Annotated in this window: 48 protein-coding genes (2 of these 48 running past the window's edge); 26 read left to right on the top strand and 22 right to left on the bottom strand. The window is 64.2% G+C overall.

Annotated elements, in window-relative coordinates; genetic code table 11:
- A protein-coding gene (locus ACIQUF_RS12115; RefSeq protein WP_400798096.1) for a low specificity L-threonine aldolase crosses the window boundary here: on the bottom strand, positions 1-276 show its beginning. 765 nt of this gene lie to the left of the window's left edge; only the first 276 of its 1,041 coding nucleotides appear in the window; it begins with the start codon at positions 274-276; its stop codon lies beyond the left edge, outside the window.
- A gap of 292 nt (positions 277-568) precedes the next feature.
- Between ACIQUF_RS12115 and ACIQUF_RS12110 the strand changes: the two genes are divergently transcribed.
- The 7 genes from ACIQUF_RS12110 (at position 569) to fdhA (ending at position 9,469) form a co-directional block, all read left to right on the top strand.
- On the top strand, positions 569-1,822 hold the full coding sequence (locus ACIQUF_RS12110) for a serine hydroxymethyltransferase (RefSeq protein ID WP_403131643.1): 1,254 nt from the start codon (positions 569-571) through the stop codon (positions 1,820-1,822).
- A gap of 15 nt (positions 1,823-1,837) precedes the next feature.
- Positions 1,838-3,088, top strand: a complete 1,251-nt coding sequence (locus ACIQUF_RS12105; RefSeq protein ID WP_241805618.1) for a sarcosine oxidase subunit beta family protein — start codon at positions 1,838-1,840, stop codon at positions 3,086-3,088.
- Positions 3,089-3,102: 14 nt separating this feature from the next.
- Positions 3,103-3,438 carry a sarcosine oxidase subunit delta gene (locus ACIQUF_RS12100; RefSeq protein WP_400798100.1) on the top strand — a complete coding sequence of 112 codons (336 nt, stop codon included), beginning with the start codon at positions 3,103-3,105 and terminating at the stop codon, positions 3,436-3,438.
- On the top strand, positions 3,435-6,452 hold the full coding sequence (locus ACIQUF_RS12095; protein WP_403131642.1) for a sarcosine oxidase subunit alpha: 3,018 nt from the start codon (positions 3,435-3,437) through the stop codon (positions 6,450-6,452). Before ACIQUF_RS12100 ends, ACIQUF_RS12095 begins: the two co-directional genes overlap by 4 nt.
- Before the next feature lie 72 nt (positions 6,453-6,524).
- Positions 6,525-7,157 carry a sarcosine oxidase subunit gamma gene (locus tag ACIQUF_RS12090; RefSeq protein ID WP_403131641.1) on the top strand — a complete coding sequence of 211 codons (633 nt, stop codon included), beginning with the start codon at positions 6,525-6,527 and terminating at the stop codon, positions 7,155-7,157.
- Positions 7,158-7,169: 12 nt separating this feature from the next.
- Entirely contained in the window at positions 7,170-8,027 is an 858-nt protein-coding gene (gene purU, locus ACIQUF_RS12085; protein ID WP_403131640.1) for a formyltetrahydrofolate deformylase, read from the top strand.
- 242 nt (positions 8,028-8,269) lie between these two features.
- Entirely contained in the window at positions 8,270-9,469 is a 1,200-nt protein-coding gene (fdhA, locus tag ACIQUF_RS12080) for a formaldehyde dehydrogenase, glutathione-independent (protein WP_400798112.1), read from the top strand.
- 38 nt (positions 9,470-9,507) lie between these two features.
- Here the strand turns inward: fdhA and ACIQUF_RS12075 are convergent, their stop codons facing one another.
- Positions 9,508-9,993 (bottom strand): TIGR02594 family protein, encoded by a 486-nt coding sequence (locus ACIQUF_RS12075; RefSeq protein WP_403131639.1) that lies wholly within the window; start codon positions 9,991-9,993, stop codon positions 9,508-9,510.
- Between the two features lie 161 nt (positions 9,994-10,154).
- Here ACIQUF_RS12075 and ACIQUF_RS12070 point away from each other — a divergent pair, with 161 nt between their 5' ends.
- Positions 10,155-10,733, top strand: coding sequence for a DUF2780 domain-containing protein (locus ACIQUF_RS12070; protein WP_403131638.1), 579 nt, complete (start codon positions 10,155-10,157; stop codon positions 10,731-10,733).
- A gap of 3 nt (positions 10,734-10,736) precedes the next feature.
- On the opposite strand, the gene ACIQUF_RS12065 is transcribed toward ACIQUF_RS12070, so the two are convergent.
- Together ACIQUF_RS12065 and ACIQUF_RS12060 are read right to left on the bottom strand one after the other, a co-directional pair.
- Positions 10,737-12,086: an APC family permease gene (locus ACIQUF_RS12065; RefSeq protein ID WP_403131636.1), complete on the bottom strand. Its 1,350-nt coding sequence runs from the start codon at positions 12,084-12,086 to the stop codon at positions 10,737-10,739.
- 245 nt (positions 12,087-12,331) lie between these two features.
- Positions 12,332-13,219, bottom strand: coding sequence for an acyltransferase (locus tag ACIQUF_RS12060; RefSeq protein ID WP_403131634.1), 888 nt, complete (start codon positions 13,217-13,219; stop codon positions 12,332-12,334).
- A 182-nt stretch (positions 13,220-13,401) separates the two neighbouring features.
- Between ACIQUF_RS12060 and ACIQUF_RS12055 the strand changes: the two genes are divergently transcribed.
- A complete protein-coding gene (locus tag ACIQUF_RS12055) occupies positions 13,402-13,902 on the top strand; it encodes an ATP-dependent zinc protease (RefSeq protein ID WP_403131633.1) in 501 nt (166 codons plus the stop codon).
- A gap of 2 nt (positions 13,903-13,904) precedes the next feature.
- Here the strand turns inward: ACIQUF_RS12055 and ACIQUF_RS12050 are convergent, their stop codons facing one another.
- From ACIQUF_RS12050 to aceE, 5 genes are all read right to left on the bottom strand, one after another.
- A complete protein-coding gene (locus tag ACIQUF_RS12050) occupies positions 13,905-14,528 on the bottom strand; it encodes a glutathione S-transferase (protein ID WP_403131632.1) in 624 nt (207 codons plus the stop codon).
- 3 nt (positions 14,529-14,531) lie between these two features.
- On the bottom strand, positions 14,532-15,200 hold the full coding sequence (gene msrA, locus ACIQUF_RS12045) for a peptide-methionine (S)-S-oxide reductase MsrA (protein ID WP_403131631.1): 669 nt from the start codon (positions 15,198-15,200) through the stop codon (positions 14,532-14,534).
- 131 nt (positions 15,201-15,331) lie between these two features.
- Positions 15,332-18,019, bottom strand: coding sequence for a putative bifunctional diguanylate cyclase/phosphodiesterase (locus ACIQUF_RS12040; RefSeq protein WP_403131630.1), 2,688 nt, complete (start codon positions 18,017-18,019; stop codon positions 15,332-15,334).
- A 384-nt stretch (positions 18,020-18,403) separates the two neighbouring features.
- Positions 18,404-20,044, bottom strand: coding sequence for a dihydrolipoyllysine-residue acetyltransferase (gene aceF / locus ACIQUF_RS12035; protein ID WP_400798132.1), 1,641 nt, complete (start codon positions 20,042-20,044; stop codon positions 18,404-18,406).
- A gap of 13 nt (positions 20,045-20,057) precedes the next feature.
- Positions 20,058-22,703, bottom strand: coding sequence for a pyruvate dehydrogenase (acetyl-transferring), homodimeric type (aceE, locus tag ACIQUF_RS12030; RefSeq protein WP_403131628.1), 2,646 nt, complete (start codon positions 22,701-22,703; stop codon positions 20,058-20,060).
- Positions 22,704-23,086: 383 nt separating this feature from the next.
- Between aceE and glnE the strand changes: the two genes are divergently transcribed.
- From glnE to ACIQUF_RS11990, 8 genes are all read left to right on the top strand, one after another.
- A complete protein-coding gene (gene glnE, locus ACIQUF_RS12025) occupies positions 23,087-26,020 on the top strand; it encodes a bifunctional [glutamate--ammonia ligase]-adenylyl-L-tyrosine phosphorylase/[glutamate--ammonia-ligase] adenylyltransferase (RefSeq protein WP_403131626.1) in 2,934 nt (977 codons plus the stop codon).
- A gap of 119 nt (positions 26,021-26,139) precedes the next feature.
- Entirely contained in the window at positions 26,140-27,189 is a 1,050-nt protein-coding gene (gene waaF, locus ACIQUF_RS12020; protein ID WP_403131624.1) for a lipopolysaccharide heptosyltransferase II, read from the top strand.
- Complete coding sequence (gene waaC / locus ACIQUF_RS12015) at positions 27,190-28,248, top strand: lipopolysaccharide heptosyltransferase I (protein WP_400798138.1); 1,059 nt, start codon at positions 27,190-27,192, stop codon at positions 28,246-28,248. It begins immediately after the preceding gene.
- Positions 28,248-29,372, top strand: coding sequence for a glycosyltransferase family 4 protein (locus ACIQUF_RS12010; RefSeq protein ID WP_403131622.1), 1,125 nt, complete (start codon positions 28,248-28,250; stop codon positions 29,370-29,372). The genes waaC and ACIQUF_RS12010 overlap by 1 nt, the downstream gene beginning before the upstream one ends.
- Positions 29,369-30,175: a lipopolysaccharide core heptose(I) kinase RfaP gene (rfaP, locus tag ACIQUF_RS12005; protein WP_403131621.1), complete on the top strand. Its 807-nt coding sequence runs from the start codon at positions 29,369-29,371 to the stop codon at positions 30,173-30,175. Before ACIQUF_RS12010 ends, rfaP begins: the two co-directional genes overlap by 4 nt.
- Positions 30,175-30,909, top strand: a complete 735-nt coding sequence (locus tag ACIQUF_RS12000; RefSeq protein WP_403131620.1) for a lipopolysaccharide kinase InaA family protein — start codon at positions 30,175-30,177, stop codon at positions 30,907-30,909. The genes rfaP and ACIQUF_RS12000 overlap by 1 nt, the downstream gene beginning before the upstream one ends.
- Positions 30,906-31,658 carry a lipopolysaccharide kinase InaA family protein gene (locus ACIQUF_RS11995; protein WP_403131619.1) on the top strand — a complete coding sequence of 251 codons (753 nt, stop codon included), beginning with the start codon at positions 30,906-30,908 and terminating at the stop codon, positions 31,656-31,658. The genes ACIQUF_RS12000 and ACIQUF_RS11995 overlap by 4 nt, the downstream gene beginning before the upstream one ends.
- The gene (locus ACIQUF_RS11990; RefSeq protein ID WP_403131617.1) at positions 31,658-33,100 is read left to right on the top strand and encodes a lipopolysaccharide kinase InaA family protein; all 1,443 of its coding nucleotides are present in this window, start codon (positions 31,658-31,660) and stop codon (positions 33,098-33,100) included. The genes ACIQUF_RS11995 and ACIQUF_RS11990 overlap by 1 nt, the downstream gene beginning before the upstream one ends.
- Here ACIQUF_RS11990 and ACIQUF_RS11985 read toward each other — a convergent pair.
- From ACIQUF_RS11985 to ACIQUF_RS11950, 8 genes are all read right to left on the bottom strand, one after another.
- A complete protein-coding gene (locus ACIQUF_RS11985) occupies positions 33,061-35,862 on the bottom strand; it encodes a dermonecrotic toxin domain-containing protein (protein WP_403131616.1) in 2,802 nt (933 codons plus the stop codon). The two genes, ACIQUF_RS11990 and ACIQUF_RS11985, sit on opposite strands and share 40 nt — an antisense overlap.
- Positions 35,863-35,930: 68 nt before the next feature.
- Positions 35,931-36,107 (bottom strand): hypothetical protein, encoded by a 177-nt coding sequence (locus tag ACIQUF_RS11980; RefSeq protein ID WP_403131615.1) that lies wholly within the window; start codon positions 36,105-36,107, stop codon positions 35,931-35,933.
- Complete coding sequence (locus ACIQUF_RS11975; protein WP_403131614.1) at positions 36,104-37,216, bottom strand: PepSY-associated TM helix domain-containing protein; 1,113 nt, start codon at positions 37,214-37,216, stop codon at positions 36,104-36,106. The genes ACIQUF_RS11980 and ACIQUF_RS11975 overlap by 4 nt, the downstream gene beginning before the upstream one ends.
- Positions 37,217-37,299: 83 nt before the next feature.
- Complete coding sequence (locus ACIQUF_RS11970) at positions 37,300-39,732, bottom strand: TonB-dependent siderophore receptor (protein WP_403131612.1); 2,433 nt, start codon at positions 39,730-39,732, stop codon at positions 37,300-37,302.
- Between the two features lie 122 nt (positions 39,733-39,854).
- On the bottom strand, positions 39,855-40,811 hold the full coding sequence (locus ACIQUF_RS11965) for a FecR domain-containing protein (RefSeq protein ID WP_403131611.1): 957 nt from the start codon (positions 40,809-40,811) through the stop codon (positions 39,855-39,857).
- Entirely contained in the window at positions 40,808-41,353 is a 546-nt protein-coding gene (locus ACIQUF_RS11960; RefSeq protein WP_403131609.1) for an RNA polymerase sigma factor, read from the bottom strand. Before ACIQUF_RS11960 ends, ACIQUF_RS11965 begins: the two co-directional genes overlap by 4 nt.
- Positions 41,354-41,426: 73 nt before the next feature.
- A complete protein-coding gene (locus ACIQUF_RS11955) occupies positions 41,427-42,137 on the bottom strand; it encodes a PolC-type DNA polymerase III (protein WP_403131608.1) in 711 nt (236 codons plus the stop codon).
- A complete protein-coding gene (locus tag ACIQUF_RS11950) occupies positions 42,134-44,071 on the bottom strand; it encodes a DUF294 nucleotidyltransferase-like domain-containing protein (RefSeq protein WP_403131606.1) in 1,938 nt (645 codons plus the stop codon). The genes ACIQUF_RS11955 and ACIQUF_RS11950 overlap by 4 nt, the downstream gene beginning before the upstream one ends.
- Positions 44,072-44,250: 179 nt before the next feature.
- Between ACIQUF_RS11950 and ACIQUF_RS11945 the strand changes: the two genes are divergently transcribed.
- Entirely contained in the window at positions 44,251-44,697 is a 447-nt protein-coding gene (locus tag ACIQUF_RS11945) for a response regulator (RefSeq protein ID WP_403132504.1), read from the top strand.
- A gap of 33 nt (positions 44,698-44,730) precedes the next feature.
- Here ACIQUF_RS11945 and ACIQUF_RS11940 read toward each other — a convergent pair whose 3' ends face one another.
- A complete protein-coding gene (locus ACIQUF_RS11940) occupies positions 44,731-46,908 on the bottom strand; it encodes a malate synthase G (RefSeq protein WP_403131604.1) in 2,178 nt (725 codons plus the stop codon).
- A 454-nt stretch (positions 46,909-47,362) separates the two neighbouring features.
- Between ACIQUF_RS11940 and ACIQUF_RS11935 the strand changes: the two genes are divergently transcribed.
- Complete coding sequence (locus tag ACIQUF_RS11935) at positions 47,363-47,881, top strand: glycine cleavage system protein R (protein WP_403131602.1); 519 nt, start codon at positions 47,363-47,365, stop codon at positions 47,879-47,881.
- A gap of 110 nt (positions 47,882-47,991) precedes the next feature.
- Here ACIQUF_RS11935 and rarD read toward each other — a convergent pair whose 3' ends face one another.
- The 4 genes from rarD to ACIQUF_RS11915 all read right to left on the bottom strand — a co-directional run bounded on the left by rarD (position 47,992) and on the right by ACIQUF_RS11915 (position 51,498).
- On the bottom strand, positions 47,992-48,879 hold the full coding sequence (rarD, locus tag ACIQUF_RS11930) for an EamA family transporter RarD (RefSeq protein ID WP_403131601.1): 888 nt from the start codon (positions 48,877-48,879) through the stop codon (positions 47,992-47,994).
- Between the two features lie 64 nt (positions 48,880-48,943).
- Positions 48,944-49,918, bottom strand: a complete 975-nt coding sequence (locus ACIQUF_RS11925) for a serine/threonine protein kinase (protein ID WP_403131599.1) — start codon at positions 49,916-49,918, stop codon at positions 48,944-48,946.
- Positions 49,919-49,969: 51 nt separating this feature from the next.
- Positions 49,970-50,734: a TOBE domain-containing protein gene (locus ACIQUF_RS11920; protein WP_403131597.1), complete on the bottom strand. Its 765-nt coding sequence runs from the start codon at positions 50,732-50,734 to the stop codon at positions 49,970-49,972.
- A 26-nt stretch (positions 50,735-50,760) separates the two neighbouring features.
- Entirely contained in the window at positions 50,761-51,498 is a 738-nt protein-coding gene (locus tag ACIQUF_RS11915; protein ID WP_403131595.1) for a double zinc ribbon domain-containing protein, read from the bottom strand.
- Between the two features lie 89 nt (positions 51,499-51,587).
- Between ACIQUF_RS11915 and bioB the strand changes: the two genes are divergently transcribed.
- The 7 genes from bioB to ACIQUF_RS11880 all read left to right on the top strand — a co-directional run.
- Positions 51,588-52,646: a biotin synthase BioB gene (bioB, locus tag ACIQUF_RS11910; protein ID WP_039602863.1), complete on the top strand. Its 1,059-nt coding sequence runs from the start codon at positions 51,588-51,590 to the stop codon at positions 52,644-52,646.
- A 1-nt stretch (position 52,647) separates the two neighbouring features.
- Positions 52,648-53,820: an 8-amino-7-oxononanoate synthase gene (bioF, locus tag ACIQUF_RS11905; protein WP_403131592.1), complete on the top strand. Its 1,173-nt coding sequence runs from the start codon at positions 52,648-52,650 to the stop codon at positions 53,818-53,820.
- Positions 53,813-54,544 carry an alpha/beta fold hydrolase gene (locus ACIQUF_RS11900; protein WP_403131590.1) on the top strand — a complete coding sequence of 244 codons (732 nt, stop codon included), beginning with the start codon at positions 53,813-53,815 and terminating at the stop codon, positions 54,542-54,544. Before bioF ends, ACIQUF_RS11900 begins: the two co-directional genes overlap by 8 nt.
- A complete protein-coding gene (bioC, locus tag ACIQUF_RS11895; protein WP_403131588.1) occupies positions 54,537-55,355 on the top strand; it encodes a malonyl-ACP O-methyltransferase BioC in 819 nt (272 codons plus the stop codon). Before ACIQUF_RS11900 ends, bioC begins: the two co-directional genes overlap by 8 nt.
- Positions 55,356-55,365: 10 nt before the next feature.
- Positions 55,366-56,046, top strand: coding sequence for a dethiobiotin synthase (gene bioD / locus ACIQUF_RS11890; RefSeq protein WP_403131586.1), 681 nt, complete (start codon positions 55,366-55,368; stop codon positions 56,044-56,046).
- 118 nt (positions 56,047-56,164) lie between these two features.
- A complete protein-coding gene (locus ACIQUF_RS11885) occupies positions 56,165-56,461 on the top strand; it encodes a pyrroloquinoline quinone biosynthesis protein PqqE (protein WP_403131584.1) in 297 nt (98 codons plus the stop codon).
- Between the two features lie 249 nt (positions 56,462-56,710).
- Positions 56,711-57,240: the 5' portion of a phenylacyl-CoA dehydrogenase gene (locus ACIQUF_RS11880; protein ID WP_403131582.1), read on the top strand. 1,276 nt of this gene lie beyond the right edge of the window; only the first 530 of its 1,806 coding nucleotides appear in the window; it begins with the start codon at positions 56,711-56,713; its stop codon lies beyond the right edge, outside the window.

The following is a 57,240-nucleotide window of genomic DNA, read 5'->3' as shown; positions in this document are numbered from 1 at the left end:
GGTTTCGACGTGGGCGGTCTCGGAGCAGATCACGCTGTGATAGCTCTGGCACAACGAGGCCAGGGCCAGGGAGTTGGCGGCGGTGCCGTTGAAGGCGAAGAACACTTCGCAGTCGGTTTCGAACAGCTTGCGGAAGTATTCCGAGGCGCGCTCGGTCCACTGGTCGTCGCCGTAGGCACGGTCGTGGCCGTGGTTGGCCTTTTCCATCGCGGCCCAGGCTTCGGGGCAGATGCCGGAATAGTTGTCGCTGGCGAATTGTTGGCTCTTGTCTGTCATGGCACGGTCCTGTGAACGACGCAGAACAGCACTCTAAACCATTGCTGAAACGGTTGCCTATACAAGCGTTGGGAGTCTGTCTGGGCCGGCCTCATCGCGGATGAATCCGCTCCTACAGTAGGAGCGGATTCATCCGCGATGAGGCCGGCACGACCATCCCAAAATCCGAATGTCGTAAACGCGCCATTGCAAGGCGTGCGCAGGCATCTGACCCACCCCGGCCAGTCATACCATCGCCACAAAGGGCCATAGTGCTCTACAGATAAAAACGATCGCTGCCGGGAGATACACGATGTTCAGCAAGCAAGACCAGATCCAGGGTTACGACGACGCACTGCTGGCGGCGATGAATGCCGAAGAACAGCGCCAGGAAGATCACATCGAGCTGATCGCCTCGGAGAACTACACCAGCAAGCGCGTGATGCAGGCCCAAGGCAGCGGCCTGACCAACAAATACGCCGAAGGCTACCCGGGCAAGCGCTACTACGGCGGTTGCGAGCACGTCGACAAGGTCGAGGCGCTGGCCATCGAGCGCGCCAAGCAGCTGTTCGGCGCCGACTACGCCAACGTTCAGCCGCATTCCGGCTCGTCGGCCAACGGCGCGGTCTATCTGGCCCTGCTGCAGGCTGGTGACACCATCCTGGGCATGAGCCTGGCCCACGGCGGCCACCTGACCCACGGCGCCAAGGTGTCGTCCTCGGGCAAGCTGTACAACGCTGTTCAATACGGTATCGACACCAATACCGGCCTGATCGACTACGACGAGGTCGAGCGCCTGGCGGTCGAGCACAAGCCGAAGATGATCGTTGCCGGCTTCTCGGCCTACTCCAAGACTCTCGACTTCCCACGCTTCCGCGCCATCGCGGATAAAGTCGGTGCGCTGCTGTTCGTCGACATGGCCCACGTTGCCGGCCTGGTCGCTGCTGGCCTGTACCCGAACCCGCTGCCGTATGCCGATGTGGTTACCACCACTACCCACAAGACCCTGCGCGGTCCGCGTGGCGGCCTGATCCTGGCCAAGTCCAACGAAGAGATCGAGAAGAAGCTCAACGCTGCAGTCTTCCCAGGCGCCCAGGGCGGCCCGCTGATGCACGTCATCGCCGCCAAGGCCGTGTGCTTCAAGGAAGCGCTGGAGCCTGAGTTCAAGAGCTACCAGAAGCAGGTCATCGAAAACGCTCAGGCGATGGCCGAGGTGTTCATCGACCGTGGCTACGACGTGGTTTCCGGCGGTACCGACAACCACCTGTTCCTGGTCAGCCTGATTCGCCAGGGCCTGACCGGTAAAGATGCCGACGCCGCCCTGGGCCGCGCGCACATCACCGTCAACAAGAACGCCGTGCCGAACGACCCGCAGTCGCCGTTCGTCACCTCGGGCCTGCGCATCGGCACCCCGGCCGTCACCACCCGTGGCTTCAAGGTCGCGCAATGTGTGGCCCTGGCCGGCTGGATCTGCGACATCCTCGACAACCTCGGTGACGCCGACGTTGAAGCCGATGTGGCGAAAAACGTCGCCGCCCTGTGCGCAGACTTCCCTGTTTACCGCTGAGTGGAGTAAACGACCATGCAACGCTACTCGGGCTTCGGCCTCTTCAAACACTCCCTCAGCCACCACGAAAACTGGCAGCGCATGTGGCGCACGCCGACCCCTAAGAAGGTCTACGACGTGGTCATCGTCGGCGGTGGCGGCCACGGCCTGGCCACGGCCTATTACCTGGCCAAGGAACATGGCATCACCAACGTCGCGGTGGTCGAGAAGGGTTACCTGGGCGGCGGCAACACCGCCCGTAACACCACCATCGTGCGTTCCAACTACCTGTGGGACGAGTCGGCGCAGCTGTACGAACACGCCATGAAACTGTGGGAAGGCCTGTCCCAGGACATCAACTACAACGTGATGTTCTCCCAGCGCGGCGTCTACAACCTGTGCCACACCCTGCAGGACATTCGTGATTCCGAGCGCCGGGTCAGCGCCAACCGCCTCAACGGCGTGGATGGCGAGCTGCTCAACACCGCCCAGGTCGCGGCCGAAATCCCGTACCTGGACTGCTCGAAGAACACCCGTTACCCGATCCTCGGCGCGACCGTTCAGCGCCGTGGTGGCGTGGCCCGTCACGACGCCGTGGCCTGGGGCTATGCCCGGGCCGCCGACGCCCTCGGCGTTGACCTGATCCAGCAGACCGAAGTGATCGGTTTCCGCAAGGAAAACGGCGCGGTCATCGGCGTGGAAACCAATAAAGGCTTCATCGGCGCCAAGCGCGTCGGCGTGGTCACCGCCGGTAACTCCGGGCACATGGCCAAGCTGGCCGGCTTCCGCCTGCCGCTGGAATCGCACCCGCTGCAAGCCCTGGTATCCGAGCCGATCAAGCCGATCATCGACAGCGTGATCATGTCCAACGCCGTGCATGGCTACATCAGCCAGTCCGACAAGGGCGACCTGGTGATCGGCGCCGGTATCGACGGCTGGGTCGGCTACGGCCAGCGCGGTTCGTACCCGGTGATCGAACACACCCTGCAGGCGATCGTCGAGATGTTCCCCAACCTCTCGCGCGTGCGCATGAACCGCCAGTGGGGCGGCATCGTCGACACCTCGCCGGACGCCTGCCCGATCATCTCCAAGACCCCGGTCAAGAACATGTTCTTCAACTGCGGCTGGGGCACCGGCGGCTTCAAGGCGACCCCGGGTTCGGGCAACGTCTTCGCCGCAAGCCTTGCCAAAGGCGAGATGCACCCGCTGGCTGCGCCGTTCTCCATGGACCGTTTCTACAACGGCGCACTGATCGACGAACACGGCGCCGCCGCCGTCGCCCACTAACCGGAGACACTGTCATGTTGCATATTTTCTGTCCCCACTGCGGCGAGCTGCGCTCCGAAGAAGAGTTCCACGCCTCTGGCCAGGCGCACATCGCCCGCCCGCTGGACCCGGCCGCCTGCTCCGACGAGGAGTGGGGCACCTACATGTTCTTCCGCGACAACCCGCGCGGTATTCACCATGAGCTGTGGGACCACGTTGCCGGCTGCCGTCAGTACTTCAACGTCACCCGCGACACCGTGACCTACGAGATTCTGGAAACCTACAAGATCGGCGAGAAGCCGCAGGTGACCGCCAACGGCAAGCCAAGCAGCGCACCGTCGACCGTCAAAGGGCAAGGGGAAAAAGTATGAGCCAGACCTATCGCCTCGCCAGCGGCGGCCGTATCGACCGCAGCAAGGTCCTGAATTTCACCTTCAACGGCAAGACCTACCAGGGCTATGCCGGTGACAGCCTGGCCGCCGCGCTGCTGGCCAACGGCGTCGACATCGTTGGCCGCAGCTTCAAGTACTCGCGCCCACGCGGCATCATTGCCGCCGGCACCGAAGAGCCGAACGCCATCCTGCAGATCGGCTCCAGCGAAGCCACCCAGATTCCTAACGTGCGTGCCACTCAACAGGCGCTGTACGCAGGCCTGGTAGCCACCAGCACCAACGGCTGGCCGAACGTCAACAACGACGTGATGGGCATCCTTGGCAAGGTCGGCGGCAGCATGATGCCGCCGGGCTTCTACTACAAAACCTTCATGTACCCGAAATCGTTCTGGATGACTTATGAGAAGTACATCCGCAAGGCAGCCGGCCTGGGCCGTGCGCCGCTGCAGAACGACCCGGACAGCTACGACTACATGAACCAGCACTGCGACGTGCTGATCGTCGGCGCCGGCCCTGCTGGCCTGGCCGCCGCCCTGGCCGCTGCGCGCAGCGGTGCTCGAGTGATCCTGGCTGACGAGCAGGAAGAGTTCGGCGGCAGCCTGCTCGACTCCCGCGAAACCCTCGACGGCAAACCTGCCGCCGACTGGGTCAACGCCGTGGTCAAGGAGCTGGAAAGCCTGCCGGAAGTGACCCTGCTGCCACGCGCCACGGTCAACGGATACCACGACCACAACTTCCTGACCATTCACGAGCGCCTCACCGACCACCTCGGTGATCGCGCGCCGATCGGCCAGGTCCGCCACCGTGTGCACCGCGTCCGCGCCAAGCGCGTGGTACTGGCTGCCGGCGCCCACGAGCGCCCATTGGTGTACGGCAACAACGACGTGCCGGGCAACATGCTGGCTGGTGCTGTGTCCACCTACGTTCGCCGCTACGGCGTGGCACCTGGCCGCAAGCTGGTGCTGTCGACCAACAACGACCACGCCTACCGCGCCGCGCTGGACTGGCACGACGCTGGCCTGCAGGTCGTCGCCATCGCCGATGCCCGCCACAACCCGCGCGGTTCGCTGGTTGAAGAAGCGCGTGCCAAGGGCATTCGCATTCTCACTTCCAGCGCCGTGGTCGAGGCCAAAGGCAGCAAACACGTCACTGGCGCCCGCGTGGCGGCCATCGATGTGCAGGCACACAAGGTCACCAGCCCAGGCGAAACCCTGGACTGCGACCTGATCGCCACCTCCGGCGGTTACAGCCCGATCGTTCACCTGGCTTCGCACCTGGGCGGTCGCCCGGTATGGCGTGACGACATCCTTGGCTTCGTGCCAGGCGATGCGCCGCAGAAGCGTGAGTGCGTCGGTGGCATCAACGGCGTGTACGCCCTGGGTGACGTGATTGCCAATGGTTTCGAAGGCGGCGCCCGTGCAGCCAGCGAAGCCGGCTTCAAGTCCACCACCGCGACCCTGCCAAAGACCGTAGCGCGCAAGGAAGAGGCCACCGTGGCGCTGTTCCAGGTGCCGCACGACAAAGGCAGCAAGGGGCCGAAGCAGTTCGTCGACCAGCAGAACGACGTGACCGCCGCCGGTATCGAGTTGGCCACCCGCGAAGGCTTCGAGTCGGTCGAGCACGTCAAGCGCTACACCGCGCTGGGCTTCGGCACCGACCAGGGCAAACTGGGCAACATCAACGGCCTGGCCATCGCCGCCCGTTCGATCGGCATCACCATCCCGGAAATGGGCACCACCATGTTCCGCCCCAACTACACGCCGGTGACCTTCGGCGCGGTAGCGGGCCGTCACTGTGGCCACCTGTTCGAGCCGGTGCGTTTCACCGCCCTGCATGCCTGGCACGTGAAGAACGGCGCCGAGTTCGAGGACGTTGGCCAGTGGAAGCGCCCGTGGTACTTCCCTAAAGCCGGTGAAGACATCCACAGCGCCGTGGCCCGTGAATGCAAGGCCGTGCGCGACAGCGTGGGCCTGCTCGACGCCTCGACCCTGGGCAAGATCGACATCCAGGGCCCGGACGCGCGCGAGTTCCTCAACCGCATCTACTCCAACGCCTGGACCAAGCTCGACGTGGGCAAGGCCCGCTACGGCCTGATGTGCAAGGAAGACGGCATGGTCTTCGACGACGGCGTGACCGCCTGCGTCGGCGACAACCACTTCTACATGACCACCACCACCGGCGGCGCCGCACGCGTGCTGCAGTGGCTGGAGCTGTACCACCAGACCGAATGGCCGGAGATGAAGGTGTACTTCACCTCGGTCACCGACCACTGGGCCACCCTGACCCTGTCCGGCCCCAACAGCCGCAAGCTGCTCAGCGAGCTGACCGACGACATCGACCTGGACAAGGAAGCCTTCCCGTTCATGACCTGGAAGGAAGGCACCGTCGGCGGCGTGCCGGCGCGGGTGTTCCGGATCTCGTTCACCGGTGAGCTGTCGTACGAAGTCAACGTGCAGGCCAACTACGCCATGGGCGTGCTGGAAAAAGTCATCGAGGCGGGCAAAAAGTACAACCTGACCCCGTACGGCACCGAGACCATGCACGTACTGCGTGCCGAGAAGGGCTTCATCATCGTCGGCCAGGATACCGATGGGTCGATGAACCCGGACGACCTGAACATGAGCTGGTGCGTGGGCCGCAACAAGCCGTTCTCGTGGATCGGCCTGCGCGGCATGAACCGCGAAGACTGCCTGCGCGAGAACCGCAAGCAGTTGGTAGGCCTGAAGCCGGTCGACCCGACCAAGTGGCTGCCGGAAGGCGCCCAGCTGGTGTTCGACCCGAAACAGCCGATCCCGATGGACATGGTCGGCCACGTCACCTCCAGCTACGCGGCCAACTCCCTGGGCTATTCGTTCGCAATGGGTGTGGTCAAGGGCGGCCTCAAGCGCATGGGCGAGCGCGTCTACTCGCCGCAAGCCGATGGCAGCGTGATCGAGGCAGAGATCGTGTCTTCGGTGTTCTTCGATCCGAAGGGTGAGCGGCAGAACGTCTAAGGCCCCGGATGGCAGCGCAGCCCGCCACCGGTGCTGCGCGGCCCTGATGACAGAATTCAAGGCAGGTAAGAAATGAGCGCTATCAACGTCTTCCAGCAAAACCCCGGCGCCGAGGCCAAGGCTCAGTCGCCGCTGCACCACGCCGACCTGGCCAGCCTGGTTGGCAAAGGCCGCAAGAACGCAGGCGTGACCCTGCGTGAGAAAAAATTCCTCGGTCACCTGACCTTGCGCGGCGACGGCCACAACCCGGAATTCGCCGCAGGCGTGCACAAGGCCCTGGGCCTGGAGCTGCCGGTGGCCTTGACCGTGGTCGCCAACAGCGAGATGTCGCTGCAATGGCTTGGCCCGGATGAATGGTTGCTGATCGTCCCAGGCGGCCAGGAATTCGCCGTCGAGCAAAAACTGCGCGCGGCCCTCGAAGGCCAGCACATCCAGGTGGTCAACGTCAGCGGCGGGCAAAGCCTGCTGGAACTGCGCGGCCCAAACGTGCGCGAAGTGCTGATGAAATCCACCAGCTATGATGTTCACCCAAACAACTTCCCGGTGGGCAAGGCTGTCGGCACCGTGTTCGCCAAGTCGCAGCTGGTGATCCGCCGCACCGCCGAAGACACCTGGGAGTTGGTGATTCGCCGCAGCTTCGCCGACTACTGGTGGCTGTGGCTGCAGGACGCTTCGGCCGAATACGGCCTGAGCATCGAGGCTTAAGGAGAGCAGAACATGAGTCGGGCACCGGATACCTGGATTCTCACCGCCGACTGCCCGAGCATGCTCGGCACCGTCGACGTGGTGACGCGTTTCCTCTTCGAGCAGCGCTGCTACGTGACGGAGCACCACTCCTTCGATGACCGGCAGTCGGGGCGCTTCTTCATTCGCGTCGAATTCCGCCAGCCGGACGATTTCGACGAGGCGGGTTTCCGTGCCGGCCTCGGCGAGCGCAGCGAAGCGTTCGGCATGGCGTTCGAGCTGACCGCACCCAATCACCGCCCCAAGGTGGTGATCATGGTGTCCAAGGCCGACCATTGCCTGAACGATCTGCTGTACCGCCAGCGCATCGGCCAGCTGGGCATGGACGTGGTCGCGGTGGTGTCCAATCACCCTGATCTCGAACCGCTGGCGCACTGGCACAAGATCCCCTACTACCACTTCGCCCTCGACCCCAACGACAAGCCTGGGCAAGAGCGCAAGGTGCTGCAGGTGATCGAGGAAACCGGCGCCGAGCTGGTCATCCTCGCCCGCTACATGCAGGTGCTTTCGCCCGAGCTGTGCCGGCGGCTGGATGGCTGGGCGATCAACATTCACCACTCGCTGTTGCCGGGGTTCAAGGGCGCCAAGCCTTATCACCAGGCCTACAACAAGGGCGTGAAGATGGTCGGGGCCACGGCGCACTACATCAACAACGACCTCGATGAAGGGCCGATCATTGCCCAGGGTGTCGAGGTGGTGGACCACAGCCATTACCCCGAGGACCTGATTGCCAAGGGGCGGGATATCGAGTGCCTGACCTTGGCGCGGGCGGTGGGGTATCACATCGAGCGGCGGGTGTTCCTTAACGCCAATCGGACTGTGGTTCTCTAACAGCCTGTACCGGCCCCTTCGCGGCTAAAGCCGCTCCCACCAGTACCAGTGGGAGCGGCTTTAGCCGCGAAGGGGCCAACTCATTTCCAACTGCCGTAAAAAGGCATCCCCCTGTCGTTTTCAGTCAGCGCAATCTGCCCCATCAAGCCCACAATTCCCTGCATTCCAGTAACACATGCCGCCCATGGATGGCGGCGCTTCAACCAACGCTGCATACATAAAAACCAAGCGAGGTAAAAGCAATGTCTGGCAATCGTGGAGTGGTCTATCTCGGCGCCGGCAAAGTCGAAGTGCAACACATCGACTACCCGAAAATGCAGGACCCGCGCGGCAAGAAAATCGAACACGGCGTTATCCTCAAGGTGGTTTCCACCAACATCTGCGGCTCCGACCAGCACATGGTCCGTGGCCGCACCACTGCCCAGGTCGGCCTGGTTCTAGGCCACGAAATCACCGGTGAAATCGTCGAACTGGGGCGTGATGTCGAACGTCTGAAAATCGGCGACCTGGTGTCGGTTCCGTTCAACGTTGCCTGCGGCCGCTGCCGCTCGTGCAAAGAGATGCACACCGGTGTCTGCCTCACCGTCAACCCGGCCCGCGCCGGCGGTGCCTATGGCTATGTCGACATGGGTGACTGGACCGGCGGCCAGGCCGAGTACGTGCTGGTGCCGTACGCCGACTTCAACTTGCTGAAACTGCCGGATCGCGACAAGGCCATGGAAAAGATCCGTGACCTGACCTGCCTTTCTGACATTCTGCCCACCGGCTACCACGGCGCCGTGACTGCGGGCGTCGGCCCAGGCAGCACCGTTTACGTTGCCGGTGCCGGCCCGGTTGGCCTGGCCGCTGCTGCTTCCGCTCGCCTGCTGGGCGCCGCCTGCGTGATCGTCGGTGACCTCAACCCGGCGCGCCTGGCCCACGCCAAGTCCCAGGGCTTCGAGGTGGTCGACCTGTCCAAGGACACCCCGCTGCATGAGCAGATCGTCGACATCCTCGGCGAACCGGAAGTGGACTGCGCCGTCGACGCCGTTGGTTTCGAAGCGCGCGGCCATGGCCATGAGGGTGCCAAGCACGAGGCGCCGGCCACTGTACTGAACTCGCTGATGCAGGTGACCCGCGTTGCCGGCAGCATCGGTATTCCAGGGCTGTACGTGACCGAAGACCCGGGTGCGGTGGACGCCGCTGCCAAGATCGGCGCGCTGAGCATCCGCTTTGGCCTGGGCTGGGCCAAGTCGCACAGCTTCCACACTGGCCAGACCCCGACCATGAAGTACAACCGCCAGTTGATGCAGGCGATCATGTGGGACCGGATCAACATCGCCGAGGTGGTGGGTGTGCAGGTGATCAACCTCGACCAGGCGCCGGAAGGCTATGGCGAGTTCGATGCAGGTGTACCGAAGAAGTTTGTGATCGATCCGCACAAGATGTGGGGCGCGGCTTAACCTTCGCACTCAACGCCCCCGCAAGGGGGCGTTGTTGTTCATGCCTCCGAGGACGACAGCGGCAGGTCATCCGCCAGCACTGCCAGTTCTTCCGCCACAACCGGCACCCCTGCCGGCCAGCGATAGCCGCTGACGCGGTCCAGCTCGAATGCCCGGATGTTCACCGCGTCGCTTTGATTGCCGCCGAGCACCAGCAAGTTGCCATTGGTTGTCTTGCCGGTCACGAAGCCGACATGCCCGCCGCCCACACGGGTGAAAACCGCGATGCAGCCTGGGATCGGTCGTTCCAGTGTGACGCCCCACTTCAGGTAGGACCGCGCGCTTTCGAAACGAGAGGAGCGCACGCCCACCCGCTCCAGCATCGCGCCAGTGAAGGCTGCGCACCAAGGAGTCTCGTCGTCTTTTATGCCCCCGCGCCTGATGTCTTTCCACATCTGCAGGATCTCAGGGTTGTGCTGGGCACCGGCGATTTCTTCGAGGCCGATGTATTTGCGTGCTTCGTCGAGCCAGGGATGGTTGCTCATGGGCTGCTCTCGCTGTCGGTGGTAGAGCCGCCACGTTAACCAGCCCCGGCGTCGAGTGGACGCAGGCATGATTGCCCTGATAACCGGCCCGGAACCAAGCCCCGTTGTGCCAGTCGAATGCCTCGTTTCCCAGGCCATCCCGGCCAACGAGGTCCCCCCCGATGAAAGCATTCACCCTGGCAACCCTGATGACCCTGGCCGCAAGCCCGGCGTTCGCCTTCAACCTCGGCGATGCGGCCAACGCCGTCTCCGCCATGCAGACACAGAAGCAGCAGGGCCAGGTACAGGCACCCGAAGCGCAGGCCAACCTGCTCAACACCCTGGGCAGCGAACTGAAGATCACCCCCGAGCAGGCCGTAGGCGGCGCAGGCGCGATGCTGGGGCTGGCGCGCAACAACCTAAGCAGCGACGACTATGGCCAGCTGACCAAGGCCGTGCCGGGGCTCGACCTGCTCTCCGGCGCCAACGCCCTGGGTGGCCTGAGCGGCCTGGGCGAATTGCTCGGCGACAACAGCGAAAACCAGTCAGCGTTGAGCAAGGCACTGGGCAATGATGTGGAGAACCGCACCGACCTGGACGCCGCGTTCAAGGCGCTGGGGATGGATACCGGCATGATCGGCCAGTTCGCCCCGCTGATCCTCCAGTACCTGGGGCAGCAGGGCATTGCCGGGTCGCTGTTGCAGAACCTGGGTAGCTTGTGGACTACCCCGGCGCCATTGGTGCAACAGCCGTCGGTGTAAGGCTCAAGCCGCTTCGGAGAAATCCACCAGACGCACCGGGCGGCGGAAGCCGGCAGTCAGTACCGCCAGGTAGGCCAGCCCCAGGGCGAACCAGCACAGGCCGATGACCAGCGTCAGCGCCGATAGGCTGGTCCACAGCCACAAGGTCAGGCCCAGGCCGATCAGCGGCACCAGGCCGTATTGCAGCAGGGCTTTGAGGCTGCGCTGGCGGGCGTCGTTCATCAGGTGGGTCTTCACTACTGCCAGGTTCACGGCCGAGAAGGCCACCAGCGCGCCGAAGCTGATCAGCGAGGCGAGGGTGGTCAGGTCGATCACCAGTGCCAGCAGCGAGAACGCCGAGACCAGCAGGATGGCGAATACCGGCGTGCCGAAGCGTGGCGACAAGTAACCGAAACTGCGCTGCGGCAACACCCGGTCGCGGCCCATGGTGAACAGGATGCGCGACACCGCGGCCTGCGAAGCCAGCGCCGAGCCCAGGCTGCCGGCGACGAACGCGGCCGTGAAGAAGTTGGCCAGGAACTGGCCGCCTGCCTTGAACATCACTTCGTTGGCCGCCGCGTCGACATTGACGAAACTGCTGCCCGGCAGCACCAGCTGGCTGACATAGGCCAGCGCAGTGAACAGCACACCGGCGAACAGCGTGGTCAGGATGATCGCCCGGGGCACGTCGCGGCGGGCATCACGGCATTCTTCGGCCAGGGTCGAAACGGCATCGAAACCCAGGAACGACAGGCACAGCACGGCAGCACCGGCCATCAGTGGGCCGAAGCCTGGCTGCGTGCCGTCACCCATCAGCGGCGACAGCAGGTCCACCGGCTGGCCCGCCAGCGACTGCCAGGACAGTGCGACGAACACACCGATGAAGACGATCTGAGCCCCGACGATCAGGTTGCTGGCCTTGGCCACCGAATGGATGCCGACCACATTGAGCACTGTTACCAAGGTGATCGAGGCGAGCACGATGGTCCATGCCGGGATGGCCGGGAAGGCGATGTTGAGGAACAGGCCGATAAGCAGGTAGTTGATCATCGGAATGAACAGGTAGTCGAGCAGCAGTGACCAGCCGGCGAGGAAGCCCACATTAGGGCCGAAGGCCATGTTGGTGTAGGAGTACGCCGAGCCCGCGATCGGGAAGCGTTTGACCATGAAGCTGTAGGAAATGGCGGTGAACGACATGGCCAGCAGGGTGACCAGATAGGCCCCTGCAGTGCGGCCACCGGTCATTTCGGTGACGATGCCGTAGGTGGTGAAAATGGTCAGCGGGACCATGTACACCAGGCCGAAAAACACCAGGGCGGGAAGGCCCAGGACACGGCGGAGCTGGGCGGGGGCGGAGCAAGGTTGGTTGGCCATCGATCGATCCAGGCAATTTTTTGTAGTTGTGCTTTGATCGATTTTTATCCACTTAGGTAGAATGTGACAAAGAAGTAATCCTTATGCTGATTATTAGCCGGGGTTTTAATTGGGTTGGCTGAATATCCATGCCGGCCTCTTCGCGGCTAAAGCCGCTCCCACAGATACCCCACAAAACCCACATACTGGGCAATACCCGTAGGAGCGGCTTTAGCCGCGAAGAGGCCGGCACAGGCAACTACCAATCAGCCCATCTCAGCCCGAAGCCGCTCAATACGCTGATCCTTCTCCACCCACAGCTGGTTCACCCAAGCCTGCACCGTCTGCCGAAACGCAGGATCGCTTTCGTAATCCCCCGCCCACAACGCCGGGTCCAGCTCACGCACCTGAATGTCGATAATCACCCGGTTGATGCTGCCATTGAGCAGGTCCCAGAACCCCGGCGCCTTGTTGCCTGGGTAGACAATGGTCACGTCCAGCAGCGCATCCAGCTGTTCGCCCAGCGCCGCCAGCACAAAGGCCACGCCGCCGGCCTTGGGTTTGAGCAGGTAACGGTAAGGCGACTGCTGCTCCAGGCGCTTGGCCTCGGTAAAGCGGGTGCCTTCCAGGTAGTTGACCACGGTCACCGGCTGGCGCTTGAACAGCTCGCAGGCGGCCTTGGTGATTTTCAGGTCCTTGCCCTTGAGCTCCGGGTGCTTTTCCAGGAACGCCTTGCTGTAGCGCTTCATGAACGGGTAGTCCAGCCCCCACCAGGCCAGGCCCAGCAGCGGCACCCAGATCAGCTCCTTCTTGAGGAAGAACTTGAAGAACGGCGTGCGGCGGTTGAGGCTTTCGATCAGCGCGGGGATGTCCACCCAGGTCTGGTGGTTGCTCACCGCCAGGTACGAGGTGTCCTTGCGCAGGTTGTCGACGCCGCGAATGTCCCATTGGGTGGGGATGCACACGGCGAAGATGGCCTTGTCGACTTCCGACCAGGCTTCGGCACACCACATCACGCCTGCCGACGCATAGTCACGCCAGCGGCCCGGCAGCACCAGCTTGAGCAGGGCGCAGACCAGTAGCGGGCAGATCATCACCACGGTGTTGATGACCAGCAGGGTGGTCGTGAGAATGCCGGTTAGCAGGCGACGCATAAAGAAACTCTTGTTGTGGGATAGAAACGGGCGGCAATGATAAGCAGCGCCGCGGCCTACGCCAAATGTCCAATGCCCAGCGGCGCGGACAAATGTTTCACATTATGTTGTTTACCCTAGCGGCAGCGAACCTATCCTGCTTGCACAGTCTAAGCACTGACCCCTCTCAAGGAAGCCTGCCTGTGAAACCACTGCTTGCCCTGTTGTCGCTGTTGGCGTTGCCGGTCATGGCCGCAGAACCCACGCTTTACGGCCGTTACGAGAACATTTCCCTGCCGGAACTCGGCGAAACCCTCAAGGCCAAGATGGACACCGGTGCCTACACCGCCTCGCTGTCGGCCAAGGACATCGAACGCTTTACCCGCGATGGCGAGGACTGGGTGCGTTTCCGCCTGGCCACCAAGGATTCGGATGGCAAGGTCTACGAGCACAAGATCGCGCGTATCAGCAAGATCAAGAACCGCGCCGATGAAGAAGACGAGGGCGATGCGCCCGAGCTTTCGCGCCGGCCGGTGGTCGACCTGGAGCTGTGCCTGGGCGACGAGAAACGCACGGTGGAGGTGAACCTGGTCGACCGCAGCAGCTTCAACTATCCACTGCTGATCGGGGCCAAGGCGCTGCGCGAGTTCAAGGCCGCCGTGAACCCGGCCAAGCGATTCACGGCGGGCAAGCCTGACTGCTGAGGTCAGGCCACCGGAGCGGTTGCGACCATCGATGGTCGTTTGACCACCTCGGCATACCACGCGGCCAACCCTGGCTGGCGCTCACGCCAGCCAAACTCAGGCTGACGCAAATCCAGATACCCCAGCGCACAGGCGACACCGATCGCCGCCAGATCAAAGCCGGAAATCAGCTCCGCCAGGTGCTCTTGCTCCAGATTGGCCAGGCTACGGCGGATCTTCTCGCCTTGCGCCTCCAGCCAACCCTCCCAGCGCTTGTCCTCGGGCCGCAGGAAGCTCTCGTAGCGGCTCGACACCGCCGCATCCATGATCGCATCCGCCTGCGCCGCCAGGGTCATGCGCCGCCAGCGCGCCGAGCCCTCGCGGGGCAGCAGCGGCAGGCCGACATGCTGCAGGTCGAGAAACTCGCAGATGACCCGGCTGTCATGCAGCACGCTGCCGTCTTCCAGGCGCAGGGCCGGGATCTTGCCGATCGGGTTGCCCTGATTCAGCTGCTCGTCGCCGCTGACCGGGCTGACGTTCACCGGCTGCAGCGCAACGCGGTCGAGCTGGCCGGTCTCGTGCAGCACCACCATGACCTTGCGCACGAACGGCGACAGCGGCGAGTGGAACAGGGTCATCGTGCTCATGGCTCAGTTGCCCTGCAGGCTGGGCGGCAGGCACACGCCGGTGCCACCGATACCGCAGTAGCCTTCGGGGTTCTTGGCCAGGTATTGCTGGTGGTAGGCCTCGGCGAAGAACACGGTCGGGGCCTGGTCGATTTCGGTGGTGATCTCGCCGAAACCGGCCTTGTTCAGCTCGGCCTGGAAGGTTTCGCGGCTGGCTTTGGCTTGTTCGAGCTGCTCGGGGCTGGTGCAGAAGATCGCCGAGCGGTATTGGGTGCCGACGTCGTTGCCCTGGCGCATGCCTTGGGTTGGGTTGTGCAGCTCCCAGAACATCGCCAGCAGCTCGCGGTAGCTGACCTTGGCCTTGTCGAACACCACCAGCACCACTTCGGTGTGGCCGGTCAGGCCCGAGCAGACTTCTTCGTAGGTCGGGTTGGGGGTGAAGCCGCCGGCGTAGCCGACCACTGTGCTGACCACGCCTTCACGCTGCCAGAAGCGGCGCTCGGCACCCCAGAAGCAGCCCAGGCCGAAAATGGCGAAGTCGATGTCGCCTTCGAAGAACGGGCCGAGCAGCGGGGTGCCTTCGAACACGTAATGGAACTCGGGCAGGGACATTGGCGTTTCGCGGCCAGGCAGGGCCTGCTCCGCAGTGGGCATGACGTTTTTGTTCACCAGGATTTCCGAACGCAGGACCATGGCCGTTCCTCTGTGTTTTTCAGTGGGATAGGTGGCCTCATCGCGGATGAATCCGCTCCTACGGAGATGTGTAGGATTCATCCGAGATGAGGCCCGAATGGACTCTATAGTGCCCGAGGATGACGCTGCTGTCAGGCCATTGGACCGCGCGGGTAGCGCTTGAGTTTTTCCGTAAGCTCGCGCCCCGGAATCGGCCGGTCGAACAGATACCCCTGGCCCACGTCACAGCGGTGCCGGCGTAGAAACGCCAGTTGCTCAGGAGTCTCGATGCCCTCGGCCACCACCTTTAGCTTGAGATTGTGGGCCATGGCCACCACCGCCGAGGTGATTTCCATATCGTCCTGGTTGTCGGGGATCTCGTTGATGAAGCTGCGGTCGATCTTGATGATGTCGATCGGGAACTTCTTCAGGTAGCTCAGCGACGAGTAACCGGTGCCGAAGTCGTCCATGGCCAGCGTCAGGCCCAGGGCCTTGAGCTCGTCGAGCTGACGGTGGGTGTCCTCGGTGGCTTCCAGCAGCAGGCCTTCGGTCAGCTCCAGCTCCAGCAGGTGCGGGGGCAGGGCTTCTTCCTTGAGGATCGAGCCGATCGAGGCCACCAGGTCGGGGTCGGAAAACTGCTTGGGCGACAGGTTGATGGCCACGTGCAGGTTGCCCATGCCGGCTTCGCGCAATTCCTGGCTCATGCGGCACGACTGGCGCACCACCCATTTGCCGATGGGGATGATCAGGCCGGTTTCTTCCGCCACGCTGATGAACTGGTCGGGGCGGATCATGCCGCGCTCGGGGTGATTCCAACGCAGCAGCGCTTCCAGGCCTAACAAGCGACCACTGCGCAGGCACAGCTTGGGCTGGTAGAACACCTCCAGCTCGTTCTGGGTCAGGGCGCGGCGCAGGTTGTTCTCGACGAACAGCTTGTAGCTGGCTTCGGCATTGAGCACCTCGGTGAACACCTGCACCTGGTGCTTGCCGTTGGCCTTGGCCTTGTGCAGCGCAAGGCCGGCGTTCTTCATCAGGGTGGTCGGGTCGCTGCCGTGCAGCGGCGCACAGGCCAGGCCCACGGAGGCGGTGACGTTGATCAGCTGGTTGTCGACGAACATCGGTTTGTCGAGGGTACGCAGCAGTTGCTGAGCCACGCCCTGGCCGTCTTCCAGGCTGGTGTCGTCGAGCAGCACGGCGAACTCGTTACTGGCGAAGCGGGCCAGTACACCGCCGACACTGAGGCTGTTGCGCAGGCGCCGGGCCAGGCTGATCAGCAGTTTGTCGCCGGTCTGGTGGCCGAGGCTGTCGTTGATCCGCTTGAAGTTGTCGATGTCCACCAGCAGGAGGCAGATCGGGCTTTCGCCATCGCGGGCGAAGCGCTCGTCGAGGCTGCGGATGAACGCCGGGCGGTTGCCCAGGTTGGTCAGGTTGTCGGTGTAGGCCAGGCGTTCGATGCGCTGTTGGGCCAGTTTGGTCTGGGTGACGTCCTCGTAGATGCCGATGTAGTGGGTCAGCTCACGGTTGTCGCCGTACACCTTGGAAATCGACAGCTGCCCCCAGTACGGCTCCAGGCTCTTGCGCCGGCTCTTGAACTCGCCCTGCCAGCTGTTGCCCATGGCCAGGCTCGACGGCGTGTCGAACAGCAGCTCGCTGAGGTTTTCCAGCGCCGGCAGGTCGGCCAGGTGGCGGCCTTGGACTTCATCGGTGCTGTACTGAGTGATCGCCGTGAAGCTGGGGTTGACGTACTCCACCACGCCTTCGCGGTTGACCAGCAGAAAAGCACTGGCGCTCTGCTCGACAGCACGCTGGAACAGGTGCAGGGCGCTGGCGGCGGTGCGTCGGTTGTGGTTGGTGATGACCTGGGCGAACTGGTCGGCCAGCTCGCCAGCGAAGGCGATCTCATCGGACTGCCAGGCCCGCGGCTGCCCGGTCTGCTCCAGGCACAGCACGCCGACCACCTGGCCATCGACGCGAATGCTGGCATCGAGCATGGCGTTGTTGTCGGCGTACAGACTTTCGGCCAGCTCCCTGGTGCGCGGGTCGTGGTTGGCGTTGTGCGCGTCGATGGCACGGCTGGCGTGCAGGGCGTCGAGGTAATCGGGGAAACGACTGGCATCGATCGGCTCGGGCAGGCGATGCACTTGCTCGTTGCGCAACCAGGCGCTGATTGGCTCCAGGCGCTGGTCTTCCAGGTGCCAGATGCTGGCGCTGTCGACCTTGTAGATCTCGCAGGCGCTGCGGGTAATAAGCTGGGCGGCTTCGAGCAGCGAGTTTTCTGCGCTGTAGCGCTGGCGGGCGAGTCGCAGGATCAGGTCCTGCTGGCTGCGCACGCGCTCCAGGTGTTCGAGCTGTTCCTGCTGGGCGCGCTGGTTGAGTTGCAGGGCCAGTTGCAGGCGGTTGTTGCGTGATTCGAGGTCGTTGGCGTCCAGGTCGATGTCGTCGGCCTGGTCGTCGAGCACCGTCAGAAAGCCCCGCAGCAATTGGCGATTGTGTTGCTTGTAGGCCTCGCCGGCTTCCAGCAGGCGCAACGCACGCGGCTGTGCGTGCAGGGTGTAGCGCACACGGTAATAGCCGCGCGCGTGCAGTTGCTGCTGGATTTCATCGTGCAACCGGTAGCGCGCCTCGGGCTCCATGAGGCTGGCATACGGCGAGTCGATCAGTGCACACAGCTCTGACGCCTGCAGGCCGAACTGGCGCTCACAGGCCGGGTCCAGGTAGAGCATTGCCCAGGTGGCCTCGTTGAGCCTTTCGAAACGCAGCATGCCGAGCCGCGAGGGCACGGGAAGCTGCGTGACGACCTCGGCCGCCACACGGCTGGCGGCATCGGGTTGGCTTTTCATCGAAGGCTCGCTTGAAGAGGGTGACGCGGCCTGGACGGCGGCGTATCTGGCAAGGTTGCATCATGTCCCCAAGGCTGGCAAGCGGCCATGAGGGATGTCATGTATATGTTTTCGGCCGCTGGGCTGAAATCCTTAGTTCGACGCAAGAGATTTAGCGCCTGAGAGACCGAGCGCCGCCCGCGAATCCCACAGGGATAATTGGCCGGAAACGAACGTAGGAGCGGATTCATCCGCGATGCGCCGCGCGGGCGGCGCTCGATCTCCCAGCCGCCATATCTTTTTCGCCAGGCAAAAAAAAGCCCCGCCAACGCTGACGGGGTTGAGGTACGAGCGTGGCAGCTCGAAAAGAGTACCGCCCCTCCAGTGGAGGGGCAGTGTGCCGCCTTACAGCAGCATGGTGCGAATGTCGCCCAGCACGTCGCCCAGGCGCTTGGTGAAGCGCGCGGCGGCAGCGCCGTTGATCACACGGTGATCGTAGGACAGCGACAGCGGCAGCATCAGCTTCGGCTGGAAGGCCTTGCCATCCCAGACCGGCTGCATGGTGGCCTTGGACACACCGAGGATCGCCACTTCAGGCGCATTGACGATCGGCGTGAAGCCGGTGCCGCCAATGTGGCCGAGGCTGGAGATGGTGAAGCACGCGCCCTGCATGTCGTCGGCCGACAGCTTTTTGCTGCGCGCCTTCTCGGCCAGTGCAGCGGCTTCGGCAGCCAGTTGCAGCAGGCTCTTCTGGTCGACGTTCTTGATCACAGGGACCAGCAGGCCGTCCGGGGTGTCCACGGCGAAGCCGATGTTCACGTACTTCTTGCGGATGATGGCCTTGCCGCTTGGTGCCAGCGAGCTGTTGAAGTCCGGCAGTTCCTTGAGCAGGAAGGCGCAGGCCTTGAGCAGCAGAGGCAGCACGGTCAGCTTGACGCCAGCCTTCTCGGCCACGGCTTTCTGCGCAACGCGGAAAGCTTCCAGCTCGGTGATGTCGGCGGAGTCGAACTGGGTCACATGCGGCACGTTCAGCCAGCTGCGGTGCAGGTTGGCGGCACCGACCTGCATCAGGCGGGTCAGGGCCACTTCTTCCACTTCACCGAACTTGCTGAAGTCGACAGCAGGGATCGGCGGGATGCCAGCGCCGCCAGTCGCGCCGGCGGCTGCCGGGGCTTCTTTGGCCTTCTGCATCATCGCCTTGACGTAAACCTGCACGTCTTCTTTCAGGATGCGACCGTGCGGGCCGGTGGCAGCCACAGCGCCCAGCTCGACACCGAATTCACGGGCCAGCTGACGAACCGCCGGGCCTGCGTGCACCTTGGCATTGTTGCCAGCGGCCGGCGCGGTGGCGACCGGAGCAGGGGCAGCAGCCGGGGCGGCAGCGGCAGGTGCGGCAGCCGGAGCCGCTTCAGCCTTGGCCGGTGCAGCGGCGGCCGGCGCAGGAGCGGCAGCCGGTGCGGCGCCAGCGACTTTCAGCTTGAAGATCAGGTCGCCAGTGCCGACTTCGTCTTCCAGCTTGCACAGCACTTCTTCGACCACGCCAGCAGCAGGCGACGGGATCTCCATGGAGGCCTTGTCGGACTCCAGGGTGATCAGCGACTGGTCGGCTTCGACGGTGTCGCCGACCTTGACCAGCACTTCGATGATCTTGGCCTTGCCCGACGAGCCGATGTCCGGCACGTGGATGTCCTGCACGCTGGCGGCAGCAGGGGCTGCAGCCGGCGCTGGGGCGGCTTCGGCAGCCGGCTTCTCAGCGGCGGCCGGCGCAGCGGCAGGCGCGGCCGCGGCCGGAGCCTCAGGCGCCGCAGCGGCGCCCTCGGCTTCCAGGACCAGCAGCTCGTCGCCTTCTTTCAGGCGATCGCCCAGCTTGACCTTCAGTTCCTTGATGACGCCGGCCTTGGGGGCCGGGATCTCCATGGAGGCCTTGTCGGACTCCAGGGTCAGCAGGCTCTGGTCAGCCTCGATACGGTCACCGACCTTGACGAACAGCTCGATGATTTCACCTTCACCGCTGCCGATGTCAGGTACGCGAATGAGTTCGCTCACTTAAAAATACTCCTCAGCAGTCCAGTGGGTTGCGCTTGTCCGGATCGATGCCGAACTTGACGATAGCGTCAGCCACCACTTTCGGTTCGATCTCGCCACGGTCAGCCAGGGCTTCCAGGGCAGCCAGCACCACGAAGTGGCGGTCGACTTCGAAGAAGTGACGCAGCTTCTTGCGGCTGTCGCTGCGACCGTAACCATCGGTACCCAGGACTTTGAACTCTTTGCTCGGCACCCACTGGCGAATCTGTTCGGCGAACAGCTTCATGTAGTCGGTGGAAGCGATAACCGGGCCTTTGCGACCGGCCAGGCACTCTTCGACGTAAGTGGTCTGTGGCTTCTGGCCAGGCTTCAGGCGGTTGGCGCGTTCCACGGCCAGGCCGTCGCGACGCAGTTCGTTGAAGCTGGTGACGCTCCACACGTCGGCACCGACGTTGAACTCTTCACGCAGGATCTTCGCTGCTTCACGCACTTCGCGCAGGATGGTGCCGGAGCCCATCAGCTGGACGTGGTGCGCGGCTTCGCGGGTGTCTTCTTCCAGCAGGTACATGCCCTTGATGATGCCTTCCTCGACACCGGCCGGCATGGCTGGCTGCTGGTAGGATTCGTTCATCACGGTGATGTAGTAGAAGATGTCCTGTTGCTCTTCGGTCATCTTTTTCATGCCGTCCTGGATGATCACCGCCAGCTCGTAGCCGTAGGTTGGATCGTAGGTGCGGCAGTTCGGGATGGTGCCCGCCATCATGTGGCTGTGACCGTCTTCGTGCTGCAGGCCTTCACCGTTGAGGGTGGTACGGCCGGCGGTGCCGCCGATCAGGAAGCCACGGGTGCGGCTGTCGCCAGCGGCCCAGGCCAGGTCGCCAATGCGCTGGAAGCCGAACATCGAGTAGAAGATGTAGAACGGCAGCATCGGCTGGTTGTGGCAGCTGTACGAGGTACCGGCAGCGATGAACGACGACATGGCGCCAGCTTCGTTGATGCCTTCCTCGAGAATCTGGCCCTTCTTGTCTTCGCGGTAGAACATCACCTGGTCTTTATCGACTGGCTCGTAGAGCTGGCCGACCGACGAGTAGATGCCCAGCTGGCGGAACATGCCTTCCATACCGAAGGTACGGGCTTCGTCCGGGATGATCGGGACGATGCGCTGGCCGATGTCCTTGTCCTTGACCAGCTGCGCCAGAATACGCACGAAAGCCATGGTGGTGGAGATTTCGCGGTCGCCCGAGCCGTCCAGGATCGCTTTCAGCGTTTCCAGTGGCGGGGTCGGCACGCTGAAGCTCTTGGCGCGGCGCTGTGGCACGAAGCCGCCCAGGGCTGCACGGCGCTCGGCCAGGTACTTGGCCTCCGCGGAGCCTTCTTCCGGCTTGAAGAACGGCAGGTTCTCAAGGTCCGCATCCTTGACCGGGATGTCGAAGCGGTCACGGAAGTGGCGCAGGCTGTCGACGTCGACCTTCTTGGTGTTGTGCGCGGTGTTCTTGGCTTCGCCAGCACCGGTGCCGTAACCCTTGATGGTCTTGGCCAGGATGACGGTCGGCTGCTCTTTGTGGTTCACAGCCTGGTGGTATGCCGCGTAGACCTTGTACGGGTCGTGGCCGCCACGGTTGAGCTTCCAGATCTCGTCGTCGGACAGGTCTTCGACCATGGCCTTGAGTTCTGGAGTATTGAAGAAGTTCTCACGAACGTACGCGCCGTCTTTGGCTTTGTAGTTCTGATACTCGCCGTCGATGACTTCGTCCATGCGGCGCTGCAGGGCACCGTTGGTGTCCTTGGCCAGCAGTGGGTCCCAGAAACGGCCCCAGACGACTTTGTTGACGTTCCAGCCACCGCCACGGAACACGCCTTCGAGTTCCTGGATGATCTTGCCGTTGCCGCGAACCGGGCCGTCGAGGCGCTGCAGGTTGCAGTTGATGACGAAGATCAGGTTGTCCAGCTTCTCGCGGCCGGCAAGGGCGATCGCGCCCAGGGATTCCGGCTCGTCGCACTCGCCGTCGCCCATGAAGCACCAGACCTTCTGCTTGCCGGCCGGGATGAAGCCGCGGGCTTCCAGGTACTTCATGAAGCGCGCCTGGTAGATCGCCTGGATCGGGCCCAGACCCATGGAAACGGTCGGGAACTGCCAGAAGTCAGGCATCAGCCAAGGGTGCGGGTACGAAGACAGGCCCTTGCCGTCCACTTCCTGACGGAAGTTGTTCATCTGCTCTTCGTTGATGCGGCCTTCCATGAAGGCGCGGGCGTAGACGCCTGGCGAGGCGTGGCCCTGGAAGAACACCAGGTCGCCGCCGTGTTCGTCGGTCGGAGCCTGGAAGAAGTAGTTGAAGCCGATGTCGTACAGGGTGGCACTGGAGGCGAAGCTGGAGATGTGGCCGCCCAGGTCCGAGTCCTTCAGGTTGGTGCGCATCACCATGGCCAGCGCGTTCCAACGCACCATCGAGCGAATGCGGCGTTCCATGAACAGGTCGCCAGGCATGCGTGCTTCGTGGGTGACAGGGATGGTGTTGCGGTATGGCGTGGTGATCGCGTACGGCAGCTGGGAGCCACTGCGGGTGGCCAGCTCGCCCATGCGGGTCATCAGGTAATGAGCGCGGTCTTCGCCTTCTTTGTCGAGGACCGACTCCAGGGCATCCAGCCATTCCTGGGTTTCGATTGGATCGAGGTCTTGCATGGCTTGCTCCAGGGCGGAAAGGCCACCAGAATCGGGGGCCTGAGTTTGCGACTGGCCTTATGGGCAGACGTCGTGAATTCTTGGACTACCGGGGTATGAACCGGCGGCGTGTAGTTTTACTACATTTGCTCCGGCATTTCATGCTTTTGCGCGCCAGGGATAGTAGTAAAACTACACAAATGCGACGTTTGGTCGCACCTTGGCTTGTGAGGAAAAACGTTCATGTTGGTTGGCGGTGTGCCATGAGCGGGGGTTTGTTGATGTTTTTTGCCAATAGTTATCTTTTTTCAGCTATTTCCAACTTTTGTACGACAGTCCAACCGTGCTCCAGCGTCCCCGTGGCCGCTTTTTCCTCTCACTTTCACGCCGATCAAGGATAGACCATGCGCCTGCCTTTGCCGCTCGAACTGCCTGCCACCCTGCAACCACTGGTCGCGCGCAATCAGCAGTTTCTGCTGGATGCGCTGGCCAGCCGCCCCGAGCTCGACCTGAATGCCTGGAGCGCCGCTCATCGGCAGCAGTTCGAACAGGTGGCCGCCGCCAGCGACTTCGTCCTCGGCCTGGCCCAGCGCGACCCCGCCCTATTATTTGCGTTGCTGGCCAGTGGCGAGCTGGAGCGCCGTTACGCGCCAGGCGAACTGCGCGGGCATGTCGCAGCGGCGGCCCAGGCGGCGCAGAGCGAAGACGAGCTGGCACGCAACCTGCGCCGCGAGCGCAACCGCCAGCAGTTGCGCATCATCTGGCGCGACATCACTCGCCAGGCCGAGCTGGGCGAGACCTGCCGCGACCTGTCGGACCTGGCCGACGCCGCCATCGACGAGGCTTATCAATGGCTGTACCCGCGCCACTGCCAGCAATTCGGTACGCCAATCGGCAACCGTAGCGGCGAGGCGCAGCACATGGTGGTGCTGGGCATGGGCAAGCTGGGCGCGGTGGAGCTGAACCTGTCGTCGGACATCGACCTGATCTTCGCCTTCCCGGAAGGCGGCGAGACCGAAGGGGTCAAGCGTTCGCTGGACAACCAGGAGTTCTTCACCCGCCTGGGCCAGCGCCTGATCAAGGCGCTCGACCCGGTCACCGTCGATGGCTTCGTGTTCCGCGTCGACATGCGCCTGCGCCCCTATGGCTCGGCCGGTGCGCTGGTGCTCAGCTTCAATGCCCTGGAGCAGTACTACCAGGACCAGGGCCGCGACTGGGAACGCTACGCGATGATCAAGGCGCGGGTGGTGGCCGGCGACCAGGCCGCTGGCGCGCAGTTGCAGGAAATGCTGCGCCCGTTCGTCTACCGGCGTTACCTGGACTTCTCGGCGATCGAAGCGCTGCGCACCATGAAGCAGCTGATCCAGCAGGAAGTGCGGCGCAAGGGCATGTCCGAGAACATCAAGCTCGGCGCCGGTGGCATCCGTGAAGTGGAGTTCATCGCCCAGGCGTTCCAGCTGATCCACGGCGGGCGTGACCTGAGCCTGCAGCAGCGGCCGTTGCTCAAGGTGCTGGCTACCCTGGAAGGCCAAGGTTACCTGCCACCGGCGGTGGTCGCGGAGTTGCGTGAGGGCTATGAGTTCCTGCGCTATACCGAGCATGCCATCCAGGCCATCGCCGACCGGCAGACGCAAATGCTCCCTGATGACGAAACCGACCGCGTGCGGGTGGCCTACATGCTTGGCTTCACCGACTGGCAGAGCTTCCATGACCAGCTGATGCACTGGCGCGGCCGCGTAGACTGGCACTTCCGCCAGGTCATCGCCGACCCGGATGACGAAGACGGCGAAGGCGAGCTGGTGGTGGGCGGCGAATGGTCGCCGCTGTGGGAGCAGGCGCAGGATGAGGAGGCCGCTGGCCGTCAGCTGCAAGAAGCCGGCTTCGCACAACCTGCCGAAGCCTTGCGCCGCCTGGCCGCGCTGCGCGCCAGCCCCCAGCTGCGCTCGATCCAGCGCATCGGCCGCGAGCGCCTGGATGCCTTTATCCCGCGCCTGCTGGCCCAGGCCGTGGAACATGACAACCCGGACCTGGTGCTGGAGCGTGTACTGCCGCTGGTCGAAGCGGTGGCGCGGCGCTCAGCTTACCTGGTCCTGCTCACCGAAAACCCCGGCGCCTTGCGCCGCCTGCTGACCCTGTGCGCGGCCAGCCCGTGGATCGCCGAGCAGATGGCCCGCTACCCGCTGCTGCTCGACGAACTGCTCAACGAAAGCCGGCTGTTCAGCCCGCCGCTGGCGCCGGAGCTGGCGGCCGAGTTGCGCGAGCGCCTGACCCGCATCCCCGAGGACGACCTCGAACAACAAATGGAGGCGTTGCGTCACTTCAAGCTGGCCCACAGCCTGCGCGTGGCCGCCTCGGAAATCAGCGGCAACCTGCCGTTGATGAAAGTCAGCGACTACCTCACCTGGCTGGCCGAAGCCATCCTCGATCAGGTGCTGGCCCTGGCCTGGCGCCACACCGTGGCCCGCTACGGCCAGCCCAAGCGCAGCGATGGCAGCCTGTGCGACCCCGGCTTCATCATCATCGGCTACGGCAAGGTCGGTGGCCTGGAGCTGGGGCACGGCTCGGACCTGGACCTGGTGTTCATCCACGACGGCGACCCGCAGGCGGAAACCGACGGCGCCAAGCCGATCGACAGCGCGCAGTTCTTCACCCGCCTGGGCCAGCGCATCATTCACCTGCTGACCACCCAGACCAACTCTGGCCAGCTCTACGACGTCGACATGCGCCTGCGCCCGTCCGGCGCCTCGGGGTTGCTGGTCAGTTCGCTGGGTGCGTTCGAGCGCTACCAGCAGAACGAAGCCTGGACCTGGGAACACCAGGCCCTGGTGCGCGCCCGCGTGCTGGTCGGCTGCAAGCAGGTGGCCACAGCGTTCGAAGGCGTGCGCGCCAAGGTGCTGGGCCAGGCTCGCGACCTGGAGAAGTTGCGCAGCGAAGTCAGCGAGATGCGCGCCAAAATGCGTGACAACCTGGGCACCAAGGCCACTGCCGCAGGCACGGCGGCCAATGCCTTCGATAGCGGCGTGGCGTTCGATATCAAGCAGGATGCCGGCGGTATCGTCGATATTGAATTTATGGTGCAATACGCCGCTTTGGCCTGGTCCCATGACCATCCGGCCATACTTCGATGGACCGATAACATCCGCATTCTGGAAGAGCTGGAGCAGGCAGGATTGATGCCGGCCAGTGACGCGGTGCTGTTGCGTGAGGTGTACAAGGCGTTTCGCTCGGCGTCGCATCGGCAGGCCCTGCAGAAGCAGGCCGGGGTGATCGACGCGGCGCAGTTTGCCGATGAGCGCCGCGAGGTGCGGCGGATCTGGGGGCAGCTGGGGCTGAACTGACCGTTCAGGGCAGTGACAGGGCCCTAGTGGTACACTGCACGCCACATAGCCTGAATATAAAGAGGGGAGGCCAGGCTGTACCGCAGTCTGCAGCCTCCCCGAGCGTTTCTGGACTAAGCATGAGAATACTGATCATTGGCCCCAGCTGGGTCGGCGACATGGTGATGGCGCAGACCCTGTTCCAGTGCCTGAAACAGCAGCACCCCGACTGCGTGATCGATGTGTTGGCCCCCGAGTGGAGCCGGCCGATCCTCGAACGCATGCCCGAAGTGCGCCAGGCCTTGAGCTTCCCGCTCGGCCACGGCGCGCTGGAGCTGGCCACGCGACGGCGCATCGGTAAGTCCCTGGTCGGCCAGTACGACCAGGCGATCCTGCTGCCCAACTCGCTCAAATCGGCGCTGGTGCCGTTTTTCGCCGGTATCCCCAAACGCACCGGCTGGCGAGGCGAGATGCGCTTCGGCCTGCTCAATGACGTGCGCAAGCTGGACAAGGCCCGCTACCCGCTGATGATCGAGCGCTTCATGGCCCTGGCCTACGCGCCGGGTGCTGAGCTGCCGCAGCCTTACCCACGCCCGCTGCTGCAAATCGAAGCACAAAGCCGCGAAGCTGCCCTGGCCAAGTTCGGCCTGGCGCTGGACCGTCCGGTGCTGGCACTGTGCCCGGGTGCCGAGTTCGGCGAGGCCAAGCGCTGGCCGGCCGAGCACTATGCCGAAGTGGCAGATGCCATGATCCGTCAGGGTTGGCAGGTATGGCTGTTCGGCTCGAAGAACGATCACCCGGTCGGCGAGCAGATTCGCGACCGGCTGATCCCGGGTTTGCGTGAAGAATCCTACAACCTCGCGGGCGAAACCTCGCTGGCCGAGGCCATCGACCTGATGTCCTGCGCCGATGCCGTGGTGTCCAACGACTCCGGGCTGATGCACGTGGCGGCGGCGTTGAATCGCCCGCTGGTGGCGGTTTATGGCTCCACCTCGCCGGGCTTCACCCCGCCGTTGGCCGAGCAGGTGGAAGTCGTGCGCACCGGCATCGAGTGCAGCCCGTGCTTCGACCGCACCTGCCGCTTCGGCCATTACAACTGCCTGCGCCTGTTGGAACCCGGCAAAGTCATCGCCGCCCTGCACAGCCTGGGCGGGCCGAACCTGATCGATACCGTGGCCGAGGTCGACTAAGTGCGGGTACTGATCATCAAGACCTCGTCGCTGGGTGACGTCATCCACACGTTGCCGGCGCTGACCGATGCCGCCCACGCGATCCCGGGCATCCGTTTCGACTGGGTGGTGGAAGAAGGCTTTGCCGAAATCCCCAGCTGGCACCCGGCAGTCGACCAGGTCATCCCGGTGGCCATTCGCCGTTGGCGCAAGAATATCTGGCAGACCATCAAGAGCGGCGAGTGGAAGGCGTTCAAGCAACGCGTGCGCGCGCAAAAGTACGACTTGGTGATCGATGCCCAGGGCCTGGTCAAATCGGCCTGGCTGACGCGCTACATCAAGGCCCCAGTGGCCGGCCTCGACCGCTATTCGGCCCGCGAAGGCTGGGCCAGCCGCTTCTATGACCGGCGCCTGTCGGTCGCCACCGGCCAGCATGCGGTAGAGCGCGTGCGCCAGCTGTTCGCCATGGCCCTGGCCTACGACCTGCCCGAAGGCATCGGCAACTACGGCCTCGACCTCGACCGCCTGCAACTGCCGCCGGCCGCGCCGTACGTGGTGTTCCTGCATGGCACCACCTGGGCGACCAAGCACTGGCCCGAAGCCTACTGGCGCGAGCTGGCCGAGCGCCTGGGCCGGCGCAAGCTGCAGGTACGCCTGCCGTGGGGCAACCCCGCCGAGAAAGCGCGCGCCGAGCGGATCGCCCAGGGCTTGAACAACTGCCAGGTACTCCCCAAATTGAACCTTGCCGGCGTCGCCCGTGTGCTGGCGGCAGCCAAGGCCTGCGTGGCCGTGGACACCGGCCTTGGCCACCTGGCCGCAGCGCTGGACGTGCCGACCATTTCCCTGTTCGGGCCGACCAACCCTGGCCTGACCGGCGCCTATGGCCGTGTGCAGGTTCACCAGGCCAGCGATTTCCCCTGTGCCCCGTGCCTGCAAAAGAAATGCACCTACAAACCGAGCGCTGATGACTTGCGCCGGTTCGATCTCAAACGCGAGTGGCCGCTGTGCTTCACTCGCCTGAATCCCGAGCATGTGGCGAGCCGCTTGAGCGCGTTGCTGCTGGCTGAGGATGTCCGTTGATGCAACTGGCTTTCGTGCTTTACAAATATTTCCCCTTCGGCGGGCTGCAGCGCGATTTCATGCGCATTGCCCTGGAATGCCAGAAGCGGGGCCACCAGATCCGCGTGTACACGCTGATCTGGGAAGGTGACATTCCGCCGGGCTTCGAGGTGCTGGTGGCGCCGGTCAAGGCGCTGTTCAACCACCGCCGCAACGAGAAGCTCAGCGCCTGGATGGAAGCTGACCTGGCCAAGCGCCCGGTCGACCGGCTGATCGGCTTCAACAAGATGCCGGGCCTGGACGTGTACTACGCCGCCGACGGCTGCTTTGAGGACAAGGCCCAGACCCTGCGCGGCGGCCTGTACCGCCGCTGGGGCCGTTACCGGCATTTCGCCGAGTACGAGCGGGCGGTGTTTGCCAAAGAGTCGCGCACCGAGGTGCTGATGATTTCCGAGGTGCAGCAGCCGTTGTTCATCAAGCACTACGGCACCCCCGTGGAGCGCTTCCACCTGCTGCCGCCAGGCATTTCCCAGGACCGTCGCGCGCCGGCCAATGCCGCCGAGATCCGCGCCGAGTTTCGCAAGGAATTCAATCTGAGTGATGACGACCTGCTGCTGGTGCAGATCGGCTCCGGCTTCAAGACCAAGGGCGTCGACCGCAGCCTCAAGGCTCTGGCCGCGCTGCCGTCGGCGTTGCGCAAGCGCACCAGGTTGATGGTCATCGGCCAGGACGACCCCAAGGTGTTCCAGCTGCAAAGCGCCGCACTGGGCCTGGGCGAGCAGGTGCAGTTCCTCAAGGGGCGCAGTGACATTCCGCGCTTCCTGCTGGGTGCCGACCTGCTGATCCACCCGGCCTACAACGAGAACACCGGCACCGTGCTGCTCGAAGCCCTGGTGGCGGGTTTGCCGGTGCTGGTGTCCAAGGTCTGCGGCTATGCCCATTACATCGCCGAGGCCGACTGCGGCCTGGTGCTCGAGGAGCCGTTCGAGCAGGAGCAGCTCAACGCTTACCTGCAACGCATGCTCGAAGACCCGCAGGCGCGCGCCGACTGGTCGCGCAATGGCCTGGCCTTCGCCGACACCGCCGACCTGTACAGCATGCCGCAGCATGCCGCCGATGTGATCTTGGGGCAGGAGACTGCATGAAGCTGATACTGGCCGAACCGTTCAAGCGCCTGTGGGCCGGGCGTGATCCCTTCGACGCCGTGGAAGCCCTGCAAGGCGAGGTGTACCGCGAGCTGGAAGGGCGCCGCACGCTGCGTACCGAGGTGGATGGCGAGGGCTTCTTCGTCAAGATCCACCGGGGTATTGGCTGGGGCGAGATCTTCAAGAACCTGTTCAGTGCCAAGCTGCCGGTGCTCGGTGCCGGCCAGGAATGGCGCGCCATCCAGCGCCTGCATGAAGTCGGCGTGCCGACCATGACCGCGGTTGCCTATGGCGAGCGCGGTAGCAACCCGGCCAGCCAGCACTCGTTCATCGTCACCGAAGAGCTGGCGCCGACCATCAGCCTGGAGGACTTCAGCCTCGACTGGGTCAAGCAGCCGCCGCAGCCGCGCCTCAAGCGTGCGCTGATCGCCGAAGTGGCGAAGATGACCGGCGGCATGCACCGCGCCGGGGTCAACCACCGCGACTGCTACATCTGCCACTTTCTGCTGCACACCGACCGCCCGGTGACGCCGGATGACTTCAAGTTGTCGGTGATCGACCTGCACCGCGCGCAAACCCGCGCGAAAATCAGCCGCCGCTGGCGCGACAAGGACCTGGCCGCGCTGTACTTCTCGGCGCTGGACATCGGCCTGACCCGGCGCGACAAGCTGCGTTTCCTGCGCGGTTACTTCCAGCGCCCGCTGCGCCAGGTGCTCGCTGAAGAGGCCGCACTGCTCGCCTGGCTGGAGCGCAAGGCGCAGAAACTCTACGACCGCAAGCAACGCTATGGGGATGCACTCTGATGGCGGGTTGGACACTGGCGCCGGGCTACGAGCAGCTGGCGGCGGACTTCGGCAGTATCGATGCGGTGTTCGCCCTGCAGGGCGAGCGCCTGACCCGTGACCCACTGAGCGAGGTCATCCGTGTCGAGCGTGACGGGGTCAACTACTACGTCAAACGCTACACCGGGGCTGGCAAACACATGCGCCGCTACCTGGGGCGGCCACGCATCAAGGCCGAATGGCAGAACCTCAAGCAGTTCGCCAAGTGGGGCATTCCCACCGCCGAGGTAGTGGCCTGGGGCCTGGAGCGCAATGGCCTGGCCTTTGGCCGGGGTGCGATGATCACCCGCGAGCTGCCCAATACCGAAGACCTTTCGGCATTGGCCGAGCGCAACGATCCGCGCCTGGCCGACCGCGCCTGGGTCGAGCACGTCAGCAGCCAGCTGGCGCGCCACACCCGGGTCATGCACGAGCACCGTTTCGCCCACAACGACCTGAAGTGGCGCAACCTGCTGGTCGATGACCAGGGCACGCTATTCTTCATCGACTGTCCGACCGGCGATTTCTGGCGCGGCTTCATGTGGCGCCACCGGTTGGTCAAGGACCTGGCGTGCCTGGACAAGGTCGCCAAATACCACCTGACGGCGACCCAGCGCCTGCGCTTCTACCTGCAGTACCGCGGGCGCGAGCGCCTGAACGCGCGCGACAAGCGGCGCATTCGCCAGGTGCTGAGCTTCTTCGAGGGAAGGGAATGACCGACTACCTGGCCAGCGCGGACCTCGCGCTGCTCAAACGCCATGGCCTGAACGACTTCGAGGCGCTGTGGGCGCTGCAGCTCGACGCCGTGGACGAACCCAACACCGGGCGTGGCGGCTGGAGCAGCGTCTATCGCCTGGAGCTTGAAGGCAAAGGCTATTACCTCAAACGCCAGAGCGATTACCTGACCCGCACCCTGCACAGCCCGTTCGGCGAACCGACCTTCGCCCGCGAGTTCCGCAATATCAGCCGCTACCAGAAGCTGCACATCCCGGCGTTGCAGGCGGTGTTCTATGGCGAGCGCAAGCAGGCCGGCCAGCACCGCGCGATCCTGTTGACCCGCGCCCTGGACGAGTGGAGCGACCTGGACAGCCTGTTGGCCCAGTGGCCGCAGCTCAGCGACGCGGCGCGCAACGGCATCCTCCAGGCCTGTGGCCAGCTGGCGCGCACGCTGCACAGCGCGGGGCAGGTGCACGGCTGCTTCTACCCCAAACACATCTTCCTGCGCCAGCGCCGCGAAGGCTGGGACGCGCAACTGATCGACCTGGAAAAGACCCGGCCGCTGCTGTTTGGCAAACGCGACCGCCTGAAGGATCTGGAGCCGCTGCTGCGCCGCGCCAGCGTCTGGAGCGAGGCGGACGTGCGTCAGCTGCTCGCCGCCTACCTGAGCCAACCGGCTGATGCACCGCTGGTGGGTGTCTGGCTGCAACGCCTGACGCAACGCCGTCGTGAAAAAGAGGCCCGCTGATGCGTTTGTCTGAATTGAAGGATGCCGGGCGCAGCCCATCGCTGCCGCTGTCCATCACCCTGGCCGATGCCGCGGGCAGCGCCGAGTTGCAGCTGCTGAGCCTGCTGCGGGTATTGCCGGGCCAGCGCTACGTGGGTGCAGGCGTGTGGCGGGGTACGCCAGTGTTGGCCAAATTGCTGGTGGGCGGTAGCGCCCCACGCCATTTCCAGCGCGAGCTGGACGGTGTGAAGCTGTTGGCCGAGCAAGGCCTGACCACACCGAAACTGCTCGCCGACGGCCTGAAAGAAGGCGAGGGCGGCTGGCTGCTTTTCGAGTTTCTCGACGGCGCCGAGAGCCTGGCCGATGCCTGGGACGCGGTGGCCGGCTTGCCGGTGCTGGCTGACGAGCAGCACCTGGTGCTCGGTGAAGCACTGACCGCCGTGGCGCACATGCACGCCAAGGGCCTGTGGCAGGAAGACCTGCACCTGGACAACCTGCTGCGCCACGGCGGCAAGCTATACCTGATCGACGGTGCCGGCATCAAGGCCGAAACCCCCGGCCAGCCGCTGTCGCGCGCGCGCGTGTTGGAAAACCTCGGGGTGTTCTTCGCGCAGCTGCCCAAGCGCCTGGAACCGTTCATTGAAGAACTGCTGGTGCATTACCTGCTGGCCAACGCCGAGCATGCGTTGCCAATGGAAGCGTTGCAGAAGCAGGTGGACAAGGTGCGCAACTGGCGCCAGAAGGACTACCTGGAAAAGGCCGGTCGTGAATGCAGCTTGTTCAGTGTCGAGCGCACGCTGTCCGGCCTGAAGGCGATACGCCGCAGTGAAACCGAGGCGATGTTGCCGGTGCTCGAACACGCCGATTCGCTGATCGATCAAGGCCACCTGTACAAGACAGGTGGCGCCGCGAGTGTGGCCCGCATCGAAGTCGGTGGCCGCACGCTGGTGCTCAAGCGTTACAACATCAAGAACACCGCACATTGGTTCAAACGCTTCTGGCGCCCGAGCCGGGCCTGGCATTCGTGGATCGAAGGCCATCGCCTGGAGTTCCTCGGCATCGCCACACCGCGCCCGCTGGCGGTGTATGAACAGCGCGTGATGGGCCTGCGCAGCCGCGCCTATCTGGTTACCGAATACGCCGATGGCCCCGACCTCACGGCGAGCTTCGCGCCCTATGTGGAAGATGGCGACGCACCCGAAGAGCAGGTCGATGCCCTTGTCCAACTGATGCAGCAACTGATCCGCGAGCGTATCAGCCACGGCGACTTCAAGGGCCACAACCTGTTCTGGGACAACGGCCAATGGTCGCTGATCGACCTCGACGCGATGTGCCAGCACGCCACCCAGCTCAGCTTCGCCCCGGCCTATGCCCGCGACCGGGCTCGGCTGTTGCGCAACTGGCCGAGTGGCAGCGCCTTGCATCAGCGCCTGGACCGGTTGTTGCCGCGGTTGACCGAGTAGGCCGAAGGCAGCGCCAGCCAGCTACTGCTGCGCCCCGCCTGGCGTACGCGAAGCTGCCATTGGCCGTCGGTCCAGCGCAGTACGGCCCAGGGCACCACACCGGCGTCGTGGGCGTTGGGGATCGGCAGGTGAAAGCGGCCCGCGAGCAAGTGCTGGCGCAGCGGAAGCTGCCCGCCCTCGGTCTGCAGATACAGATGTTCGTCGGCCTGGTACAGGCCGTCGACGCCGTCGATTGGCTCGCCACTGAGCGGTTCAGCCAGCAGGCACTGTTCCAGCAGGTTCTCCAGATCGGGAAGGCCGTCGTACCACAGCACAGGGGAGTCGATCACCCAGTCGCCGCTTTCGCGCTTTTTCACCGGCTGCTGGAGGTAGACATCGGGTTGTTCGGGGTCGATGGCGCGCCAGCGCTGGCCGTCGAAGGCAACCTTGTAGTGACGGCCTTGTATGTCCTGGATGAAGTACTGGGTAAGCCCCTCGAATTCGGAGACTTGTTCGTAGACCCCCTCGCCGTAGATGCCGTCGATGCGAAAGCGCAGGTTATCCACATCGGGTATCACGCTGTACCGTGACGGCAGCGGCAACGGCGGTTGTGCTGGCACGCCGCGCAGCATGCGGCGCATCACGCCGGTGGCGACGAAACCGGTGGTGGCGTCATTCAGGTGGCTCAAGGCGTTGTAGACATGTTGCAGCACCCCGTCGATGTCTTCCTTGCGGTAGGCCTGCACCCCATCCCAGATTTCGATGGCCATGCGGCCCAGTGAAAGCGGGATGAACACCCTGGCCGGTATAGCCAGGCCAATCAGGTCCAGCAGCCGCCAACCGATGGTCATGGCTTTTTGTAAATCGGTTTCGCCGGTAGTCCGGCTGTTGGCTTTTGCAATCGCCATGAGCCCCCGCACAGCCGCCATGTAGTAGGCGTAGAACAATTCGTCGTCGACTGCCGGGGTTCTCAGTGCGGTACCCAGGCCGCCTTTGAGTATCAGGCGTCGGGTTTGGTCGGCGGGCGAATGTGGCAGACGGTCGATGGCATAGGCCAGGAGCGCAGGTTTTTTACGGATCATGCGCAGCAGCGCGCGTGTGTTTGGCACGCTGCGCCATGCGCGGCGGTCAGGGGCGTCAGGGGTGTAGAGCACGAAGCCGTCTTCGCCGCGGGCATCGCTGTTGATCAGCAGCACGCCCTGCAGGCTCTCGTTGTGCAGGGTAATCTGGCGCACGATGAGGCGCTGGCCATCCACCGGTGGTCGTAACGCATTGTGCGGGTGGGCCAGCACCTGTTGTACCCAGCGGTAGCTGCGTTCGTTGTGGTCATTGGCAAGGTGCCCGGCATAGCGGGCCTTGGCGAGCTCAGCGTCCATGCGCGCACGGTTGACCCTGGCATGCGCGTTAAGACGCCAGGCGCCAAGTGGTGCATCGACGAGCTGGGTTTGCAGAAACTCGGCGTAGGTGCCGCCGACGTTGAGCCGCCTGACCAGGCGCTTGACGTAATCGGCTGACAAGCTGGCTGGCAGCGGCTTGCCATGCCGGTGGCTGATGCGCGCGGTCAGCCAGTAGTCATAATCGAACCATGCCACGTTGCGCAGCGCCATTTCATCCAGCGGATAGGTTTCCCGGATGGTCTCTACCAATTCTCCGCCAACATGTTCCAGACCACGCCAGGTGATCCAGCTCGACGGATGGAAGGGATTGACGTGCGGCCCTACCTGACGGGTGTGCACCACATGAACCAGAATGTCGGAGGCCGGATACGTCAGGGCAAAGTCATTGCGCAGGCAGTGGTCGACCTTGGTTCTGGCCCAGTTGCGCAGGCTGTGCTGCTGATGAAACTCGCTGAAGGTGAGAATGCCTGGCGCGGCCACGCTGTTGCCGGCGGCGACCAGCAGTTGCATGGTCTGCATGATATGCGCAAGGCCCTGATCACCTGCCGTGCGCAACCAATTGGGCAGGTTGTGTTCGAGCAGGACTGAGTAGCGGGTGTTGAGCAATGCGCGTTTGCCGGCCTCGTCCCCCAGCGCCACGGCTTGCGCCAGCGCCTCGCTGTCAACCGGCGTCGAGGCCCAGAGCGTTGTCCATACCCGGCTGACCCGCTGGCGCTGGGCGTCGATCAGGCAGTCCACCTGCGCCAGCAAGGGGTCGTCGGCGTACCATTCGTAGCGCAGGCGGTCAGCCTGCAAGGCTGTTTCGATGCGTTCCTCGTCTACCAGCAGGCTCACCAGTGGCCTGCCTTGAATCGGGTCTTCCAGGCGTTGGCACAGCTCCACGTGCAGTTGCGCGAGCGATGAGTAGGCTTCGATCCCCTGAACCAGGCCGAACAGCAATACCGGCCCGGTTGCCTCTTGCGGATCAAGTGGCACGCCGTCTTCGCTGCCGCGTGCCACCACGAACATGCCGGGCAGCGCCGCTCGCCAGTGGGGGCGACTACGGCCAAGCATCGGGCGATACACCTGCGGACGCTCGGCAACCGGCTGGTGCCGGCGTTGCCAGGCGGCAGGATAATCCAGGCAGTTGCGCATCAGTTCCGAAAGGTCGCTCGCCAAGGTCTGGTCGGCCAGGCGCAGGTCCAGTTCGGCGTGCATCAGTGCCCGTCGCAAATCGCTCAGGCGCGTTCGGCGCGAGAGGCCCTGGGCATCCTGTTCAGCCCAAAACGCCGCCAGCTCGGCGTGGAACGCCCGACGGTCTGGTGGTTGGGGGCTGGCAACCGGAAGCTGGGCGAGCAGTTCAAGGACCAGCCCATTCAGAAGTTCGATACGTTCCAGGGGGGACACGGTGTTGGCTCCATGATGACGGGAGCGACGAGCCTAGCCAGCGCCTGATTCCCCCCGGTGGTAACCAGTTATCGACCGCACAACCCCCGCAAGCCAAGCAGCGCTGGAATGCCCAGGCCCAGCCAGGCCAACGCATCCCAGGCGCCATCGCCCAGCAAGGCCGCGAACAACCCTGCTGCGCCGAGTATTGCGATCACCGCGGGCCAGGCGAAGATCCGCCGATTCGTTCGTGAACTGTGGCTCATGCGCGTGCCCCACTGCCTTTGCGTTGCTTGCCCCACCACAGGTACACGCCGCTGCCCAGGACGATGATGGTCAGGATATCCAGCACCGCCCACAGAATCTGCATCGGCCGCCCGCCGTAGTCGCCAAAGTGCAAGGGTTGCGACAGGCCCATGGCGTCCATGTACCAGGGCCGTTCGCCGACCGCGGTGACCGCCAGCGAGCGTGCGTCGATCAGCACCGGGGTAAACAGATGCGAGGTCAGGGGCGTGCCGCCTTTCATGAACACCGCGTAGTGGTGCTCGCTGGAGAAACGGGTGCCGGGGAAGGCGATGAAGTCCGGGCGCATGCCGGGTGCGGCCTGTTGAGCAATGTCGAGCAAGCGGGTGGCGGGAGCACGCTCGGTGAGCGGTGGTGCGTCACGATAAGGCGCGACCATCGCCGCCAGGCTGTCGTTGCGCCAGGCGGCGATGACCAGGTCGGATAGTGCGCTGATCACGCCGGTGACGCCTACCGTGAGTGCCCATGCCAGGGTCACCACGCCAATGAGGTTGTGCAGGTCGAGCCAGCGCAGGCGGCGCGACTTGTCGCTGCGCACCGTGGCGAAGTCCAGGCGGCGCATGAACGGCGCGTAGAGCACGGTGCCGGAGACGATGGCGACAATGAACAGCAGCCCCATGAACGCCAGCAGCAGCTTGCCGGGCAGCCCTGCGAACATGTCCACGTGCAGGCGCAGCATGACCATCATGAAGCCGCCGTTGGCCGCCGGCATGGCCACGGCTTCGCCGGTGCGGGCGTCGAGCATGAAGGTGTGCGAGGAGTTGGGGTCGGTGCCAGCGGTGGCGGCAGTGATCGCCACCACGCCGTTGCGCTCGTCCTCGTCATAGCCGAAGTACTGCATCACTTCGCCGGGGCGGTGCTGTTCGGCTTTCAGCACGAGTTGCTGCAAGTCCAGGTGCGGCGTATCTGCGGGCATCTCGCGCAGCTCGGGGGCGTCGCCGAGCAGGTGTTCGAGTTCGTGGTGGAAGATCAGCGGCAGGCCGGTAAGTGCCAGCAGCAACAGGAATACGGTGCAGACCAGGCTGCTCCAGGTGTGGATCACGGACCAGCGGCGGATGGTTGGGCTTTTCATAACAGTTTGTTTCTCAAGGTCCAGAAACACCAAAGCCGTCCCACGGGGGACGGCCTGGTTTGCCAGCTCACATCGTCAGCTGCTTACCATTTGTAAGTGGCACTGGCGACGACGCTGCGTTCATCCCCGTAGTAGCAGTAGTAACTGTCGCAGGTGGAAATGTAGTCCTTGTCGAACAGGTTGGTGGCGTTGACCGCGACCGATGCACCCTTGAGGCTGTTGCTCAGGCGGCCAAGGTCGTAGTGCACCGAGGCATCGAACACGGTGTAGGCGTTGGCCTTGCCGAGCCAGGTGTTGCCCTGGTCGCCGTAGGTATTGCCGGTGTAGCGCGCGCCGCCGCCGATGCCGAAGCCGTCGAGTACGCCGCTGTGCCAGGTGTAGTCGGCCCACAACGAGGCTTGCTGGTTAGGCATGAGTTGCAGGCGATTGCCTTTGTACAGGCCGTCCTGCACTTCGGATTTGGCCAGGGTGTAGGCCGCGGTCACCTTGAGGTTTTCGGTGACGTCGGAAATGGCTTCCAGCTCCAGGCCGTGGACTTTCACTTCACCAGTCTGGCTGGTGATCGGCACGCCGCCGATGTTGTTGGTCACCGAGACGTTTTTCTGGGTCAGGTCATACACGGCTGCCGACAGCAGGGTGTTGGAACCTGGCGGCTGGTACTTGATGCCCAATTCCCACTGTTTGCCTTCGGTCGGCTTGAACGAGTCCGTCGCAGTGGCACTGGCGTTGGCGGTCGGTTGGAACGACTCGGCATAGGACAGGTACGGGACGAAGCCCGAGTCGAACACGTAACTGATCGCCGCGTTGCCGCTGAACTTCTTGTCGCGCTGGGTATTGGTGGCATCGCCCTGGTTGAGGAACTTGGTGCTGGTGTGCACCCAGTCTTCGCGGCCGCCCAAGGTCAGGCGCCAGTTGCCCAGGGCCATCTGGTCCTGGATGTACACGCCGGTCTGGTAGGTCTTCTGGTCGTAGTCGTAGAACGCCGTGGAGCGGTCGGGGCGGGTGATCGGCACACCATAGACCGGGTTGTTGACGTTGCTGTCCGGCACGTTGAAGCCGAAGATCGACAGGTAGTTGGTGTTGACGCGCTGGTGGTCCAGGCCCAGCAGCAGCGTGTGGGTGACGTCACCGGTGGCGAAGTCGGCCTGGAAGTTGTTGTCCACGGCGAACTGGCTGATGTCTTCATCGGTGTTGGTCGACATGCGGCTGACGGTGCCGTCGTCCTGCACCGGGCCGCCCGGCTGGTAGTAGGCGCCGGGGGTGATGGTCTGGAAGGCCAGGTCGGTCTTGGTATAGCGCAGGTTCTGGCGGAATTGCCAGACATCGTTGAGGCGGTGCTCGAAGGCATAGCCCAGCGCGTAGTAGGTGCGGTCGTAGAACTCGTAGTCCGGGTCGCCCAGGTTCTTGTGGTGCGAGATCTTGCCGAACGGCATGTCGATCTTGGTGCCCTGGATCGGCCGGAACTGGCTGGTGGCGCCGGTATCGTCGCGGGTGAACTGGGTCAGCAGGGTCAACGAGGTGTCGTCGTCGATGTTCCAGGTCAGGCTCGGGGCGATGTTGTAGCGCTTGTCGTCGATGTGGTCGATCTGCGTGCCGCCATCGCGAATCACGCCGCTGACGCCGTACAGGAAGCGGCCTTCGTCATCGATCTTGCCGGTGCTGGCGAAGTTGATCTGGCGGTGGTTGTCGCTGCCGTACTGCACTTCGATTTCGTGGGCGCTTTCGGCTTGCGGGCGGCGGCTGACCATGTCCAGCAGGCCGCCGGGTGGGGTCTGGCCGTACAGCGAAGAGGCCGGGCCGCGCAGCAGGGCCAGGCGGTCGAGGTTCCAGGTTTCAGCTTTCGGGTTGGCATACACGCCACGCGGAAGCGGCAGGCCATCGAGGAACTGGGTCGGCTCGAAGCCGCGTACGCGCATCCAGTCGTAGCGGGTGTCGCTGCCGTAGCTGGCGGAGACGATGCCCGGCATGTAGCGCACGGCGTCGTCCAGGCTGTGCACGCCACGGTCGCTCATTTGCTGGCGCGTGGCGACGGAGATGGAGCGAGGGATCTCGACCAGTGCGGTATCGGTCTTGGTGCCGGCCGCACTGCGCTTGGCCAGATAGCCTTCGACCGGACCCCAGGCGCTTTCGCTGTCGCTGTTGGCGTTCACGCTGGTTTCTGGCAACGCCAGGCTGCCTTCCGGCACAGCCACCAGGCTGTAGCTGCCGACGCTGCTTTGCTGCAGCTGCAGGCCCGTGCCGCGCAGGGCCGCCTGCAAGGCGCCCAGGCCGTTGTACTGGCCGCTGACCGGCGCCGAGGTGCGGCCGCTGACCAGCGCCGGGTCGATGGCCAGGGCAATGCCCGTCTGGCTGGCGATCTGGTTCAGGGTAGTGGCCAGCGGGGCGCTGGGCAGCTCATAGGCACGCTGGGCGGATTGCTCGGCGGCGAACAGGGCAGGGCTGGCCAATGGCGCGGCCAGGGCGATGGCCAGGGCCATCAGGCTGGGGCGCAGGATACGATCAACAGCACGGGACATGCAGCGGCTCCTCGACGGATAAGTGCTAACTGCTTCCTTGCCGAGCGAGATGTGAGAAGTGACAGGGGGAGTCTGAAAATATTTTTTTGTTCTGTACCGGCCGCTTCGCGGCCGATGCAGACTTACTTAGGCACGACCGTGACCCACCACTGGGTATGCCGCTCGATCTTCACCGGCAGCGCCGGCACCAGCGAGGCCAGGGCCAGGTCGGTATTGGTCAGCGGGAAGCTGCCGGTCACGCGCAGGTCGGCCACTTCATCGGCCACGCCCAGGTGCCCGTTGCGGTATTGCCCCAGCTGCGCCAGCAGGTCGGCCAGGCGTACGTTGTCGACCACCAGCATGCCGCGCGTCCAGGCATCTGCGCCGGCCTCGACCGGGGCGACTTCGCCCAGGCCATTGGCGTTCATCAGCACCTGCTGACCTTCGCGCAGCACACTCTCGTCGCCGCTGTTGGCCGGCATGGCGCCGACCGAGGCCTGCATCACCTCCAGGCGCGTGCCATCGGCCTCGCGGCGGACGAGGAAGCGCGTACCTAACGGGCGCAGACGACCATCTTCGGTGCGCACCAGCAAGGGGCGTGGGTCGTCATGGCCGGTCTCGACCGAGATCTCGCCCTGGTGCAGCACCAGCACACGCTGGTCGCCTTGGTAGTCGATATCCACAGCGGTGTGCGTGTTCAGGCTCAGCAGCGTGCCGTCTTCCAGGCGCAGGGTACGCAGTTCACCGGTGGCGGTGCGCTGGTCCGCCAGCCAGTAACTGGCCGACAGCGACGGCGCACCGACCCAGGCCAGCAGCGAGCCGAGCAGGAACATACCGGCCAGCCCGCCGCCGACCTTCGCCATTCTCCGCCGCAATCCGGCGCGCGATTGTTGCAGGGCCTGGCGTGCCGGGCCGGCGGCAGCGCTCACGCGTTGGTCGAGCGTACCGAGCTGGCGCCAGGCGCGGGCGTGTTCTTCGCTGGCGGCATGCCAGCGCAGGAATTCGTTGCGTTCGTCAGGCGTGCCAGTGGCCTCGTCCAGGCTCAGCTTCCAGGCGATGGCGGCTTCCAGAACACCGGCGGAGACCGGTGCATTGTTCACGTCGGCTCCCCGTACAGGGCCACGTAGCACTGGCGCATGCCCTGTGCGATGTACTGGCGCACGCGCGACACCGACACACCCAGGCGCTCGGCGATCTCGGCGTGGCCCATGCCATCCAGGCGGTTGTGCAGGAAGGCTGCGCGGGCCTTGCTCGACAGCTTGCCGAGCAGGCGGTCGATGGCTTTGAGGTCTTCGAGGATCAGGTGCTGCATTTCAGGCGAGGGGTGTTCGGCTTCCGGCAAGCGCATCAGCTCGGCCAGGTAGGCTTGCTCCAGCGCGGCGCGGCGGAAGTGGTCGAACATCAGGCCTTTGGCCACCGCGGCAAGGAACGCGCGCGGTTCGCGGGGGCTGTCCAGCTGCTCGCGGCCAAGCAGGCGCACGAAGGTGTCCTGGCTCAGGTCTTCGGCGCGTTGGCGGCAGGCCATGCTGCGCTGCAGCCAGGCGAGCAGCCAGCTGCGATGGTCGCGGTACAGGGTACCGACCAATTCGGCGTGTGGGCTCTGAGCAGAAGACAAGCCGTGTCCCCCCCGGAACGAATGCATTAACTAACGATAATTATTCGCGATTGTTACAGAGGCGGGGGGCGCGGCGCAATGGACGCTTATCGGATTGCCATCACAGGCCGTGGTTATGCACATTGCGCCGGCGCCAGGTGCGCAGGCGCTGGTCGAGCTGCAACGGGCTGTCCAGTTGCTGGCGCCGGGCCTGGCTGAACAGGATCAAGGCCAGTTCGGCGGTGACCTGGGCATCGGCGCTGGCGTGGTGGCGCTCCTCTGCTTGCAGGCCAAAACGCGCCACCCAGTCATCCAGGCTGGCTTCGCGCAAGACGGTATCGGGGTTGAGCAGGGGAGCCAGTTCGGCCACGTCGAGGAATGGCTGTTGCAGGCGATAGCCCAGGCTTTCCTTCAGCGCCCGGGCCAGCATGCGTTGATCGAAGGGGGCGTGGAACGCCAGTACCGGGCTGTCGCCCATGAACTCCAGCAGCGCCAGCAGGGCTTCGGCCGGGTCGCTGCCAGCAGCCAGGGCACTCGGGCCCAGGCCATGGATCAGCACGCTGGCGTTGGTCTTTTGCGTCGGGCGGTGCAGGGTGCGTTCGAACTGCTGGGAGAAGTCGATGGCGCCGTCTTCGATGGCCACTGCGCCGATCGACAGCACCTGATCGCGGTTGGGGTTCAGGCCGCTGGTCTCAAGGTCGAGCACCACCCAGCGCTGTTCACGCAGCGAGCACACGCCCAGCGGTGCGGCCTTGGGCAGCTGGGCTAGGCGCTGCAGCAACGTCTGGTTCAGTACCGGGGCGGTGGGGCGCAGCCAGGCGAACAGGCTCATAGCTGGTACCGCAGCGCCAGGCTGCTTTGCAGGCGTTGGGCCTGGCGCAGCGACTCACGCAGGATGCGTCGGTCCAGGTGGTTGAGGCTGTCCGGGTCGAGCCGGTTGGAGTACGCCAGGTTTTCGCGGGTCTGGCGCTGGTGCTGCTGCATGCGGGTTTGCTGGATGAAGTGATACGCCTCTTCATACGCCGCGCCATCGAGGGGCTCGATGACGCCTTTTTCGACCAACTGGCGCAGGCGCTCCAAGGTATTGCAGGCGCCGATGCCGTTGGCCAGGGCCAACAGCCGGGCACCATCGACGAAGGGCGTCAGACCCTGCACCTTGAGGTCAAGGGTCGCGGCCTTGTCGTTGCCCTGGCGGGTCAGCACGAACTCGCGCAGGCGGCCCACCGGTGGCCGCTGGCGCAGGGCGTTGTCGGCCATCATGCGCTGGAAGATACGGTTGTCGGCGACTTGCTCCAGCACGCTGTGGCGCAACTGTTCGCAGCCTTGTTCGTCACCCCAGACCACGCGCAGGTCGAAGTAGATGCTCGAACCCAGCAGGTTTTCCGGGCTGGCTTCACGGATGAAGCCGGCGAAACGCCGTGCCCATTCGCTGCGCGACAGGCACAGCTCGGGGTTGCCGGCCATGACGTTGCCTTTGCACAAGGTGAAGCCGCATTGGGCCAGGCACTGGTTGATGTACTGCGCCAGGGGCAGCAGGCGGGCGCGAATGGCGTCGGCCTCGGTGCTGTCGTTCGCGTCGAAAAGGATGCCGTTGTCCTGGTCGGTGTGCAGCGTCTGCTCACGGCGTCCTTCGCTGCCGAAGCATAGCCAGCTGAACGGCACGCCGGGGTCGCCGCGCTCGGCCAGGGCCAGCTCGATCACCCGGCACACGGTGTGATCGTTGAGCAGGGTGATGATCTGGGTGATCTGGGTCGAGGAGGCGCCATGGGCGAGCATGCGTTCGACCAGCTGGCCGATCTCGCCGCGCAGCGACACCAGGGTGTCGAGGCGCGGGGCGTGGCGGATGGTGCGCGCCAGGTGCACCAGGTCGACCCGCTGCAGGGAAAACAGGTCGCGCTCGGACACCACGCCGCACAGGCGCTGGTTGTCCACCAGGCAGACGTGGGCAATGTGCCGCTCGGTCATCGCCATGGCGGCATCGAAGGCGCTGGCCTGCGGGCTGAGATAGAAGGGTTTGGCGGTCATGTGCCGGTCGATCGGCGCGCCCAGGTCGGCATCGGCGGCGGCCACCACCTGGCGCAGGTCGCGCAGGGTGAAGATGCCCACCGGGTAACGCTGGGGGTCGACCACCACGATGCTGCCGACTTGCTGTTCGTGCATCAACCGCACGGCCTCACGCAGCGACAGGTCTGGCGCACAGACCACCGGGTGACGCATGGCCAATTCGCCCAAAGGGGTGTTCAGCGAATACTGGGTGCCGAGGGTTTCCACGGCGCGCTGGCGCACTTGCTGGTTGACCTGGTCGAGCAGGCTGCTGACGCCGCGCAGGGCAAAATCACGGAACACGTCCGACATTGAAAACACGCGGATGAACGCGGCTTTGTTCAACTGCAGGCAGAACGTGTCTTCACCGGCCAGGTGTTCCGTGCGTGTGGCGCGTTCACCGAGCAGCGCCGCCAGCGGGAAGCATTCGCCGCTGGTGATTTCGAAGGTGGTCTCCACGCCCGGCTTGACCAGGTGCTGGCGCTCACCGACCACGCGGCCTTGCTTGACGATGTAGAAATGCTCGACCGGCCCGTCGGTGGGCTTGATGATGCTTTCACCGCGGGCATGGAAACGCAGCTGGCACTGCTCCACCAGGAACGCCAGGTGACTGTGTTCCATCTGGTTGAACGGCGGAAAACGCTGCAGGAACTGCAGTGTGCTCTGGATGTTCTGCAGCACAGCCGTCCTGCCTGCCTGACTGTAGGCGTCCTTTTTGCTCATGAAACTGACCGTATCGCTACGCCGAACTATATATATCTATATAGGTGCCGGCCTTGTTGTTCTCGACCCTCATGGTCGGCTGACGGCGGTGTGGTGCCCATTGGACGTAAGTCTATGAGCGCGGTGTGATCTATTTCGCAGGGAGCGGTCTTACCGGTGAGCAAGTATCAATTGATGAGATGACCATGGTTGACGACGACATCCTGAGTGACGCCGAACGTGAGGCATTGGCCGTGGTGAGTGCGCCTGTGGCGCCGAAGCCTGTGGTGCTGATTGTTGATGACAACCCGGTGAACAGCGAGGCGCTCAAGCTGTACCTGAAAAGCCGGGGCATCGAGAGCATGACCGCAGACGGGGCGCAGGAGGCAATGCTCAAGCTGCATTACGAGCCACGAATCGCCTTGATAATTACTGATCTGCGCATGCAGCCCAATGATGGTATGGACTTGATTCGGCAGATTCGAGAGTCAGAGCGGGCGGCATTGTCGATCATCGTGGTGTCGGGCGACACCGATGTGCAGGAGGCGGTGGACGTGATGCACCTGGGGGTGGTGGATTTCCTGCTTAAACCCGTGGATTTGGGGAAGTTGCTGGAACTGGTGAGGAAGGAATTGAGAATCGGGTAAAACAAAAGGGGCCGCAAAAGCGGCCCCCTTTGATTACAACCCGTTGCGCGCCTTGAACTCGCGACGGCGACGGTGCAGCACCGGCTCGGTGTAACCGTTCGGCTGCTTGGCCCCCTCGACTACCAGTTCCACGGCGGCCTGGAACGCGACGTTGTCGTCGAAGTTCGCTGCCATCGGGCGGTACTGGGCGTCGTTGGCGTTCTGCTTGTCGACCACGGCAGCCATGCGCTTGAGGCTTTCAACCACCTGCTCCTGGCTGACGATGCCATGGCGCAGCCAGTTGGCCAGCAGCTGGGCGGAGATACGCAGGGTCGCGCGGTCTTCCATCAGGCCGACGTTGTTGATGTCCGGCACCTTCGAGCAACCCACGCCGTGGTCGATCCAGCGCACGACATAGCCGAGGATGCCCTGGGCATTGTTGTCCAGCTCGTTGCGGATCTCTTCATCAGACCAGTTGGTATCGGCCGCCAGTGGGATGGTCAGAATGTCGTCGACCGACGCCGGGGTACGGCTGGCCAGCTCGCGCTGACGGGCCTGCACATCGACCTTGTGATAGTGCAGGGCGTGCAGGGTTGCGGCCGTAGGCGACGGTACCCAGGCGGTATTGGCACCGGCCAGCGGGTGGGCGATTTTCTGTTCGAGCATCGCCGCCATCAGGTCAGGCATGGCCCACATGCCCTTGCCGATCTGCGCGCGACCTTGCAGGCCGGTGGCCAGGCCAACGTCGACGTTGTTGTTCTCGTAGGCGCCGATCCACTTCTCGTTCTTCATGGCGCCCTTGCGCACCACGGCGCCGGCTTCCATCGAGGTGTGGATTTCGTCACCGGTACGGTCGAGGAAGCCGGTGTTGATGAACACCACGCGCTCGGCGGCCGACTTGATGCAGGCCTTGAGGTTGACCGTGGTGCGGCGTTCCTCGTCCATGATGCCGACCTTGACGGTGTTGCGCGGCATGCCCAGCAGGTCTTCGACGCGGCTGAAGATTTCGGCAGCGAACGCGACTTCTTCAGGGCCATGCATCTTCGGCTTGACGATGTACACGCTGCCGGTACGAGTGTTCTTGCGGCTGGTGTTGCCGTTGAGGTTGTGCAGGGCGATCAGGTTTGTGAACAGGCCGTCCTGGATGCCTTCCGGAATTTCGTTGCCTTGAGCATCGAGAATCGCCGGGTTGGTCATCAGGTGACCGACGTTGCGCACGAACAGCAACGAACGACCGTGCAGAGTGACGCTGCCGCCGTTGGGCGCGGCGTATTCGCGGTCCGGGTTCATGGTGCGGGTGAAGGTCTTGCCGCCCTTGCTCACGCTTTCGGCCAGGTCGCCTTTCATCAGGCCCAGCCAGTTGCGGTAGACGATGACCTTGTCGTCGGCATCGACGGCGGCGACCGAGTCTTCGCAGTCCATGATGGTGGTCAGTGCCGATTCCATCAGGATGTCGGTGACGCCAGCGGCATCGGTGCTGCCGACCGGGGTGCTGGCGTCGACCTGGATTTCGAAGTGCAGGTTGTTGTGCTTGAGCAGCACGGCGGTCGGCGCGGCGGCGTCGCCCTTGTAGCCGATCAGCTGAGCGTCATCGCGCAGGCCGCTGTTGCTGCCACCCTTGAGAGCAACCACCAGCTTGCCGCCGTCGATGCGGTAGGCGGTGGAGTCGACGTGCGAACCTGCGGCCAGCGGCGCGGCTTCGTCGAGGAAGGCGCGGGCGAAGGCGATGACCTTGTTGCCACGCACCTTGTTGTAACCCTGGCCTTTTTCCGCGCCGCCTTCATCGCTGATGGCATCGGTGCCGTACAGCGCGTCGTACAGCGAACCCCAACGGGCGTTGGCGGCGTTCAGGGCGAAGCGGGCGTTCATCACCGGTACCACCAGCTGCGGGCCGGCCATGTGGGCGATTTCTTCGTCAACATTCTGCGTGGTGGCCTGGAAATCGTCGGCTTGTGGCAGCAGGTAGCCGATTTCCTGGAGGAAGCGCTTGTAGGCTACGGCGTCGTGCGCCTGGCCTTGGCGTGCCTGGTGCCAGGCGTCGATCTTGGCTTGCAGCTCGTCGCGCTTGGCGAGCAGGGCTTTGTTCTTTGGAGCGAGGTCTTTAATGATCTCTGCCGCCCCGGCCCAGAACTTGTCGGCTTCGATGCCGGTTCCAGGGATCGCTTCGTCGTTGACGAAGTCGTACAGGGCCTTGGCGACCTGAAGGCCACCGACTTGAACGTATCCAGTCATTGCTTGCCTCACCTCTGCTCAGCTATTTCGCTTTCGCTCTTCTGTATTAAGCCTGTAGCGCTTCTCTAAACACGGCACCAGTACATGCTCTCGCCACTACGAGAGCGGCTGGGTGCGGCTCGCCAGACAGGCTGGCGGGCGGTTGGCGTATTTTCACAGGCGCCTTGGCAGACATCGAAACGACGTTTTGTAGTCTGCGCCAACGCATACTACATGAAGCAGCAGGCGGGTAAACATCAGACTAAAAGCGCCGTTCTGCGACCGGTTGGTCGCGTCGGGTCACGCTGGGAGTGGCTATGTTCGCAAAAAACTTAGGGATTGTTCCAGATAAATCTTGAAACAGTACACGATTAGTTCCGCAGACTGTCCTGCGGCAGGTTGCCGCGCCTTGCCTATACTGAGTCGATCCCCCAATTTGCGCCGCTTAGGGCGGCCCGACGCAGAGGAAGCCCCTGTGGATCATCTTGTACTGACCGTGATCGCCCCGGACAAGGCCGGGCAGGTCGAACGCGTTGCCCAATGCATCGCCGACCACAACGGTAACTGGTTGGAGAGCCGCATGTCGCGCATGGCCGGGCAGTTCGCCGGGATCCTGCGGGTGGCGGTGCCTGCGGAAAACTACGATGAGTTGGTGAAGTCGCTGCAGGCGTTGAGCCAATACGAAATTCGTGTGCTGATTGCCGAGAGCGGCATCGAGCCTTCCTGCACCTGGAAGCCGATCGCCATGGAGTTGGTGGGTAATGACCGCCCAGGGATCGTGCGCGACATCACCCGCTTGCTGGCTGAACAGGGCGTGAACCTGGAGCGCTTCACTACCGAAGTGCGCCCGGCACCGATGAGCAGCGAGCCGTTGTTCCATGCCGACGCCTTGCTGGCGCTGCCGTTGACCTTGTCGCTGGATGACCTGCAGCAGAAGCTGGAGAGCCTGGCGGATGACTTGATGGTGGAGTTGAAGTTGCGGCCGGAAGATTGATCCACGAGGCCCCTGTGGGAGCGGCTTTAGCCGCGAAGCAAGCACCTCGGTAGATGGCACCGGCTTCGCCGGTGTTCGCGGCTGAAGCCGCTCCCACCGGGACACTGTGATCAGGCGCGCTTGCGCAGATTCAGCCAGGCATCGACGCTGTACAGCGCCAAACCTGCCCAGATGCAGATAAATGCCACCAGGCTGCTCGACGACAGGTGCTCGTCGAACAGCAGCACGGCCTGCAGCAGCACCAGGGTGGGCGCCAGGTACTGCAGGAAGCCCAGGGTCGTGTACGGCAGGTGGCGCGCGGCGGCGTTGAAGCACACCAGCGGGATCAGCGTCACCGGCCCCGCAGCCATCAGCCACAGCGCTTCGCTGGTGGTGTAGAACTCACCTTGTGCGCTCATCGCAGCGGGGTGCATCAGCAGCCAGCCAAGCGCCAGCGGCACCAGCATCCAGGTTTCCACCACCAGGCCGGGGAGTGCGGCCACCGGCGCCTGCTTGCGGATCAGGCCGTAGAAGCCAAAGGTCAGCGCCAGCACCAGCGATACCCACGGCAGGCTGCCGACCTGCCATACCTGCTGCGCTACACCCACGGCAGCCAGTCCCACCGCCAACCATTGCAGCCGGCGCAGGCGCTCACCCAGCAAGAGCATGCCCAGCAGCACGTTGACCAAGGGGTTGATGTAGTAGCCCAGGCTGGCTTCGAGCATGCGGCCGTTGTTCACGGACCACACATAAGTCAGCCAGTTGGCCGCGATCAGCGTCCCGCTCAGGGCAAGGATCGCCAGGCGACGCGGGTTTTCACGCAGCTCACGCCACCAGCCCGGGTGTTTCCAGACCAGCAGCAACAGTGAGCCGAACAGGGCCGACCAGAGCACCCGGTGGACGATGATCTCCACTGCCGGAACGCTCTGGATCGCTTTGAAGTACAGCGGGAACAAGCCCCAGATGATGTAGGCCGAAAGGCCAAGTATGTACCCGCGACGCGGGTTTGCGGCGTGCATGCAGAATCCTTGCTTAGGTAGCTAAATACAGCGACGCCTATTGTAGTCAGACCCTCGCAGGGATTTAGAACAATTTCAGCGGTTGCTCGTCGAGGGCCGCCGTTTGCTCGCGCAGGGCGAGGATCTGGTCGCCCCAGTAACGCGGCTGGCCGAACCAGGGGAAACTGCGTGGGAATGCCGGGTCGTCCCAGCGCCGCGCCAGCCAGGCGCTGTGGTGCAGCTGGCGCAAGGCGCGCAGGGGTTCGATCAGGGGCAGTTCGCGTGGGTCGAAGTCGTGGAACTCGTTGTAGCCGTCGATCAGTTCAGCCAGTTGACCGAGGCGTTCCTCGCGGCTGCCGGCGAGCATCATCCACAGGTCTTGAACGGCGGGGCCCATGCGGCAGTCGTCGAGGTCGACGACGTGGTAGACGTCGTCGCGATGCATCAGGTTGCCGGGGTGCAGGTCGCCATGCAGGCGCATGACCTGATGCGGGGTGCGCGCATAGATATCCTCGACCCGCTTCAGCAGCTCGCGCGCTACCGACTCGAATGCGGGCAGCAGCTCACGCGGTACGAAGTCGCCCTCCAGCAGGGTTTGCAGCGAAGCATGGCCGAAGTTATCCACAGTCAGCGCTTCACGATGCTCGAACGGGCGGGTTGCCGCAACGGCGTGCATGCGGCCGAGCAGCTGGCCAAGGCGGTAGAGCTGATCGAGGTTGCCAGGCTCCGGAGCGTGCCCGCCTCGGCGGGGGAACAGGGTAAAGCGGAAGCCCTGGTGTTCGAATAGGGTCTGGCCGTCGTGCTGCAGAGGGGCGACCACCGGTACTTCGCAATCGGCGAGTTCGGCTGTGAAACGGTGTTCTTCCAGAATCGCCGCGTTGCTCCAGCGCTCCGGGCGGTAGAACTTGGCGATCAGCGGCTGCTGGTCTTCGATACCCACCTGGTACACGCGATTCTCGTAGCTGTTCAGGGCCAGTACGCGGGCGTCGCTGAGAAAGCCGAGGCTTTCCACGGCATCGAGGACCAGATCGGGGGTGAGGGTAGCGAAGGGGTGCGACATGAGTGCTCCAGGGGTGGGCTGCAAGGGCCAATGGTATCAGTGCCGGCCAGACTAAACCGGCACCCCGAGCAATACATTGGCGGGATGGAACTGCACACGAACTTCGCTACCTGCCTCCACCGCCTCATGCATCAGCCAATCAACCTCGGCGAACCCGCACAGGGTCTGCCCATTCCCCAGTGCCAGTCGCACTTCACTAGGCTCGTGCCCATCGGCCAGCACCTCTTCGACGGTCGCCATGAGCACATTGCTACCGGCTTCGGGTTGATCCTCGGCGCCCAGCAACTGTACCCACCCAGCCTTGAGCAAGGCCACCACCATAGTGCCCAGGGTCAGCTCCAGGCGTGCGGTGCTGTCGGGGGTGATCAGCGCGTCGATTTCCAGCCCGCCGCCCAGCGCCAGGCTCACCCGGTCGTGCCGGCCCTCGCGGCGCAAGCCACTGACCTGGCCTTGCAGCTGGTTGCGCGCACTGGTACGCAGCATCAGGCGCCCGAGCAGATCGAGGTCGCTGGACTCTTCGGCGGCTTCCAGTACCTGTGCCTGCAGTGCCTGCAGCCGCTGGTACAGGCGCAGCACCCGCTCGCCTTCGGCCGACAGCCGCGCACCGCCGCCGCCGCGCCCGCCGGTACTGCGCTCGACCAGTGGCTGGCTGGCCAGGTTGTTGAGTTCGTCGATGGCGTCCCAGGCGGCCTTGTAGCTGATGCCGGCCGCCTTGGCGGCGCGGGTGATCGAGCCTTGCTCGGCGATGTGCTGGAGCAAGGCGATGCGTTGCGGGCGGCGGGCGATGTGCTGGGTGAGGAGAGCGGGCAGGGACATGATGACGCCTATCTGAGACTGACCCGTCAAGCTTGCCCCGGTTTTGCCGTGCGTGCCAGGCAATACACATCGACCCGGCGAGCACCGGCATCACGCAGCAGGGCGGCGATGGTTTGAGCGGTGGTGCCGGTGGTCAGCACATCATCGACCACGGCCACATGCAGGCCTTCGACGTGACTTGCCTCGGCCAGAGCAAAGGCCCGACGCAAATTGCGCCGCCGGGCCTTGGCATCCAGGCCTTGCTGCGCGGGTGTTTCGCGCGTGCGCAGCAAAAGTTGCTCGTCGCAGTCGATTGCCAGCCCCTTGGACAACCAGCGCGCCAACATGCCGGCCTGGTTGAAACCGCGTTCGCGCTGTCGACGCCTGGCCAGCGGCACAGGCAACAGCAGCTCGGGTTTTGCCAGCCCTTCGGCGTAGCGATGGTGCAGGCCTTGGCCCAGCATTTCGGCCATCAACCGCCCCAGTGGCCATTGCCGGTTGTGCTTGAAACGGCTGATCAACGCGTCCACCGGGAAGCCGTAATGCCACAGCGCGATGACCTGATCGAAAGCCGGTGCACGGCGGCTGCACTGGCCGCAGCTCAGCCCGACCATCGGCATTGGCAACGCGCAGCGAAGGCAATGATCACCTAGCCAGGGCAGCTCCTGCTCGCACGCGACGCATAAAGGATAGGGTTGCTCGGCCGGCTCATCGCACAGCAAACACTTGTGATCAATATTTATACACTTGTAAACCAGTGCTTTTAACCAAGGTTGACAGTTCATAGGCCTTCCATGACTATGCGAGCTATCCGTGATGCGCTGGCGGGCATTCCTGTCCCGGCGCCAGCTACAGCCTAAACAAGGAAACGCCGATGAGCGCCAGCACAACTGCAACAACACGTCACGACTGGTCCCTGGCCGAGGTCAAGGCCCTGTTCCAGCAGCCGTTCAATGACTTGCTGTTCCAGGCGCAGACCGTGCACCGCGCGCACTTCGACCCGAATCGCGTGCAAGTTTCGACGCTGCTGTCGATCAAAACCGGCGCCTGCCCGGAAGATTGCAAATATTGTCCGCAGTCCGGCCACTACAACACCGGCCTGGAAAAACAGAAACTGATGGAAGTGCAGAAGGTGCTGGAAGAGGCCGCCCGGGCCAAGGCCATCGGTTCGACCCGCTTCTGCATGGGCGCGGCCTGGAAGCACCCGTCGGCCAAAGACATGCCCTACGTGCTGGAAATGGTCAAAGGGGTCAAGGCCATGGGCCTGGAAACCTGCATGACACTCGGCAAGCTCGACCAGGACCAGACCCAGGCCCTGGCCCAGGCCGGCCTTGACTACTACAACCACAACCTCGACACCTCGCCGGAGTTCTACGGCAGCATCATCACCACCCGCACCTACAGTGAGCGCCTGCAGACCCTGGCCTACGTGCGCGATGCCGGGATGAAGATCTGCTCCGGTGGCATCCTCGGCATGGGCGAGTCGCTGGACGACCGCGCCGGCCTGCTGATCCAACTGGCCAACTTGCCCGAGCATCCGGAGTCGGTCCCGATCAACATGCTGGTGAAAGTCGCCGGCACCCCGCTGGCCGAGGAAGAAGACGTCGACCCGTTCGACTTCATCCGCATGCTGGCGGTCGCGCGATTGCTGATGCCCAAGTCGCACGTGCGCCTGTCCGCCGGCCGCGAGCAGATGAACGAGCAGATGCAGGCCCTGGCCTTCATGGCCGGCGCCAACTCGATCTTCTATGGCGAGAAACTCCTGACCACCGCCAACCCGCAGGCCGACAAGGACATGCAGTTGTTCGCGCGCCTGGGCATCAAGCCCGAGGCCCGCGAAGAGCATGCCGACGAAGTGCACCAGGCCGCCATCGAGCAGGCGCTGGTCGAGCAACGCAGCAGCGAGCTGTTCTATAACGCCGCGTCTGCCTGAAATGGCCTTCGATCTGGCGGCGCGCCTGGCCGAACGGCGCGCCGCAGACCTGTATCGGCAGCGGCCTCTTCTGGAAACCCCGCAAGGGCCGCAGGTAGTGGTCGATGGCCAGCCGTTGCTGGCCTTCTGCAGCAATGACTACCTGGGCCTGGCTAACCATCCTGAAGTGATCGCCGCCTGGCAGTCAGGCGCCGAGCGCTGGGGGGTGGGGGGCGGTGCCTCGCACCTGGTGATCGGCCACAGCGCGCCGCATCACCAAGTCGAAGAAGCGCTGGCCGAGCTGACTGGCCGCCCGCGAGCGCTGCTGTTTTCCACCGGTTACATGGCCAACCTGGGCGCCATTACCGCGTTGGTGGGGCAGGGCGACACGGTGCTGCAGGATCGCCTCAACCATGCCTCGCTGCTCGACGGCGGCTTGCTCAGTGGTGCCCGCTTCAACCGTTACCTGCACAACGATGCCGCCAGCCTGGCCAAGCGCCTGGACAAGGCGACCGGCAACACCTTGGTGGTCACCGACGGTGTGTTCAGCATGGACGGCGACCTTGCCGACCTGCCGGCACTGGCCGAGGTCGCGCGTGCGCGGGGTGCCTGGCTGATGGTCGACGATGCTCATGGTCTGGGTACTCTGGGTGCCCAAGGCGGCGGTATCGTCGAGCACTTCGGGCTGGGCATCGAGGATGTGCCGGTGCTGATCGGCACGCTAGGCAAGGCCTGCGGCACGGCGGGTGCCTTTGTCGCCGGCAGCGAAGAATTGATCGAAGCGCTGGTGCAGTTCGCCCGACCTTACATCTACACCACCAGCCAGCCTCCAGCGTTGGCCTGTGCCACGCTCAAGAGCCTGGAGCTGCTGCGCCGCGAAACCTGGCGCCGTGAGCACCTGGCCGCGTTGATTCGCCAGTTCCGCCAGGGCGCCGAACAGATCGGCCTGCAGCTGGTGGACAGCCCGACGCCGATCCAGCCGATCCTGATCGGCGACAGTGCACAGGCCCTGCGCCTGTCGCAGATGTTGCGCGCGCGCGGCCTGCTGGTCACCGCCATCCGCCCGCCCACCGTGCCTGCCGGCAGCGCACGCCTGCGGGTGACCCTCAGCGCCGCGCACAGTGAGGCGCAGGTGCAGCTATTGTTGAATGCATTGGCCGAGTGTTATCCACTGCTGGAGGCCGCCGATGCGTAACCGACTGATCCTTCTACCCGGCTGGGGCCTGGGTACTGCGGCGCTGGAACCGCTGGCCGCCAGCCTGCGCGCCCAGGACGCCCGCCTGCAGGTCGAACTGATGCCCCTGCCGGAGCTGGCCGACGCCGATGTGCAGGCGTGGGTCGAGCACCTGGACCGTACCGTACCGACTGACACCTGGCTGGGCGGCTGGTCGCTTGGCGGCATGCTCGCCAGCGAGCTTGCGCGCAAGCGCGGCGACCATTGCTGCGGGCTGCTGACCCTGGCCAGCAACCCCAGCTTCGTCGCGCGTGGCGATTGGCCCCACGGCATGGCCGAAGACACCTTCGGCACTTTTCTCGACGGTTGCCGCAGCCACACCTCGGTGACGCTCAAGCGCTTTCGCACCTTGTGTAGCGACGGCGCCCTGCAGCCCCGCACGCTACTGCGCCAGCTGGGCGTTGGCGTGCCGGATACCGACCCACTTTATCTGGCCACCGGCCTTGAAGTCCTGGCCAAGCTCGACACCCGCGATGCGCTGCAGGGCTATGGCGGCCCGCAGCTGCATCTGTTCGCGGGTGGCGATGCCCTGGTCCCGCCCGAGGCGGCCAAGGCCCTGAGCGAGCTGCTGCCCGACGTCGAGGTTGGTTTGGTCGAAGACAGTTCCCATGCCTTCCTGCTGGAATATCCGCTGGAGCTGGCCGAGGGCATCAAGAGTTTCCTGCATGAGAGTGGCGATGACTGACCTTTCCCGTCCAACCCTGCCCGGCGCGCTGCCGGACAAGCGCCAGGTGGCGGCTTCGTTTTCCCGCGCGGCAGCCAGCTACGACAGCGTGGCCGCCTTGCAGCGCGCGGTGGGTGTCAGCCTGCTGGAGCAGTTGCCGGACACGCTGATGCCCTCGCGCTGGCTCGATCTGGGCAGTGGCACCGGTTTTTTCAGCCGCGTGTTGGCCGAACGCTTCGCGCCGGCCAGTGGCCTGGCCGTGGACATCGCCGAAGGCATGTTGCGCCACGCCCGGGGCGAGCAGGGCGGTGCGCAGTATCACGTAGCAGGCGATGCCGAACGCCTGCCACTGCGCGATGGCAGCGTCGACCTGGTGTTTTCCAGCCTGGCCGTGCAGTGGTGCAGCCAGTTCGGCTGCGTGCTGGAAGAAGCAAGGCGGGTGTTGCGACCGGGGGGCGTGCTGGCGTTCAGCAGCCTGTGTGTCGGTACCCTCGACGAGCTGCGCGCCAGTTGGCAGGCGGTGGATGGGATGGTGCACGTCAATCGCTTCCGCCGCTTCGAGGATTATCAGCGGCTGTGCGCGGCCAGTGGCCTGGAGCAGCTCGGGCTGCGTCAGCAGGCTCACGTGTTGCACTACCCGCATGTGCGCGGGCTGACCCATGAACTCAAGGCCTTGGGTGCGCACAATCTCAACCCTGGGCGCCCGTCGGGCCTGACCGGGCGCGCGCGAATGGAAGGGTTATTGCAGGCGTACGAAGCATTCCGTCAACCGCAAGGGCTGCCAGCCACCTATCAGGTGGTCTATGGTGTGTTGCGCAAGCCACAGGCGTGAGAGGAGCGACATGAGCCAGGCCTATTTCATCGCGGGGACCGATACCGATGTCGGCAAGACCACCATCGCCGCCGGTTTGTTGCATGCGGCGCGGCTGCAGGGCCTGAGTACGCTGGGGGCAAAACCGGTGGCGTCCGGCTGCACGATCACATCCAAGGGGCTGCGCAACAGTGACGCTCAGGCCCTGATCGACGAAAGCTCGATCAAGCTGGCCTATGAAGCGGTCAACCCCTTTGCCTTCGAGCCCGCCATCGCGCCGCATGTGGCTGCGCGCGAGGCGGGTGTTGCGCTGGAGGTGCCGGCGCTGCGCAAGGCCATGCAGCATGTGCTGGACCAAGGCGCGGATTTCACGCTGGTCGAAGGTGCGGGAGGCTGGCGGGTGCCGCTGTCCGATCACGCCAACCTGTCGGACTTGGCCATTGCCCTGAAGCTTCCGGTGATTCTGGTGGTCGGGGTGCGGCTGGGTTGTATCAACCATGCGTTGCTCAGCGCGGAAGCGATCGCCCGTGATGGCCTGCAACTGGCGGGCTGGGTTGCCAATATCATCGAGCCGCGCACGGCGCGCCTGGAAGAGAACCTCGCCAGCCTGGCCGAGCGCTTGCCAGCCCCCTGTCTGGGGCGGGTGCCAAAGCTCAAGGCAGCCACTGCAGATGCAGTGGCGGAGCATCTGCAACTGGACCTGCTGGATTGAGCTTGCATGCCCCAGGTCTATTGGCTGGCACTGAGCTATTAGGGATTTAAACGGGCCTTTTGCGTGCTGGCCTGCTTTAATTGCCACTGTTCACATCCAGCGTCATTGGAGTCTTGACATGGAAATCACCGGTAGCTCCGCTTACTACGCGGGCCTAAGCGCCATCCAGAGCGGGCAGAACCGCGTCGACCAGGCGGCCAGCCAGATCGCCAACAATGGCGTCGAACGCGCCGCCACCAGCCAGTCCAGCGACTTTCAGGCCGAGCGCCTGCGCGCGGTCGATCGCAGCCAGCAGATGGACCTTGCCACCAGTACCGTGCAACTGGCATTGGGCAAAACCGAAGTCGAGCTGGGCGCCAAGGTCGCCAAGGCTTCCGACGAAATGCTCGGTCGGTTCATCGATACCTACGCCTGATAGCGATCTATCAGCGGTTATCTCTGTGGGAGTGGGCTCTGTGGGGGCTCGCTCCCACAGTCGTTTAGTAGCCTCGAAAATGAGCAATGGCATAACTGCCATCTTTCGCGGCGTAAATGGCACCATAGTCCCTCCTTGACATCGGTCAGTCCTAAACGTAAGTTTCAAACACCTGTTTGACCGAAAGCCGGCAAGAGCTGGTCGGTATCAGCGGTCTCCCCACCGGACTCATCACAGAGGTTCATCGCAATGCCTGATTACAAAGCCCCCTTGCGTGATATTCGCTTCGTTCGCGACGAGCTGCTTGGCTATGAGGCGCACTATCAGAGCCTGCCGGGTTGCCAGGACGCAACGCCCGACATGGTCGATGCGATCCTCGAAGAAGGCGCGAAATTCTGTGAGCAGGTGCTGGCCCCGCTGAACCGTGTCGGCGACCTCGAAGGCTGCACCTGGAGCGAGACCGGCGTTAAGACCCCGACCGGTTTCAAGGAAGCTTACGAGCAGTTCGTCGAAGGTGGCTGGCCGAGCCTGGCGCATGACGTTGCCCACGGTGGCCAGGGCCTGCCCGAGTCGCTGGGCCTGGCGCTGAGCGAAATGGTCGGTGAGTCGAACTGGTCGTGGGGCATGTACCCAGGCCTGTCCCATGGCGCGATGAACACCATCTCGGCCCACGGCACCGAAGAGCAGCAGCACACCTACCTGACCAAGCTGGTATCCGGCGAGTGGACCGGCACCATGTGCCTGACCGAGCCACACTGCGGTACCGACCTGGGCATGCT

The organism is Pseudomonas sp. NPDC090233, from assembly GCF_044772285.1.
Lineage (GTDB): Bacteria > Pseudomonadota > Gammaproteobacteria > Pseudomonadales > Pseudomonadaceae > Aquipseudomonas.
This window is presented reverse-complemented; position numbering and strand designations above follow the sequence as displayed.

Coding starts and splice junctions, on each gene's coding strand:
- ACIQUF_RS12110 (WP_403131643.1), top strand. CDS start 569: ATGTTCAGCAAGCAAGACCAGATCCAGGGTTACGACGACGCACTGCTG.
- ACIQUF_RS12105 (WP_241805618.1), top strand. CDS start 1,838: ATGCAACGCTACTCGGGCTTCGGCCTCTTCAAACACTCCCTCAGCCAC.
- ACIQUF_RS12100 (WP_400798100.1), top strand. CDS start 3,103: ATGTTGCATATTTTCTGTCCCCACTGCGGCGAGCTGCGCTCCGAAGAA.
- ACIQUF_RS12095 (WP_403131642.1), top strand. CDS start 3,435: ATGAGCCAGACCTATCGCCTCGCCAGCGGCGGCCGTATCGACCGCAGC.
- ACIQUF_RS12090 (WP_403131641.1), top strand. CDS start 6,525: ATGAGCGCTATCAACGTCTTCCAGCAAAACCCCGGCGCCGAGGCCAAG.
- purU (WP_403131640.1), top strand. CDS start 7,170: ATGAGTCGGGCACCGGATACCTGGATTCTCACCGCCGACTGCCCGAGC.
- fdhA (WP_400798112.1), top strand. CDS start 8,270: ATGTCTGGCAATCGTGGAGTGGTCTATCTCGGCGCCGGCAAAGTCGAA.
- ACIQUF_RS12075 (WP_403131639.1), bottom strand. CDS start 9,993: ATGAGCAACCATCCCTGGCTCGACGAAGCACGCAAATACATCGGCCTC.
- ACIQUF_RS12070 (WP_403131638.1), top strand. CDS start 10,155: ATGAAAGCATTCACCCTGGCAACCCTGATGACCCTGGCCGCAAGCCCG.
- ACIQUF_RS12065 (WP_403131636.1), bottom strand. CDS start 12,086: ATGGCCAACCAACCTTGCTCCGCCCCCGCCCAGCTCCGCCGTGTCCTG.
- ACIQUF_RS12060 (WP_403131634.1), bottom strand. CDS start 13,219: ATGCGTCGCCTGCTAACCGGCATTCTCACGACCACCCTGCTGGTCATC.
- ACIQUF_RS12050 (WP_403131632.1), bottom strand. CDS start 14,528: ATGAGCACGATGACCCTGTTCCACTCGCCGCTGTCGCCGTTCGTGCGC.
- msrA (WP_403131631.1), bottom strand. CDS start 15,200: ATGGTCCTGCGTTCGGAAATCCTGGTGAACAAAAACGTCATGCCCACT.
- ACIQUF_RS12040 (WP_403131630.1), bottom strand. CDS start 18,019: ATGAAAAGCCAACCCGATGCCGCCAGCCGTGTGGCGGCCGAGGTCGTC.
- aceE (WP_403131628.1), bottom strand. CDS start 22,703: ATGCAAGACCTCGATCCAATCGAAACCCAGGAATGGCTGGATGCCCTG.
- glnE (WP_403131626.1), top strand. CDS start 23,087: ATGCGCCTGCCTTTGCCGCTCGAACTGCCTGCCACCCTGCAACCACTG.
- waaF (WP_403131624.1), top strand. CDS start 26,140: ATGAGAATACTGATCATTGGCCCCAGCTGGGTCGGCGACATGGTGATG.
- ACIQUF_RS12010 (WP_403131622.1), top strand. CDS start 28,248: ATGCAACTGGCTTTCGTGCTTTACAAATATTTCCCCTTCGGCGGGCTG.
- rfaP (WP_403131621.1), top strand. CDS start 29,369: ATGAAGCTGATACTGGCCGAACCGTTCAAGCGCCTGTGGGCCGGGCGT.
- ACIQUF_RS12000 (WP_403131620.1), top strand. CDS start 30,175: ATGGCGGGTTGGACACTGGCGCCGGGCTACGAGCAGCTGGCGGCGGAC.
- ACIQUF_RS11995 (WP_403131619.1), top strand. CDS start 30,906: ATGACCGACTACCTGGCCAGCGCGGACCTCGCGCTGCTCAAACGCCAT.
- ACIQUF_RS11990 (WP_403131617.1), top strand. CDS start 31,658: ATGCGTTTGTCTGAATTGAAGGATGCCGGGCGCAGCCCATCGCTGCCG.
- ACIQUF_RS11980 (WP_403131615.1), bottom strand. CDS start 36,107: ATGAGCCACAGTTCACGAACGAATCGGCGGATCTTCGCCTGGCCCGCG.
- ACIQUF_RS11975 (WP_403131614.1), bottom strand. CDS start 37,216: ATGAAAAGCCCAACCATCCGCCGCTGGTCCGTGATCCACACCTGGAGC.
- ACIQUF_RS11970 (WP_403131612.1), bottom strand. CDS start 39,732: ATGTCCCGTGCTGTTGATCGTATCCTGCGCCCCAGCCTGATGGCCCTG.
- ACIQUF_RS11960 (WP_403131609.1), bottom strand. CDS start 41,353: ATGCATTCGTTCCGGGGGGGACACGGCTTGTCTTCTGCTCAGAGCCCA.
- ACIQUF_RS11955 (WP_403131608.1), bottom strand. CDS start 42,137: ATGAGCCTGTTCGCCTGGCTGCGCCCCACCGCCCCGGTACTGAACCAG.
- ACIQUF_RS11950 (WP_403131606.1), bottom strand. CDS start 44,071: ATGAGCAAAAAGGACGCCTACAGTCAGGCAGGCAGGACGGCTGTGCTG.
- ACIQUF_RS11945 (WP_403132504.1), top strand. CDS start 44,251: ATGACCATGGTTGACGACGACATCCTGAGTGACGCCGAACGTGAGGCA.
- ACIQUF_RS11940 (WP_403131604.1), bottom strand. CDS start 46,908: ATGACTGGATACGTTCAAGTCGGTGGCCTTCAGGTCGCCAAGGCCCTG.
- rarD (WP_403131601.1), bottom strand. CDS start 48,879: ATGCACGCCGCAAACCCGCGTCGCGGGTACATACTTGGCCTTTCGGCC.
- ACIQUF_RS11925 (WP_403131599.1), bottom strand. CDS start 49,918: ATGTCGCACCCCTTCGCTACCCTCACCCCCGATCTGGTCCTCGATGCC.
- ACIQUF_RS11920 (WP_403131597.1), bottom strand. CDS start 50,734: ATGTCCCTGCCCGCTCTCCTCACCCAGCACATCGCCCGCCGCCCGCAA.
- ACIQUF_RS11915 (WP_403131595.1), bottom strand. CDS start 51,498: ATGAACTGTCAACCTTGGTTAAAAGCACTGGTTTACAAGTGTATAAAT.
- bioB (WP_039602863.1), top strand. CDS start 51,588: ATGAGCGCCAGCACAACTGCAACAACACGTCACGACTGGTCCCTGGCC.
- bioF (WP_403131592.1), top strand. CDS start 52,648: ATGGCCTTCGATCTGGCGGCGCGCCTGGCCGAACGGCGCGCCGCAGAC.
- ACIQUF_RS11900 (WP_403131590.1), top strand. CDS start 53,813: ATGCGTAACCGACTGATCCTTCTACCCGGCTGGGGCCTGGGTACTGCG.
- bioC (WP_403131588.1), top strand. CDS start 54,537: ATGACTGACCTTTCCCGTCCAACCCTGCCCGGCGCGCTGCCGGACAAG.
- bioD (WP_403131586.1), top strand. CDS start 55,366: ATGAGCCAGGCCTATTTCATCGCGGGGACCGATACCGATGTCGGCAAG.
- ACIQUF_RS11885 (WP_403131584.1), top strand. CDS start 56,165: ATGGAAATCACCGGTAGCTCCGCTTACTACGCGGGCCTAAGCGCCATC.